Below are 56,880 nucleotides of genomic sequence, written 5' to 3' on the forward strand. Positions count from 1 at the left end.
CCAACCAAGAAGGCTACATCGACAAGGCACCCGGAGAGGGCGTGAAGATCGCGGGGTCGGCCAAGGTTGATGCCGGAGGAAAGCGGAAGCCATACTCAAAAGAGCAGTTGCAGGCCATCTTCGCCTCGCCGCTCTACAAGGGCCATCTATCGGAGACCACACGCCACAAGCCCGGTTCTCTATTAATACGGGACGGCAAATTCTGGGTGCCGGCGATTGCCGTCTACAGCGGGATGCGCATGGGTGAGATTGTTCAGCTCATGGTCACCGATATCAAGACGCAGGATGGCATCGTTTATTTTGACGTTTCGGAGGACGAGGGGGAGGACAAAACTCTCAAGACGAAATCCAGCGTGAGGAAGGTGCCCGTCCATAAAATCCTTCTCGACCTCGGCCTCCTTCACCACGCGAAAGGATCGGGGCGGATGTTTCCGGAAATCAAAAAAGGGAAGGATGGCTACTTCTCCCACAATCTCTCCAAATGGTGGGGACGTTACACACGACAGATCGGCGTCAGCACTAAAAACACGGCGTTTCACTCGCTTCGTCACAATTTCAAGGACGCGCTGCAGTCAGCCGAAGCACCCGAGTATGTTTCAAAAGCGCTGATGGGACACGCCGGCAACGACGTCCATGCAGGTTACGGGAGCGGGCCGTCTTTGTCTCTTTTGAAGAAGATTATCGACAAAGTCAGCTACAGTTTCGATCTGCCTCCCTCATGACGGCCTGACCGACTTTTATACCAGGCTCATAAATTGCCGTTGCGCCTGTTTTCTAGGTGTCCGATGCATTCCCATACAGTCATCAGGAGCCCGGAACATGGACGTGCACTCCTCCCCGCCGACACTACGGTCGACCGAAGCCGCTCGATATATTGGTGTCTCCCCCTCAACGTTGGCCAAATTGCGGATGCGTGGCGAGGGCCCGGCGTACTCGAAAGCGGGTAAGCGCCTGGTCGTTTATAGATCCACCGACATCGACGATTGGCTACTGAAGAGCCGGCGCATCTCCACCACCTAGACGTAGCCGCGTCGTTTCGTCGACGAACGAGCATGGAAGTCGTTCGATTTTCTTGACGAGCGCGACAGGCATGCATGCTGGGCAAAGCCGCTAAATGGTGCGGTTTGGGCCGAAAAAACCAACCTGGATGTCACGGTCATGAGTAAAAAGAAAATGTCGTGTCGCGCAGCCAAGAAAATCGGGAAAAACACTAAGCCCGGGGTAATAATTGACTGCGAAACTCTTTCGAGGATGCAGCTGCGACAACGCTACAATCACGAAGCCAACACACATCGAAACATGCTCTTCCGGCAAAAGACCCATGGCGCCGTGATCCATCCTGATTTTCGCGAGTTTGCCAGTTTCCTTCGCCATGTCGGGCCGATCCCAGCGCTCGGTGCAACATTAGATCGGACCGACAATGCAGACCCAGAATACGCCCCCGGAAAGGTGCGATGGGCAGACAAACGTACGCAGAACAACAACAAGTCGGACACTCTGATTTTCCACTACTCACGGACCGGCGACACCTACACGACCTCCCGTCTCGCTAAATTACGAGGCGTTGCACCAACCACGATCCGAAAGCGCAAGGAACGCGGCTGGTCCGACGATGAGATCATCGAAGGCAAGCGTGCCGCCCCGCGACCTCAGCACCCAGGCGGCCCCCCTCAATTCCAGCAGCCACTCCAGCCTGAGGCCAGGCGCCCTCCCCAGAGCGGCCCTTCACGCTGGGCTCGGGACATCATGTTTCAGCGAATGGCCGAGAGATATAAGGCTATGCGGGAAGACGGTGAACCCGAGGAAGTGATGGCTCTATACGAATTTCTGGTCGAGGAATTCCCGGTGTTCGCTTCGACTGTTACTCGGGAGCAATATGAGCGTCATTTCGCCAGGCAGTGGCCGCTACACCGTCCTCACGTGATTTTCGATAGACTGCCCATTGTACAGCAAGAACTGATCAAAAAGATCGATCCTGAATACGTGGCGGCAGTGAGAGCCAAGGAAGGCTTACAGCGTGCGGCGAAGGAAAACCTTTAGCCTTAGGTTGGTAAACGCCAAACAGGACCGGAAATGGCCTGTGAAATTAATTACACTCGCTCCTATCCGCTTGACCATGTTTCTTCCATTGGTAGTTTCGATCCAACTAGTTCGGGGTTGGCTGCGGCTTCCTTGATTGGCATCGTCAATGAAGTGGCAGAATGGAACTAGCAATGACTGGTGGAAGCTGGGTCAAATGAACAGCGAAAAGGAATACCGCCCCGACATGCGCGACCTGCTCGCTGCAGTCGGAGAAGTGCTGTTGAAGTGGGGCTATCTTGAGCGCGACATGGAGGAGTGGCTCACTTGCGTCCGGGCCTCCTCCGAACTCACCGAGCGCACGCCAATCATCAGGTTGTGGCGAGATACAGTTGGGCGATCAGCGTCCGACCGAACAGGCACCCGGGCCACACTGTTGGCCGACGTTGAAGGGGTAGCGTCGGTTCGTAACCAACTTGCGCACGGGCTGTGGTCTGCCTCAACTAACCCCTGGGGCGGCAAGGAGGCTGAGGTCGTATGCCGAGCGCGGGATGGCACATACCGCAGCATCACCTTCTCCGAACTTCTGGAAACGGAACGCCGCCTTCACTCCTTGAGAGAACGTGTGCGGATGCTGGATTTCCAATGCTGAGCCAGTTGCAAAGAATGGGTTGGGCTGCATTGTCCGCCATAATCCCGCACGGGCTGACTGAGCAGTAAACACACGACAAGGTTGCGTTTGTAAGTAGCTTGAAGCCCTCAGCGACAATTTCTGGGACACGACCAGCGATGCCCAACCAGGGGGTTAGGAAATCCAGTTCGGAGCGAATAGCTCGCGATAATCAGGTACTTGCCGTGTGGGGATGTCGAGCTAAGGAAAATCACGGAATAGGTGGAAAGAATGCGTGGTCCCGAGAGAAACCCCTTTCACTCACATGCTTGTCGTCGAACCTTTCGACGGAGACAGATTTTTGTCCCTTCACTATTCCGCCGGATGGACGCCCCAACCGAAGCCGCTCCCGATAGCTTCCTTCCAATTGTCGGTGATCCTGATGGGGAAAGCGGCAAGCACCTTCGGTTCTACGTCCCAGGCATCATGCTCAAAAAACGCGCCGATCAGCGCGTCGCAATGATAGCAGCCGTTGCTCAGATAGCTATGGCCCATTGTTCGACTGAAGCGGTCCTTGATCGCCCCCACCGGTTCGTCGCGCGGGAGGTTCGCGAGGACCGTTGAGAGCATGTCGTCACAGAGATTGGCTACCGTAAGCTGACGTGTATGAGGACCAACCGCGACATCAATAAATGTGACTATTCTCGTGCTCGCACCGCATTTCCAACACCACATGGTGCCGGATTGTATGGTGACCGTCGCCGTCGTTTCCGCCGAAATCCCATACCGGAAGCGTCCCGCAAAAACCGCGTCCAAGAACGATGCCATGGGTAGGACCTGCGCCCATCGTGATAGATTATCGAACTCACGCGAGGTCATTCTACCGTCGGAAGGAATACGAACGTCGAACCCCGTCGACTTATCCCCGCCAACGCAAACCGCCGGCACATCGTGGCTAATCGGAAAGCCGGGTCGCCGGAATAACCAAAGGCAGCGGACGCCAGATTGACGATACCGCTCCTGCCGATACATCGTTTCCTGCGGTATTTGACCTGACCACTGGATTTCCATTGCGATCTTGTGTTTGCCCTTTTCCGCCAGGACATCTGCCACCCACGCCTCACCGGTCGGGGACGAACCTCGAACCTCAGTCGAGCAGCTCCAGCCTGCCCTGCGCGCCGCCTCGACCGCGAGCTGCTTGAGGAGCAGGTGATCTTCCGTCTCTGGCGCGGTCGTGCATGTCCCGCGTGATTTGTGAGCGAAGAAGTTCATCCCGAGGGCAGACGTCTTCATCACCCCCGGAGCGTCGCAACATGGCATGCGCAAATGGCGCAGCTTCTTGTTTTCCAGCCGTAAGGCTGCCCACTGTTGAGTGGTCAAGTCGAAGGACTGGATGTCACGACCATCGGGCCCGATACTGCGCAGTGGCATCGCTATAGATCTCCATCCCGCTGCTGGGACCCCAGCCAGTTTGCGTCAACGTGATGCTTAATGACACCGCTGGGCCGGGATCAAGAGCTTTTTGCAACGTACTTTCGAGACATGCCCGCTCAGATTTCAGATGGCGAGCGCCTTTCCGAGTGCCCGCCAATCCGCATCAATTGCGATTAGCCTTTCGGTGTTCGTCGCACCGGGTATCCGGTTGTTGATGCCCAACTGCCCTGGATGGGCAAGAGCAAACAGCAACAAATTGCCGTGCCGAACTGGCTTACGAGCGTCGAGGTGGGACCGCCAGTCCGCAGCAAGGCCGAGCCATCCCATCGCCCCCACGAACGCTGGTTTTCCCAAACAAGCGATTACCTTCAGCTTCGGCATCTTCGAGACCACGAACTCGAATACAGGCTTCGATGCTGCTACGCCTTTCGCAATGTCTCCGCCATCCTTCAGGAAGAAACAAGCGTTGCCGTAAAGGACCCCGCATCCCTGGGAACCTTCTCCCTTCAAATCAACCCTGCGACCAATCTTCGTAAGCGAGCGGGATAGGTTGAAGTTGGTTTTGAACCCGATATCGTAAGGACCCTCACCATCGTTATGATGCCACGCGGCTATGGCTCCATGGCTAGCCACAGCTGCTCGGACCTTCGCCAAAGGGGCGAAATCTTGCGCCAGCAGTAGCAAATCGCCGTCCCAATCTCCGCACAATGTCTCAGTCGCGAAAAGGTAGCGACCCAGAATTCCCAGGGCGGATGGATTTGAGAAGCCCGGCGGCGGCTCCAATTCACGTATCGTCTTCGGAATTACTCGCCGGTTAGCCATATCTATTTCCTTCGAGGTGTATGCGGCACAATTGTACGAGGGATATTCCAGTAAAAAAAGAAAAAGTTCACGCAAAAAACTTGAAATAGTACAACAATATCAATACGTTAATAGCGGGACCCATGTTTTGCGGCCCTCCCTAACCCAAGGAGGAAACCAATGAACGGTCCCGAAACCCTCGCCATCCTGCGACACAAACTGATGCAGCAACTGCTTCACCATGAGCCACCTGTCCCCGATCCCCTCGACATTTCGTCCTGGTTGGCCATGGCCCTGCTTCAGAAGGCGATCCGGCGGGGGCAAGGGCAATTCGCATTGCAGGCCGCCGCCACGCTGCTTCGGCAGTCGCACGAGGGGTTCTGGCGGCGTTGCGGCGTCATTGCATTCGAAGATGTCGGTGTGGCCGATCTCGACACCGTGGGCCTAGTAATCGCATCCCTCGCCGGGAAGGCATTCCGGTCACGTATTGGCGGCGAGTGGAGGGTTGCCAGTTTCATTGTCGAGCGACTGGTGAACGCACCGAAATGTCGCGCCGCAGATGATCTCCTCATGGTCGCGGAGCGGCATCCCCGATATGAGCATTGCAGGTTAGGCCTCACCTTCAGCACGATCCCCGAACTAATGCGGATCGCGAACAGCAATGGCCCACTGCCGAAGCGAGCCCTGGCGCTTTGGTACGCTGTGGGGACAGACCGCTATCCTTCCCCGCATCTGCGGACAAGAAAGGGTGATCCACAGACGGTCTTCGATGTGATGTGCGAAGCGGGCCATCCCCACACGCTGGTGGAAACTGCGCGGGAAGGCTTTCGTCGGACCAGCCAGGTCCTATGCCCGCTTGTCGTCTTGCTTGCGTCGTTGAAACCGGGCGAACCTACGTCGGTCGAGGATGATGGCTTCCCGCTGGAAACGATGTGCGGCCCGGTACCGAGTTGGGCGTTGGACCGGTATTCGAGGGAAGGACGACATGCGCTGCAAAGATTGCTTAGGCGGGATTGCCTGACAGCTCGCTGGGTCCGTCAGCGCATCCCGTCGTCGCAGCAGGTTAGCTTCCTTGGCGACATCTTGTTTGCAGTCGAAGGCGAGCGTTTACGGAACCACTATCGGTGGCCCGTGGCAGACGAACTGAGACGATCCTGGGAAATCGAGTGTCAGGGACCGTTCTGCCCAGACGCGACCGAAATCATCTCACTGGTTCGCGGCGACATCCCGCTCCTGAACGAGGAGCGCCAACATGTCTAACAACCATCTAACACGTGATAATCCCCCATTATCACGACCCACAATGAGGCTAGCGGGGAGCATGTTGGAGCAATCTAGCACCCTTGCGAGCGGCGCCACGTCGCCGTGTGAAATTAACTTCACAAGGGAGTTGCCCGACGACGTCGCCGGTTATGTGGAAAGGAGCCTGTCGGAAAATACCCGCAGGGCATATGCTACCGATCTCGCTCACTTCCAGGCTTGGGGCGGCAGCATTCCGGCGACCGATGCGACCATTGCCAGCTATCTCGCGGAGCACGCCGAAAGGCTAAGCGTAGCAACACTTGTTCGTCGGCTAGCAACCATTTCAAAGGCGCACACCGCGAAGGGTCTGATCAGTCCGACTGCATCCGAACTGGTCCGCGCCACAATACGCGGCATCCGGCGCACCCTCGGCACGGCTCGCCGGGAAGCCAAACCGATCCTGCGGGAAGACCTGTTTCAGATATTGGAGCGCATAGGCGACCCGAAGGACATCCGCGACAAGGCCCTATTGCTGCTCGGCTTCGCTGGCGCTTTCCGCCGCTCCGAACTTGTCGGCCTTGATGTTGCCGACATTGAACATGTGAGGCAGGGGATTGTCGTCACGCTTCGTAGGTCGAAGACCGACCAAGCCGGCGAGGGACGAAAGATCGGGGTTCCCTTCGGACGCTCGCGCTGGTGCCCGGTCAAACATCTGGCCGCCTGGTTGGACCATGCGAAGATCAAGACGGGACCGATATTCCGGGGCATCAATCGGCATGGTCATGTTTCATCGCACCGCCTGTCTGGGGAGGCGGTCTGCATCATCACAAAGCGGCTTGCCGAAGCCGCAGGGTTTGACCCGGCAGGCTACAGCGGACATTCTTTGCGCGCGGGTCTCGCGACCAGTGCGGCAATGGCGGGTGCATCGTCGCTGAAAATACGTGCGCAGACAGGTCACGCTTCCGACGCCATGCTCGCACGTTACATTCGCGACGGAGACATCTTCACCGACAACGCGGCGGCAGCAGTGTTGTGAAAAACATCCACACAGTGATGTTTCACTTGAAGAAATCTGCTAGTGAACCGCCCGTGTCGGTGGGCTAGCGGTCGGCCACCCGTTTTTTATCGTCGCCTCGGTGACTATCCAACTTTGATTAGCGGGGACGTTGGTTCAACTCCAACCCGGCACGCCACTAGGAGGTGTATCTATTTCAGAACTCGGCATTGATCGGTCTCCCGCTTACAAGCGTCTTCGAAAGCGGTTGGGGTTTGCCAACTTCAATCTTAACTCAACCATAGTTGGTCTGGAAGCAGTCAAAACTGGCGTCGCAAAGCGGCCGCCTGATCTTGCAATAAGTTGGGACCCGTCCAACCCCGCGGCAGCTGCCGCGCAAGCCCGCGAATTCGTCACAAGCGAACTGCTTGTATTCGCAGTCGATGCGGTCGACCGATATTTGAAGGATGTCGCTGATTATCCGAGCCTCTTAGAGGATCAAGAACTGCGCAGGTGCTTACGCCGTGAGCCGGTCCCAACTGAACCATTCCCTCCGGCATTGCAACTCGCGGGGATAGAGAAACTGTTGAGGTCGCTCGAGGCGAGCAGGAAGCAGCCCTCTGAATTCTTAAATGCCGTAAAAGTCTTTGGTGAGGAGTACCTCCAGAAAAAGAGACCAAGCGGCGTTCGTGCTCGCATCCTAGCTCTCGCGACCACGCATCCGACGCTGTCGCCTCACTATCTTGCATGCCTCATGCTCCTTGTGTCATGGCGAAATCGTCACGTGCACGGCGCTAAAGACACCATCTCCGAGCGCAATCGGACCGCTCTCGTCGATGCAAAAGGTGAGATATATGAAGCTCATTCCCATTGTGACGTGACGGAAATGCTGAGGCATTATGATACCGATAGCGGTCCAAGCCTCAAGGATATCTCTACGCTAGTCTCGGTAACGCATCGTTCAATTGCAGCACTTGACTGCGAAATCATACGAGCGGCCTGCATTGAGCAGTATGCTGAAGAGACACTGGCTGGTGCGTTTGAGTTAGACCGCAACCAAGAAAAGTTAAAAGAGTATTGGGGTAAGAGCCCCGCTTTCCGGGCACGCAAGATCGAAGCGCTACTTGTACCGGCTGGCTTCGAACGAGTGACGCCCCTACCGAAAGCGTCTATTAGGAAGCTACAGCTTGAGTTTGTCTCCGGACTTGCCGCCCTACCCCGAGATGAATTTGCACAACGGCTGGCTCTAAGCGTAGCACGCTAAAAGTCAGAATAGGCCAAGCGATCTCCTTCCGCGCCGCCTTTGCTGCCGCCTTGTCGGTTTGTTTCGGAGATTATCTTGAACGTTTTTGTCCTAAAGGTAGGGGCGGAGGACTGTCCGGCAGAGATCGGTCGACCTTCGAAAGCCGACGACTGGACTTTCGGCTCCTTTGTTGCTCCAACCCCTCGAACAGTGCGGGGGGCGGCTAACGAGGCGCACAACTTTTCGGTGGGCGATTTCGTCTACATTTGGGTTCATGAGACCCGTGGTGGCGCGGGCATCACCGCGACTGGGAACGTCTCCCAAATGGCCGGAAGTGCAACTGCGTTGGAGCTACGGTTCGAGCAACTAACGTTGGAGAAGCCGCCGCTGGGTTGGGTGAAGTTGGAAAAATACCTGGATGACGGATCCGCGCTCAAGTCGCTTTTCGAATACACGCATACACAGTCGCTGTGGCTTGACGAGGATCAGGCGGCACGGTTTTCGGCTGCGCTACAAAAGGCTCGTTCGGATTTCGACCAAGCCCGAACTGACGCCGCTTTGCGCTATGGCTTGGTGCGTACAGCAACAACGGCGGAGGAGGCCGCCCTTAACGATTACGATCAAGAAATAGAGATCGAGATTGCCCGACAATACCAACTGGTTGAGCGTCGACAGGGACAGCCGAAATTCCGAAGACAGTTAATGCAGATCTACGCGGGAAAATGCTGCATTACTGGCACGAAGGTCGCGCCGATTTTGGAAGCTGCTCACATCGTTCCGTTCTCCGAAGGCAGGTCATTTCGGGATAGCCCCTCAAACGGGCTGCTTCTGCGAGCGGACATCCATACGTTGTTCGATCTTTACATGTTGAGTATCGATCCCGCGACGAACACTGTTGTGCTCTCAGAGCAGCTTCAGGAAACACCCTATGCAAAACTGGCTGGTCGAAAGGTTGCTGTCCCTGCCGCAGCGCCGGAGTTTCTCGCATATCACTTCAGTCGCCTAAGGTCGCGACCTCGACTGGGATAATTCATCATGATCGTGGGCCAACCCGTCATTTGCGCGTCATTGCAGAATTAGACAAATCTTCGCATTCCTGTGACATTGGTCGGGGGATGGTCTCGACCATGGAGGGGGCATGGTATCGCCGAACTTCGGTTTTCTCAGCGTTCATGATGTACGGCTGGTCGCGTTAGGCGGATTTGCGGAACGTTATTTCCGTGACGACCCCTCGACCGCAATTGTGAAACTGCGCCAGTTCGCCGAATTGATGGCTAAGCTGATCGCCGCTCACCATGCCGCCTATCGCGACGAGCGCGAGACGTTCGAGGAGACGCTCCGTCGGCTCTCGTACGAGCGGATTATCCCGAAGGAAATCGCGGACCTCTTCCACGCCTTGCGCAAGGCAGGCAACACAGCCGTGCATGAGGCAGAGGGTAACCACGCCAATGCACTGACCTCGCTAAAGTTTGCGCGTTCCGTAGGTCTCTGGTTCCACCGAACTTACGGCAAGCGGCCCACGTTCAATCCCGGCCCCTTCGTGCCTCCGCCGGAGCCAGTTGACGCCACCGCGCCGCTACGGGAAGAGATCGAGGCACTGCGCAGCAAGGTCGCCGAGAGCGAGAACGCCATTGCTGCTGCGCGTCGTGAGGCGGCAGAACAGATACATGTCCGTGAGACGCTTGAAGAGCGGCTCAGGCGCGAGGCCGAGGAACGGGCGACATGGGAGCAACTTGCGCAGGAGAGCGAGGTCGAGAAATACGCGCTTACCGCCAAGCTCGCTAGCCTTGCACCGGCGGTTGCCGCCCCTTCCAACTACGGGTTCAGCGAAGCCGCTACTCCGTGGCAGACATTCGACCAGGAAACCGATGCCGAGAGGGCAGCGCTTGCGGCCAAGCTGGCGGCCCTGCAGGCAGAGGCCGAAGCCGCACCGCGAGCGGACGTTCAGAAGCTCGTTGAACGCGGCGAGGAAGCTGCGACCAGGCTTGACCTCGATGAGGCCGAAACCCGCGCACTGATCGACCGGCAGCTTCGGGATCGCGGCTGGGAGACCGACACAAAGGCGTTGCGCCATAGTGCAGGTGCCCGACCGGCCAAGGGTCGCAATATGGCGATTGCAGAATGGCCAACCGCCAGCGGTCCAGCCGACTATGCGCTCTTCGTCGGCACCATGCTTGTGGGCGTTGTGGAGGCCAAGCGGCGGCGCAAGAATGTCTCGGCGGCCATCGATCAGGCGGAACGCTATTCGCCGGGGATCACGCCCTCGTCGGACTTTGTGACGGCCGGCGGTCCGTGGGGCGACCATCGGGTGCCCTTCGTCTTCGCTGCCAACGGGCGGTCCTATCTCAAGCAGATCGAAACCGAGAGCGGCATTTGGTTCCGCGACACACGCCGCAGCGCCAATCATCGCCGCGCATTAGTGGATTGGCCGACGCCGGAAGGATTGGCTGGCCAGCTTGAACTCGATCAGGACGCAGCCACCGCTGCGCTGAACGCCCAGCCGTTCGAGTTCGGCTTCCCGCTTCGCCCCTATCAGGAAGGAGCCATCCGGGCAGTTGAAACCGCGCTCTCAGCCCAGCAGCGGTCGATGCTGGTGGCGATGGCGACCGGCACCGGCAAGACAAAGCTTGCCATTGCGCTGCTCTTCCGGCTCCTGTCCGCCAAGCGGTTTCGGCGCATCTGCTTCGTCGTGGATCGCAGCGCCCTCGGTATCCAGACCGAGGGCGAATTCTGGACGACCAAGGTCGTGTCGGGCAAAACCTTTGCCGAAATTTTCGGGCTGAAGGGGCTTGAGGATATCACTCCCGAATTGGAAACCAAGGTTCACATTGTCACCATCCAAGGACTGGTCAGGCGGGTGCTTTTCGCCGCCGACGCGTCCGAGGCCCCGCCCGTCGATCAATATGACCTGATGGTCATCGACGAATGCCACCGTGGCTATCTGCTCGACCGGGAGATGTCCGATGCCGAACTTAGCTTTCGAGGTCAGGACGACTACATATCCAAATACCGGCGTGTGCTGGAATATTTCGACGCCGTGAAGATCGGGCTGACGGCCACGCCCGCGCTACACACGACCGACATTTTCGGCGAGCCAATCTTCCGGTACTCCTACCGTGAGGCCGTCATCGATGGATTTCTGAGCGACCATGAACCGCCGATCCGTATCGAGACCGCGCTGGCGCGGGCAGGGATCAAGTTCGAGAAGGATGAGCAGCTTGACCTTCTAAACACCCAGACCGGCGAAATCGACCTAGCCCACGCCCCTGACGAAATCCGCTTCGAAGTCGACCAGTTCAACAAGCAGGTGATCACGCCGGAATTCAACCGAGTGGTGGCCGAGGAACTGGCGAAACAAATCGACCCGGGGCTGCCCGGCAAGACGCTGATCTTTGCCGCCACCGATGCACACGCCGACATAGTGGTGAGCACGATCAAGAAGGCTTTCTCGGATGCCTATGGCGGGATTGACGATGCGGCGGTGAAGAAGATCACCGGGAGCGTCGACAAGGTGCAGAACCTCATCCGCTCGTTTCGTAACGACGGCTATCCCCAGATCGCGGTGACGGTTGATCTGCTCACAACCGGCATCGACGTACCGAAGATCACCAACCTGGTCTTCCTCCGACGGGTCAACAGCCGCATCCTCTACGAGCAGATGATCGGGCGGGCGACACGCCAATGCCCGGAGATCGGCAAGGAGGTGTTCCGCATCTTCGATGCCGTGGACCTCTATCCGCACCTCCAGAGCCTGACCGACATGAAGCCGGTGGTAGTCAATCCGTCGATCAGCTTCGAGCAGCTTGTCCGCGAACTGATCGAGGCCACGGACGATCAGCACCGCGACACGATCCGCGAACAGCTTGCCGTCAAGCTGCGACGCCGTCTGAAGAAGCTGCCAGACGAGGCCCGCCAGCGGTTTGAGGCGGTCGCGGGCGAAACGCCGGACGCGATGCTGCAGCGTCTTCTGGCCGGAGATGCCGTGGCGCTCGCGGCCTGGCTGAAGCAACGTTCTGCCATCGGTCCGATCCTCGACTGGCAGCCTGATGGGGAGAACCCTCGCTTTGTGCCGATTTCGCACCACTCCGATGAAGTCGTTGCAGTGACGCGGGGCTATGGCGAGGCAGAGAAACCCGAAGACTTCCTCGACGGCTTCTCTGCGTTCGTGCGCGACAACATCAACGTCATCGCCGCTTTGAAGCTGGTCGTGACGCGTCCTCACGATCTCACCCGTGCCGATCTGAAGGAGCTTCGCCTTGCGCTCGACCGCAAGGGCTATTCGGAGGCTAATTTGCGCCGTGCTTGGGCAGATGCCAAGAACGAGGAGATCGCAGCCTCCATCATCGGCTTCGTCCGTCAGGCCGCGCTGGGACACCCTCTCATCCCGTATCAGGATCGGGTAACCGCTGCGATGCGAAAGATCATGCGTTCGCGCTCTTGGACAGAGCCACAGCGCAAATGGTTGGAGCGCATAGGGCGTCAAATGGTGCTAGGAACTGTTCTCGACCGCACGACATTCGATGATCAGCCGTTTGCCGGGCTCGGAGGCTACGCTCGGGTTAACAAGGTCCTCGAGGGTCAGTTGGATGCGGTTGTCGGAGAGTTGCAGGAAAGCGTATGGGAGAGCGTAGCGTAATGAATGGACCACGGTCACGTGACATCGTCCAGAAGCTGTGGAATGTAAGCAAGAGCCTTCAAGGCGGCGGCGTGACGTACTTCGAGTATGTGACGGAACTGACATACCTGCTGTTTCTAAAAATGCTGGAGGAAGTCTCCCGAAATGGAAGGCGTCTCGAAGAGAGCGTGCCAACCGATTGCCGCTGGAACTCACTTAAGAGCCGTGTCGGGGACGACCGGCTGACGCACTATCGCTCGGTCTTGCTCAAGCTCGGCACCAGCACTGAGGTAAAAAGTCCATTGGTGAAGCAGGTCTTCGTTGACGCCAAGACATCCATCACGAAGCCGGCCGCACTGACGAGTTTAATCACCGCCATAGACAATGTGGACTGGTATACGGCAGGAGAAGATGGCCTCGGCGACCTATATGAAGGATTGCTGGAGAAGACCACGTCCGAGAGGAAGAGCAAAGCGGGACAATACTTCACACCCCGCGCCTTGATTGACTGCCTGGTGCGATTGATGAAACCGAAGCCGGGTGAAATCATCCAAGACCCAGCAGCTGGGACTGGGGGCTTTCTCATTTCAGCGCATCGGCGTGTCCTCGATCTCACCGATGACCTCACCACTCTCGACGCTGACAGAGCGTTTTTTCAACGCAACACTGCACTTCAAGGCTGCGAACTCATAACGGGCACCCAGCGGCTCTGTACCATGAATATGTTGTTGCATGGGATCGACACTCCCATAAGGCTGGCAGACACCCTCTCGTCTGAAGGGGAAGGGCTAGACCCAGCCGATCTCGTGCTCACCAATCCTCCCTTCAACAAGTTTCCTGAGGCCGTCTTTCGGAGCGACTTCTCGATCACCGCAGACCAGAGGAAGGGTCCACTGCCGTTCATCGAACATGTGGTGCGCACCCTGAAGCCCGGTGGCCGCGCCGCTGTGGTCGTACCCGACAACGTCCTGTTTGAGGACAATACGGGCCGTCGTCTGCGCACATGGCTGATGGACTTGTGCGATCTGCACACCATCCTCCGCCTGCCGACAGGCATCTTCTATGCGCAAGGCGTCAAGACCAACGTGCTGTTCCTCCATCGCGGCAAGACCGACAAGGCCAACACCAGCGCCGTGTGGGTCTACGACATGCGGGCGAACATGCCCGCCTTCGGCAAGACCCGCCCACTCACAGTGGCCGACTTCGCCGACTTCGAAACCGCCTACGGCACAGATCCAAACGATGGAAGCGAGCGGCAGGAGCAGGGCGAGGACGGACGCTGGCGTTGCTTCAGCCGTCAGGCCATAGCTGATCGTAACGACAATCTCGACATCGCATGGCTGCGCGACACCGAGGCTGAGGCCGAGGAGGCATTGACTGAGCCTGAAGACATTGCTGCCGCCATTATCGGCCACCTCAAGGCTGCACTAGAGGAGATCGAGGCGCTATCGGAGGAACTGGAGCCGGATAGCGTCGATGTGGATGCTGCCATCGCAGAGGCGGCGGAATGAGCGAAGTGCCCGAAGGATGGAGTACCGCACGACTGACTGACCTCGGTGCGCCGGGCGAGCAGACGGTGCTCACGGGGCCATTCGGTGCGAACCTTGGAAAAGAGGACTTTGTAGCGTCGGGAGTACCAATCTTCACCATAGGATGTCTCGGCACCCATGGCATAGCGAGGGCCAAGCTGCTTTACGTCTCACCGGCGAAAGCTGCGGAACTTGTGACGTACCGTCTTCATGCGGGAGACTTCCTCTTTTCGAGGATGGCGTCGGTCGGGCGGGTTGGCTTTGTTCCCGCCGACCTCGACGGTGCATTGTTCAATTATCATCTGATGCGGGTGCGACTGGACGAAGATACGATCCTCCCTCGGTTCTTCTTCTACTTCGTCCGAGGGGCGGAGCCGGTGACGACCTATCTGGCTGACGTTAGCCGGGGGGCGACAAGAGACGGCATCAACACAAAGCTGCTGCTCGACATGCCGATCTGGCTTCCTCCGCTTCCCGAACAACGGCGGATCGTGGCGAAGATCGACAGCCTCACCGGCAAATCAAGGCGCGCCCGCGATCAACTCGACCACATTCCCCGCCTCGTCAAGAAGTACAAACAGGCCGTACTGGCGGCGGCGTTCCGGGGAGGCTTGACGCGGGAGTGGCGGGAGCAGCACAGTGAACAGTTTCCATGGCGGAACGTCGTTCTAAAGGATATATCGGACATTCAGTCGGGAGTTGCTTTAGGCAAGAAGCGACCGGCGGGCGTTCGTCTGATCAGACGACCGTATCTTCGTGTCGCCAACGTGCAGCGAGGCTGGCTCAGCCTCCAGGAAATCAAAGAAATCGAAGTGTCCGAGCCGGAGGCTGATCGACTGTATCTCCAGCCGGGCGACATTTTGATGAACGAGGGCGGTGACAGAGATAAGCTGGGGCGAGGCTGGGTTTGGGAGGGCCAAATTGCCAACTGCATCCACCAAAATCATGTGTTCAGAGTTCGGCTATTTGACCCGGAGTTTCCGTCCAAGCTGATTTCCTTTTTCGCCAACGAGTTTGGTCAGACGCATTTCTTTGATGAAGGTACGCAGACGACCAACTTGGCCTCGATAAGCAAGACGAGGCTATCGTCGTTGCCGCTTCGACTACCCCCTACCAATGAGGCGGTCGAAATGTTGCGCCGCATCGAAACTGCGTTCAGCTGGATCGACCGCCTCGCATCCGAGGCGACCAGCGCTCGCCGGCTGATCGACCGTCTCGATCAGGCCGTGCTCGCCAAGGCCTTCCGGGGCGAGCTCGTGCCGCAAGACCCCAGCGACGAGCCGGCCAATGTGCTTTTGGAGCGGATCAGGGCAGAGCGCGGCGCGGCGTCAAAACGCGCGCGGAAAGCCCGATGAGGATCGCACGAAAAGTGTCGCCGCCTTTCAAGGGCGGCGAAGAGGATGAATTTTATGCCTCGGTGGCTGCGGCGACGCCTGTAAGTCTTCTTATGACCAAGGCCGCTGACCTCATGACATGCGAGGCGACCGATGATGCGACCGAGGTTGGGGAGCGATCTGACCTGTCAGACTTCGACCACATTCCGGTCAAATCAGAAGGCCAGATCATAGGCGTTTTTGACAGAGCTACACCGGGCAAAACTGGTTCCATCGATAAGAACTTTCGTCCACTCAGCGCGCGGTATCTCATTGGGGACCGGGCCTCTGTATTCAGTTTCATCGAACGCGCTGACAGTGAGCGATGCTGCATCGTCATCGGCGAAAAGGGCGTTGTTGGCATGGTTACGGTGTCCGATCTCCAGAAGCTTCCGGTCCAGGTTGCCTTGTTTGGACTGACGGCGCAGTTTGAGAGCTTGGTCACGGAACATTTGCGACGGGCCTTGGACGATATTCAGGAAAAGTACGCAAGCGTCCTGGGGCTCCTGGCGCCAAATGAGGTTAAAAAAGTTCGCGGATTTCAGCGCCATAACGAAGCCAGGAACCTTTCTATAGATTGGATTAGCCCGCTGAGCCTAGGGCAAAAGCTAAAGGCTCTGCGGGCAGTGAGGCCCCAGACTATGAATTGGACGGAAGCCGAACAGGTGCGTGATCTGCGTGATAGCATCGCGCACGGTAAAGAGTTCGCGCGAACGTACGATCTCATTAAAAACCTGGTCAGCTCGAAGCGGGCTATGGTCTCTCTCATTTCCCGACTTAAAAGGACCTTGCGCTAATGTTGTGGGACGCTCGTAGGTGAATAGGATTTACCTCCCGAGCCAAGGCGATGAAGACTGGCGACGATTGCTGGCCGATCCCATCAAGCACTGGCGTGAGGGCTACTCTGCCATGTGCCTCGCTAAATGCTGGGAGAAGGCAGGCGGGCTTCCGTCCGAAATCGCTAGGCTACTGACGTTAATAGGTCCATTGCCAGAACTTCTGGTCGCGCTCCCCGAACATAAGGTTCCACTGCCCGGTTCACAGCGGGGCGACAGCCAAAATGATCTTTTCGCTTTGATCAGAGCCGGAGATCACACGGTTGCCGTCACCATAGAGGGGAAGGTTGATGAACCATTCGATCAGCCACTCGGGAGGTGGTTGGCGAATGCTTCTGATGGGAAGCGGAAGCGGCTCGCTTTCATCTGCGAATTACTGGGCCTGACACAGCCTCTGTCCGATAACATTCGCTATCAGCTACTTCACCGCACGGCCTCCGCGGTCATCGAGGCGCGGCGCTTCAAGACTGACGCAGCTGCAATGATCGTCCATTCCTTCTCGCCGACGCGAAGATGGTTCGAAGACTATTCGGCCTTCGTCGCGTTGTTCGGCGCGACTGCGGAGCCTGACCAGCTTGTGTGCGTTCACCCCCAAGGCACTCCACGGCTGTATATGGGCTGGGCGTCAGGCGAGATCCCCCATCAATCTCAAAACGGTCCTTTACACCCCTTCTAGCCCCGCCAGCGCCATCCACCCGACATCGCTCCCCATTACACCTTGCGATGGGAATGCCGCCGTAGGCCGGTGACGCTTTGGAGCTGCATAGCCGCTCTGTCGTCCGAAAAAATGCCAGAATTTCTGACGAAAATCGTGTCGACATCTACAAATATCGCAGCGGATGGGGATCCACTAAACATTTAGGTGTTTCTTGAAGCGCCTCGGCAGGGTATCGCAAATCATGTCGTACTCAGTATGATGGAGTGACTTGAATATTTTCAGAAACAAAAGAATAATTATCTTACTTATTGCTGACATCACCCGGCCAATTTGCTCAAGCAAATTGCTCGCATCAGTGGGTTCGAAACGAGGAAACACTCCGACAACTGTGGTCAGTGCCATATGTGCTGAACCAGAAGTATGGACATGGCTACAAAGGGATTTGTAGTCAGATTTTAACGCTTGATAGGCACTGAAGGCCTCTGCGTCCTTTTTTATGAAGACTGTTCCTTTGACCAGTTCAATCAGTTCGTAAACAGAGGTGAGTGCCAGTACATTTTGATCTTGTGAAATTCCTATGCACCTTACGAAATTTTCTAGACCGCTCCTCAGCGTCAGGTAACCCGGTTTATACATACCCTGAGCTGCAAGAAGGAACGATTGCAGAATGTCCGAGATCGTCTCTTTCAAATAGAGGGAGAAGGCCTGCGTTTTCTTCGCGTCCTTCCAAGGCGGGAATTTTATGACGGCCCGATCTAAAATCAGGGCAGGGTATATTTTTTTGAAGCTTTTTCTCAGCAGTGCGCTCAGGGCGGGGTTTTTTGAAACTCCCTTAAGTTGGTAGGCATCGAGAAACTCCTGGAGCTCGCCAAACGACTTGTCAAAAGACATTTCACTTCGCCTGGCTTAACAGCTGTATGACCTCATTCCAGCTCAACTTATCCGACTTACGAGACTGGAATATTGCTTGGGCTCCAGGGTCGTCAGACGTAATGCGGGCCAGCGCGTTGACAAGCTTGTCCAGCCGGTCATCGTTAAGCTTCACTGTTTCGCATACGATCAGACCGATCAACTCGTAGCGGGATCGCTTTTCCCATCTGGGAACGGGCAAACTCAAAGCCTGGGACGAAAACTCAGACAGGTCCTCATTCGTTGGAAAATATCGCTCGTCTGAAAATATTATAGGCAAGACGCCGACGAGATACCTGATATTTGGATTTTTTGATGCATGTTTGCTGAAATTTCGCTCGGTATCGCTTACTACCTCGACAGCCTCGGCCAAGGTCCGAAAGTCAAGATTGCTGTGGCTTTCGAGCAGCCATGACAGCTCTTCCAAGAAGCGCTTGACTGCCCGGGCGTCCCGAACCTTCTCTGGTCGAGCGGCTTGTCGCTTCACTTTGCGCTCAACCATCCGAAGTGATCTCCAAAAATTCACGGGCGATGCCTGCAAGATTGGTTTTCAGCCTGGTATCGTCCAGATCCAGGATTAGCTTTTGGCTACCCTGTTTCGCCGCCAACTGGGTTCTTTTCGGGAGCGAGTTCTTGAAGCGCTTACCCTTCCAGACCTCGTTCTTGTCCAGAAACTCAATTGCCTCGCGATACACGACAGTGTTCGTTTCAACAATCGTGAGCACCACGCCGAGGCATTCGATTGGATGCCCGTAATTCTTTGAACAGCGCTCCACTACTCCCCGCAGTAGGTCGATGCCGGTACGAGAAAGGGGCTCTGGTTTCACCGGGACCAAATATCCGCTTGATGCCAATAACGCTGCCATCATCCAATGAGATGGCGTCGGGGGTGTGTCAATGATCACGTAATCGTATTCTTCTTCAGCCTTGATCGCTTCTAGGTAGCGTCTAAGTCGCTGTTCACGACCTTGGCCTGCACCCATCTCTAGACGATAGAGTTCAAGATCGCCCGGGATCAAATCGAAGCCGTCTTTGATGGACCATGGCGCGATATCAGAAAGCTCAATCTTAGCCTCGTGCCCCCCGGCGATCACGGCGGAGACGGGCGCTGGGGTGTCATCAAAAATGTCGACAATCGTGTGCCCGCCCTGTTTCCTTCTCTTTACGTATTCTTCGCCAGAAAGAAGGCATTGGGTCGCGTTGAATTGAGGGTCAAGATCAACCAGTAGGACTTGGCAGTCCTCTCTTCGGACCAAGGCATCTGCGAGGTTGGTCGCGAGCGTGGTTTTTGCAACTCCACCCTTCATATTCACTATGCTGATTGTAGGCATGTTCGTCCCCCCGACGCGGGACCATGAACAATCCATCTACGGTTGTCGAGGAGAAATGGGAGTACTTTGTTGTTCAAAGTAGGAATTTTACAAAGCGTAATCTCAGGACAGCAATCGATTTGGGTTGGATCCCTCGGATTGGCAGCACTGTTGCAAGCACCCGAGTGTAATTAATTACGCTGGGTCCGGTCGCCCCAGAAGGCATTCGACAGCGCCTACAGAATTTCGGGCCAGTGATTATTTGGAACTGAGGCAAAGCCGCTCCGCCCAAAAAATTAGGGAAATATCGATGGGACGCCAGCGCGGCTCGTGCATTTTGGAAATCGGCTTGGCGCTGCCTTCGTCGCATTCGATCCCACGCCAAAGGCCGGCAAAGGCACGCCACTCGCCGATCTTGATCAGCATCCAATCCATCAGCCCACCTTGACCAAGGCCGCCCAGGGCGAAATCACCTAGCGTGCACGCGATTTTTTGGGCATTGGCCCTATTGGGCGGACGACATACCGGCGCGCCGAGGTTTCTAGTGGCTCCGGCCGACTGGGAAAATTGGAGGCGACCAGGTGCTACCATACCCGCGCCTTTCTCCAAGCCGAGCAGCAAACTGCTATGCGTCCCTCAGCTCTTGCTTCTTAGCGCGGCCTCGATGACACCGCTCACCCATTGAAGGTCGTTTTCAGGCAGAGAAGCTAAGCGCGTTGTTAGCTCCAACAGGAGACCGCGTCGTAACGCCCCGGCCGGGATCTCCGGGCTGAACAACTCGGCAGCATCTACGTCAAGAGCGGCAGCAATCTTCTCGATCATGGGGAAGCGTGCCCCGGTCGCACCGATCTCGATTTTCGAGACCGTATCGATGCTGATGCCCGCGCGCTCGGCAAGTTGCTCTTGGGTGTAGCCGGCGCGCTTGCGGTGCGTAATCACCAGTCGCCCGAACCGCTTACGCAGGTCTTCCATTCGCCTCTCCACACCATGAGGTGTAGAGGCAGGTCAGCGCCGGCTTTAGGGATCAAAAATCAAAGTTTTTCGAAAACTGCAATCCATTTGCAGAAAAATGCAAGTCAGCTACAATTTTCTTGCGTTTCGGTAATTCACCATCTGAGATCGGGGTCGCGCTTCATATGTCGCGATGGGGGATACTGATATGGGAGCTTCGAAGCATAGATCATGGTCAGGCGACCGAGTTCGACGGAATGCTCTCTTGGTGGGACTGATAGCTGCCGTTGGACCGCTGTCTTTCCTCGCGACAGACTTCGCTATTAAGCGGTGGCGTGATGCCCCGGTGCCGAAAGCCGATACATCCGAGCCAGCTACGACCACCAGAGTGGGGAGCGAGCCAGAAGGTACTGGAGGCGCGAAACGCTCGTCCAGTGATGTTGAGAGGGTGGACGCGAAAAAACCCGTCTCAACCGATCCTGCTGGCACAAATTGGCAATATGCGAAATGGGGAATGTCTCCGGAGCAGTTGCGTCAGGCCTCTAACGGAGTTGCGTCGGAAACCAAGGACCAAGGGTTCGACACTAGTAAGTACAAGGTTTTGCTTTCAGCTCCGTATCGAAGCGGTTCGCTTGAGTTCACGGCTTTTTTATGTTTGATCACCGAAACCAGCTCCAAGGTATCGAACTTGAATTACAAGATCCCGCAAAATGCTCGGGTTTAGTTTTAGCCCTATCGAGCACCTACGGGCCTCCCAAAGAGGCAGACAAATCAGACGTCACTAGGACTATGAAGTGGTGGGATGAGGTTCGGGGAAATGTGGTATTATTTTTCCAGATAACGGGTTCCCCCTGCCGAGTTGAATATTGGCCTTTCAGTAAGCCGGGCGCTCCAGGAGGGTTGTAGAACGGCTTTCGCGGCGGGAACTATCGCAAGTTGGCGCCCCATCGATGGGACGCACTCGCCCAGGAAGAGGTATGGGCATCTACCTTGCGAAGATCAGTCCGGAATGTTGGGCTGGGCCTTTGGGCGGGTTACTAACTATTCCTTCCCTGACCGCAGGATCACCTGCCTTTCCGAAATAAAGGGGCATATAGCGCCTTGAGCCGCATCTTCTTCTAATCCCTCCGAGAAAGCGAAATGCGGCTGTATGGCCGCCAAGACAACCACAAAGGTCCTTGGCTGAATTTCGGGCTCATTTCGAAACTGGTGGAGGGCAAAGCCGCTCTATCGGCCGAAAATTGGTGGAAATTTGGAAGGCGATTAAATTGTAAGTGGCACACATTCCACTGGCACTGGTACAGACTTCTGGTACATTTTCGTGAGGTACTAGGTCTGCGAGCTGGCCTAAGTCTCTGAAAGCGTTAACGAGAGGATTTCCGGGTTCTTCTCCCTCCCTCTCCGCCATTTCAGTCTCATTAGCGCTGATGCCGGACACGTTGACGATCCTGGTGAGGACATCGGCGAGATAGCTGAGCGGCTCGACGCCGTTGAGCTTGCGGGTTTCGATCAGCGAGGCGATGACTGCCCAGTGCTCGGCGCCACCGCCGGAGCAATTGTCCCGCCACCCGGCGCCCGAGATTTCGTTGGACAGACCAATGGTTACAGAGGCAGTGTAACCGCATGATCCGAGTGCGGGGGCGCATCAAAGTGCAGGTTCGGTCGTTAGCGTCGCATTTCGTGCCAGTGCTTTGTGCGCTTTTGCTTGTCTTGCTGTCATCGGCGATCGCACCAGCGCAGCAAGCCGATGTGGTGCTGGCGGTTGGCACAATCACCACCGACAACTATCCCGGTCAGGAGTCTGCTGGTGATGGTCTGGGCGAGGTTATCTTGCACAACGCCGTGACCATGCTGGGCGACGGCGGGGAGTTTGCATGGTGCGCAGGAAAGGTCGTCGAATGGCGGCGGATCGACGAGGTGGACAACGAACAGAAGTTTCAGCAGACGGAATATGCTGACCCGGCCACGGCGATGAAGAAGCTGGGCACCGAGGCACCAGACTTTCTGATTGGTGGCAGCATCACATTCGGCGCCGGGAAAGCCGACTGGACCATAGAGATAAGAACCAACCCCGGCGGCGAGCTTGTTGACAGCTTCACCGGCTTTGCAGATGACGATGCGGTCCTGGACGAGGCTGCCCGGATTACCGAACATGTGCTGGACAGGCTTTGCCCCGGCCCGTGGACGGTCACCGGCGGCGGCGCTCGGATCAAGGTGAGCGGAACCGTGGTGAAGTTGGACGAGGCGTTCAAGGTAGCCGGCAAGTTCCCCGGTGGCACTGCGAATTTCGTGTACTCGCCAACGTCGCGCTCCGGCGGGACAGTGGATTATGTGCTTGCTGGGGGCGGTTTTTCAGGCGCCGGCAGCGGCACCTATACGATCGGTCCGTCGGGCGACGGCTCTACCATGACGATCAAGCAAACCACGACGGGCTGCATCGACGGCATACCGGGTTCGTGCAAGACCAACAGCGAGGTGCTGACCCTAACCCCGGTTTCGCGCTGACAGTCCGCTGAGCACCCGATGGACGACTGTTCGGGTCTTAGCAACCTCGTCGGCCGTCAGCATGCGGTTCAGCGGCGCCCTTCTCCGCGGCACTGACTCACCGCCGCCTGCGGCCGTCGAATTGCAGTTGGTGCAGATGCGGCAGTCACTCTCGGCCTATCAGGCAGAACAAGTGGCTTTGAAGCCGACATTACCCGATGCAGCTTGCCTGAAAAGCTTAGCAGGGAACTCGTTCGCCCATACTTCAAACAACGCCACATCGCCGCTGCCACAAGCGCGCCAGGACCATCGCCTTGAGCGCATCCGGGTCGTCGGGAAGCTGGTCCGCCGTCATCGCCATGACCAGATCAGACCATGTTCGCCACCGCCCGGCGACAGTGGAATCCAGGCGGATTCACTTGGTCGGTGATGCAGCCCAAACCGTTAAAGAACCGCAATGAAACGGCGACAGCCGGAAACCCGCTGTAATTTCAGCGAGTTCCGGCCGACTTTCAGGCGTCATTTTTGGAGGGCTATGGAGTAAACGTAGTTCTCTGTTTCATCGTTCTCGGCCCGCCATCCCGTCGATTTCTACGGTATATGCGAGATAGCTACTCACCGCCGATAGCCGAACGAGCTTCTGCGCGGCTTGACTTGAGCGAACACGACTCGCCTCCGACCATTCTTAATTGCCGAACTTAATGCCGAATAGGGCAAGGTCGCGATCTAAGGAGCAACCATCATGAGCATAGCGAGCGACGCCCGTTTCTGGGACCGGAGTTCACGAAAGTACGCTATGGGTGCGATTGCGGACCAGGCCGGATATGAGCGCACGCTGGACCGGACCCGCACCCTGTTGGAACCAGGCGACAGGGTGTTGGAACTGGGTTGCGGAACAGGAACAACGGCGCTCCGGCTGGCGGGCGATGTTCAGAACTATCTTGCGACGGATATTTCCGCTGGAATGATCGCGATTGCCAATGAGAAACACGCCGTTGGCCCTATCCCGGCTCTTGTCTTCCGCACCGCGACCGTAGAAGCGCTCACGCCTGACGCGGCGCAGTTTAACGCGGTTCTGGGATTCAACTATCTCCATCTGGTCCGCGACCTGCCTGGCACCCTGCGCCGCATCCACGCCTTACTTGCTGCGGAGGGCCTGTTCATCTCCAAGACACCCTGCGTCGGGGATATGAACCCACTCATCCGGTTTGCCTTGTTGCCCGCGATGCGCGCGATCGGCAAAGCCCCCTATGCCGGCGTCTTTCGGGCGGCAGACCTGAGCCAGCATATCTATGCCGCGGGCTTCGATGTTCTTGCCACTGAAAGCCACGCAACGAAGGGCAACGACAACCGTCCTTACATCGTGGCTCGCAAGAGGACGTGAACGGCCGAGGCTGCCATGTATCAGCTAGGGCTGCTGTATTGCTGCGAGCTTCCAGTCGCCACCGTTCTGGCGCGTGAAGGTCCACAGTTCGGTTGTTTCCGTCGGCCGATCGGCTTCGCCCGCGACGATCTTGCCGCTGGCGCGATCGCGCATCACGTCGTGAGACTCGTAGCGCAAGGCAGCCGTCGCGTAGTCGCGATCGTCTTCCCGCCAGCTCTCCGCAATATCGGCCTCCAACAGGCTGACGTTCGAGACCTCGTTCCTGACGCCGTTTTTGGCATTGTCGGCAAGCTCCTCGGACAAGTATGACACCATCTCGGGGGTCGCCAGCCGGCGCAAGCCAGCATGATCTTCGCGCCCGAACACTTCCTGAACCTCCGTCAGCCGCTGCTGGAATATGTCGAGGTCGGCCTGCGTCATTGTAATTTCATCGGACGCTGGAGCTGTCCGGCCAAATCCAGACCCGATGCCTGGAATGGGCAAAGACGAGACGTTGTCCGCCTCGGGCTGGGCTGCGGCGTTTCGCCCAAAGTTCCCCATGCTCCGCGGAACGCCGGCCATGGCGGGCGCCTGGTTGCGTGCCGATTGCGACCGGAAAAAGCGGATGGCCAACATGATCGCGCCGCCGATCAGCAGCCCTTGAAGAAGCAGGCCCAATATGCCGGCCAAGCCGCCGAACCCTTGGCCCAAAAGAAGTCCGATCAGACCGCCGAGCAACAGGCCGCGCATCATCGAACCGCCGAGGCCGTTGAAGAACCCTGGCCTTTGGGATGCCGGCGTCTGGCGGGCCGCATTGTTCGTTACGGTGTTGGGCGTCATCGAGCGCTCGACCGGCGCGGCCGGCTGTGGCGCCGTCCTGGTCGGCGGGACCGACTGGAAAGTGCGCGTGCCGCGGCTGCCAAAGCTGCCGCCACGGCGCGCCTCAGCGTGATCGGCCGCGACCATCGAAAATGCCAGGAACAGTCCTGCAAACAAAACTGCAAACCGGCTCGAACGCGAAATCATCATAGCAAATCCCTAGGCGACATTCTTTCCGATCATATGGGGTGCGCCGATCGAAATATCAGTGGCCCGCAGCTTCCGTATTCGGCCATTGACGAGAATTCCAGGGCCGCCTCAAATCCAGACGAAGCAGTTGGTCCAGACAAAGCAGCTGACCGTGATCCTTCTGCCACCTTGTGCGTTGTCGCCTTGGGGCACGCCGAGGGAGACGAACGGTGTTTGCAGGTTTCAGCGCCACCAGCTTGCAACTGGACGACACGACCGTTTTCGCAAGGATCGGCGGGACCGGTCCGCCGCTGCTGCTTCTTCATGGTTTTCCCGAAACGCATCTGATGTGGCGGGATATCGCCGTGGCCTTGGCGTCCCGCTTTACGGTGGTCGCCGCCGATCTTCGAGGCTATGGGCAAAGCGGCTGCCCGGTCTCCTCTGCCGATCACAGCCCATACGCCAAACGCGCCATGGCCGGCGACATGGTTCAAGTCATGAAGCAACTGGGGTTTGAGCAGTTCATGGTTGCCGGACATGATCGTGGCGGGCGGGTCGCCTATCGCCTGGCGCTCGACCACCCCGATGAAATCTCCAAAGTCGCCGTCCTCGACGTCATCCCAACCGCCGCCGCGTGGGATAGGGCGGACGCCAGACTGGCTCTCGGCTTCTGGCCCTGGAGCCTTCTCGCGCAACCGGCGCCGCTGCCGGAGCGACTGATAGGCGCAGCGCCCGACGCGATAGTCGACAATGCGATTGTGCAGTGGGGATCGCCGGCAGAAGTGTTCTCTGCGGAGGTCAGGGACGCCTATGTCGATGCGCTTCGCGATCCCGTTCATGTTCATGCGATATGCGAAGAGTATCGGGCCGCTGCCACGGTCGATCGTGAACATGACGCGCTGGACCAGGCAAACGGTCGTCGCATTGAGTGTCCGCTGCTGGCACTATGGAGCAGCGAAGGCGGCCTCGAGACCTGGTATGCCGCGGAAGGCGGACCGCTGGCTATTTGGAGGAAATGGGCCGACAGAGTTGAAGGAAGACCCGTTCCAGGCGGGCACTTCTTTCCAAAAGAGCACCCTCACCAGACCGCAGCGGCTCTCTCGAAATTCTTCGACGATAATAGGGGGTAAATAGGGGGAATGACGCCCAGGGCAGAGTATTGTAGAGCTTCACATGCTTCAATTATGCAGTACCTCGGGAACGCTTGGGATCGAGGATCTCTCTGGTATTCGCCCGTCAGGCGTCAAATCTGCTTGATAAAAAATGAAAGCCATTTCTACAGCCACGCCTTTGATATGCAGCCTCGTCCTTGTCGGAGGTTGCGCATCACCCTTCCACGCGTCCTTTGATGCCGCGAAATACGACAAGATGAGCTGTGTCGAACTCAACGTGGCCATGGGCGAAGTCGCCAAGGAGATGTCGGCGACAGCGATCACTCGGGGCAAAGTCGCGAAAACCAAAATTCCGGACTGGCTTTGGGGAGCCCGGCGTGTCGCCTCTACCGTCGCTGCCCGCCAGAGCGCGAGAATCGAACACTTGCGGCAGCAGGAGGCTGCGATCGCAGCGGTGAGACGACAAAAGTGCTGATTGCGGTGCCGGCGTGAGAGCCTGCAGCCGAAGGCCGAAAATGATCGATTTCGCAGGACGTGGCATTGGAGCCGAGGCTCGACGGCTCCGTGAATTCGATCATCCTCACCGTCACGGCTTCAATCTCGGCGACACGGCCAAACCGAGGAAAACGAGAACGGCCTGGTTGAGGCGCAGGATGTCCGCGTCGTCTAATCGCCCGATATTTGCGCCGATCTTGGACTTCGGGACCGTGGTGATCTTGTCCACCATCAGTCGGCAGACGGCGAGCAGCCCGTTGCGCTCGTTCGGTTCGATGGCCAGACGGAACAATGGCGCGTCCGTCTCGTCGATCGTGCAGCCGCAGATGGTGATCGAATCCGTCGCATCGAAACTGTCATCCTGGATGATGACGACAGGACGCGGTTTGCCGGCGTAGTCCTTGCCGCCGGCGACCGTCCAGATATCGCCACGCTTCATTCATCACCCCAATCCGATATCGCGTCGATGAACGCCTGATCCTCGCGTGCATGGGCGCTTGCCGCGACCGCTAGTGACTGGCGATGCGCTTCCGAACGGAAGCCCGGCGCACGCACGTCCGGCACCCAGATCTGTATCGGGCGCAGACCTTGCCGGCGCAGACGTTCACGATGTTCCCGCACCTTCATGCCCGAGGACTTAGGCTTCGATGCCGAGGCCATGACGATTCTCCCTGCTAGTGGTTACATGTAACCTATTGCAGAGGGCGAGCTTTGACCAGTCCTCATCGGAAAGCCCGCACCGGGCTACGACAACGGCTGTGACTTGCTGCTATTGCGTGCCTTGTTATTGGCTTCAGCCGTTCGATGAAGCTTCCCTTGCGGATATGCCGTTCGCGGATCGCCTGCAGCCGGCGGGCGAAGTCGCCAATCGTCCCCCGCTCCTCGCCAATCGCCTTGAGGTCGAGCAGAAGACCGGCGGCCGTATCATAGCCGGAAGCGTTGCGGCGCTCGATTTCGGTCTCCACCTCGCGCCACACGGTTTCGCCGCGCCGCATGATCGCATCGAGCCGGTCGCGGCGAGCGCGTAGCTCTTCCGCCTCCCGCCGTTTCCTTTCAGCCTCCCGCCGCTCGCTTTGCTCGCGCTCGCGAGCCTCGCGGATCGCATCGGCACGGGCGCGCAATTCGCCGACCGAGCGCGGAGCGACGGCGGGTCGAGCCGCCGAGGCTTGCAACGCCTGGCGATCCCGAACGAGCGCCCTAAGCTCACTCGCCACATGCGGATCGCCCTCGGCCAGTCGAGCAAGCAGCGTCGTTTTTTCATGATCAGGCAAATCGGCAACGGAACGACGGATGACATCCGATGACAATGGGTCCCCCGCCGTCGTGCCGGCGGGACGTTCGGCCGCCGCCTCGACGAGATCGGCATCGAGACGGAAGAACCGCGCGAATGCGTCGAGCGCGCCAGTCATCGGGCCGATCCCCGGCAACGGCTCCGCCTCGTCCGGCTCGATAGAACCGGCCTCGACCGCCATCAGCCACAGCAGATAGAAAAGCCTCAGGTCGCCGCCAAGCACGTCGGCGCGCAGCGGCGCCAGTGCTGCCAGACGGTCCGATCCGTCGTCCCAATAGTCCTCGGGCTCCAGTTCCTCGCACAGGATGTCGACGATCAGATTTTCACCCGATGTCGTGACATCGACGCAATCGACCGCGTGGAGAAATCCGTCGAGACGCCGCCGATCGACCAGCCGCTTCGGCAGACGGATCATCAGGCGGTGCGTGCCCCAATTGGCCAGATAGAGATGGAGATCGAACCAGCGCCCATCCACTCGACCGGGTCGCCTTTGAAGTCGCCCCAGTCGTAGGAATTCGTGAAGCTCGTGGCGGTGATCCGCGCTCGTGTCGACAAACCGCGCAAGGCCTGGCGATCCGCTTCGCTGAGCGGACGGTCGACCGCCTGAAACTCGTAGTATTGATATTCGCTCATGTTCGCTCGTTTCTGTAATGGCCGACGCCGACACCACCAGCAGGCCGGCGGACGTCACGGATGAACGTCTCGCAGGCCGCGACGATTGCTTGTTTTTCCCGCTCGTCGGCCACGGCCAGCCTTCCGGCACGCGCCGCGATGACCCATTGTTTCCTCTTGGTCACCGGCCTTGATCCACCCTTGCGTTGCTGATTTATCTCATATGCGGATAGCGATATTCTGCCGATTCACGGGAGAGCAGCAAGCATGAAACCGGACCAGCGGGCAAGAAAATGGATCGCCAAGAAGGCCAAGCTGGGCGTGCGCAGTTATCCCGTCGGCACCATCGCCTTCTATGGCCCCGATAACCTCCGCGCCACGAAGGTGGCGGTGGGTATCGTCCCCGCCCCTCAATCCGAGGCGACGATCCTGCGTCGCTGGTTTGTCGAAACCGGCGACGTGCGGAGGAGCGATACGATCTTCGCCGAGATCGCCGCGTTGTTGCGCGGGCATGGGGTGCACTCCGTGGCGATGGTGGACGGAATTCTCGGCTGTCCGCACGAGGAGGGAATCGACTATCCGGAAGGCGGCACTTGCCCGAACTGCCCGTACTGGGCAGGGCGAGATCGTTGGACAGGCGAGCTCGGTAAGAACTGATGCCCGACAGGTGGATTAGTGGGCTATAGCGCAGATGAAGGACACTTCATCCCGCACGGTCCATCGTCAGTGTAATGGATAACCTCAGACCGACACCCCGGATTGGTGCGCAGCGATTGCGCCGAGGAAGATCTCGCCGAATTCCCTGAGCTTGGCGGCACCGACGCCGTTGACCGCGGCAAAGGCGTCGAGGTCGCGCGGGCAGCGTTCGGCCATATCGATCAATGTACGATCGGAGAAAATCACGAAGGCCGGCACCTGGCGCTCCCGGGCGAGTCGCAGTCGTACCGACTTGAGCGTGGCCAAAAGCGCGGCATCCAGGTCTTGCGTGCCCGCGGCAACGTCCGGGGTGGGACGTGTCTTGCCACGCGATGCGTGCCGCGGCGCCTCTACGCGATACCGGAACGGGACCTCGCCGCGGGCCAGCTCACGGCCCTTTTCGGCGATGGCGAGGCCGCCATGGTCGCCTGAGTCCAATGTCAGAAACCCTCCCGCGACGAGCTGGCGGACCAGGGACAGCCAGACATTCTTCTTGTGCGCCACACCGGTCCCGAAGCTGGCAAGCCTGTGGTGGTTCCTGGCCAGGACCTTCTCGGTTTCATGGCCGAGCAGAACATCGACGATTTGGGCAGCACCGAAGCGCTCGCCGGTTTGTGCGATGGCAGCGAAGACGATCCGTGCCTCCGCCTCGCCATCCGCATGCGGCGTCTGGTCAAGGCAGTTGTCGCAATTGCCGCAAGGCATTGCTGATTCGCCGAAGTAGCCAAGCAGGATCTGGCGACGGCACTGGGCCGTTTCGCAATAGCCGATCAGCGTATCGAGCCGGCCATGCGCGCGCCGTTTATGCTCCGCCGGCGCGTCCTCGTCGTCGATGAAAAGCCGCCGCATGCGGATATCGCCGAGACCGAAGAGCATATGTGCCTCGGCAGCCCGCCCGTCGCGGCCCGCGCGGCCGATTTCCTGATAATAGGCTTCGAGGCTGCCCGGCAGGTCGGTGTGGAAGACATAGGCGACGTCAGGCTTGTCGATCCCCATGCCGAAGGCAATCGTCGCCACCATCACGACGCCGGACAAGGTCATGAATGCGTTTTGATTCGCTTCACGCGCGTCCTTGCTCATGCCGGCATGATAGGCCAGGGCGCGCACGCCGTTCTTCTCGAGGAACGCCGCCATCTCTTCCGTCTTCTTGCGCGACAGGCAATAGACGATCCCGCTGCGGCCGGCGTGACGCTGCACGAAGCCCAGCAATTGGCGCTTGCTGTCCTGCTTGGCCTCGATGCCAAGCTTGATGTTCGGCCGGTCGAAACCCAGCACCAGGGTTTCGACGCGCCCGGCGAACAGCTGCGCGGCGATGTCGGTGCGCGTCGCCTCGTCCGCTGTCGCCGTCAGCGCGATGATCGGCACATCAGGGAAAATGTCGCGGAGCCGCGACAACTCTTCATATTCGCGCCGGAACGCCGGGCCCCATTGGGAGATGCAATGCGCCTCGTCGACAGCGATCAGCCGGATATCGAGCCTGGCCAGCGCCTCGAGCATCCGCGCGGTCATGAGCCGCTCCGGCGCAAGATAGAGCAGGCGCGTCTGGCCTGCCGCAACGCGGCGCCATGCGGCGACATTGGCATCGCGGTCGAGCGAGGAATTGATCGTATCGGCGGCCACGCCGGCAAGACGCAATGCGGCGACCTGGTCCTGCATCAGCGCCACCAGCGGCGAAACGACAATGGTGAGCCCGCCCAAGACCAGCGCCGGGACCTGATAGCAGAGCGATTTGCCAGCGCCGGTCGGCATGATAGCCAGCACATGACGCCCGGCCAGCAGCGCCTCCGTCACAGCGTCCTGGCCGGGACGAAAATCGTCGAAGCCGAACACGTCCTTCAGGACGCGGCGCTTGGGATCCTCCGCCGGGACGCTTGCCGCCGCTACCTGCATCAGGGAATTACTATGTTCGGCGCCGCCCAAAAAGAGAGCGGGCTCAGGGACTGCGACGACATCTCCCTGTCGAATCGCCAGCTGACGGCCTTGACCTCGGATTCGAATATTCGATCACCCCTCAAATCCCGTCTCCGTCGGCGCCGTCTGAAAGAATATCTCCCTCATTGGCGGATATGGGATCGTGATTCCAGCCTCTATTCGCTTTGGCTGTGAATAACGTGTCGGCCTGGGCGCCGGTTAATCCTATCTTCACCATAATTCGGCAGGTTCAGGTTCTGCGGTGATGTTTTGAGTACCGCGGCGCACAAGCGCCCAGGCAACCCGCCCGCGTCTCTCCGGAGGCGCGGGCTTTTCGTTTGCGGGATGTGCTGGAAGGAGGCGGCGAAAACAGGCGATCCTGCTCTTCGGGCCGGACACACGCCGCAATGACCTGCGTTCGCTCGCCCTCAGTCGATAAAATCGGCGCGGTGCGGTGTAAAACTGTCGACGAGGCGGCCGGCCTCGAGCGCCTTGACGCCGTGGATCAGGTTGGAAGGGACAATGAAGCTGCTTCCCGTTTCCAGGATTTCGGTCCTGCCGTCGATGGTAACCTCGAAGCGTCCTTCGGCGATGTAGCTCGCCTGGACATGCGGGTGCGAATGCAGCGCACCGACACCGCCCTTGTCGAAACCGAACTCGACCATCATCAATTCGCCCGTGTACAGGAGCACACGCCTGCGATTGCCATCCGGGGTCGGCGTCCATGCGCCCTCGCCGGCGTGCGAAAAGATCTTCGTTCCAGTCATCGCCAAATCCTCATCATGGCCTCATCGCGCCAGCCAGCCGCCATCCACAGGCACCACCGCGCCGTGCATGTAGTTTGACGCCGGCGCCAGCAGGAAGACGGCCGCGTCGCCGATGTCTTCCGGCCCGCCCCAACGCCCGGCCGGAATGCGCGCCAGAATGGCGGCGCTGCGGTCTGGATCGGCACGCAGCGCCTCGGTGTTGTTGGTTTCGATATAGCCGGGCGCAATACCATTGACGTTGATGCCTTTCGACGCCCATTCGCAGGCGAGCAACCGGGTGATGCCGAGCACGCCGTGTTTCGAGGCGGTGTAGGAGGCGACGCGGATGCCGCCCTGGAAGCTCAGCACCGAGGCGATGTTGACGATCTTGCCGCGCCGTCCGGGATCGGCAAGCACGCGCCGGGCAAAGCACTGGCTGAGAAAAAAGACCGTCTTCAGATTGACGTCTATGACATCGTCCCAATCGGCTTCCGCCAGATCGACGGCGTCGGCGCGCCGGATGATGCCGGCATTGTTGACCAGACCGTCGAGCGGTCCGGTTTCGTCCCAGATGCGATCGAGTATCGCCTGGGCAGCGGCATGGTCGGCAAGATCACAACGCACCGCCTCGAAGCGTCCGCCCGCCGTCGCGACCTTTTCCGCCGTCTCGTCCATCGCCGAACGGCCGACGCCGACCACAGCACCGCCGGCGCGCGCGATCGACAGGGCGATGCCTTGGCCGATGCCGGTGTTGGCGCCGGTGACGAGGACGCGTTTGCCGGCCAGGCTGAAAGCAGAGAGGTCGCTCACCGCAGCTCTTCCATCGCTACCGGATCGACATCGGTGTAGTCGACATTGTCGCCGGCCATCGCCCAGATGAAGGCATAGTTGGACGTGCCGGCGCCCGAATGGATCGACCATCCCGGCGACAGCACCGCTTCTTCATTGCGCATGACGAGGTGGCGAGTCTCGTCCGGTTCGCCCATGAAATGGAACACGCGCGCCGCCTCCGGCAGGTCGAAGTAAAGGTAAGCCTCCATGCGCCGGTCATGCACATGGCACGGCATGGTGTTCCAGACCGAGCCTGACGCAAGCTGGGTCATGCCGACGACGAGCTGACAGGTTTTCACGCCTCCGGCATGGACGAACTGAAAGATCGAGCGCTCGTTGCAGGTCGCCTGGCTGCCGAGGTCGAGCCGGTTGGCATCGCCGATGCGGATCAGCTGGCTGGGATGGCTCTGATGCGCCGGTGCGCTGAGCAGATAGAACTTGGCCGGCTCGGCTGGATCGACTGAGGCGAACGACACCTCATTGGTGCCCATGCCGAGATACAGCATGTCGCGCGGCTGCAGCTCGTAGGACTGGCCGCCGGCTTTCACGATGCCGGCGCCACCGATATTGACGGCGATCATTTCGCGGCGATCGAGAAAGTTCTTTGTCCCGGTCGGCTTGATCGCCTCCAGTGGCAGCGGCGTGCCCGCGGGCATGGCGCCGCCGACGATCATGCGGTCGTAATGGGTATAGGTCAGGCCGATGCGGCCGAGCTGGAACAGGCCTTCGATCAGGAAATTGTGACGGAGCTCGTCCGTCCCCATCGCCGCGGCGGTAACAGGGTCGATGGCGAAGCGCGAGGTGAAGTCCGTGTGGTTTTCAGTGTGATTCATTGCTGTCCCATTGGGCTGCCTCATTGATCATTCGGTGCCGCGGCCTTGACCGAATCGGCATAAAAAATCTGACGTGCATGCAGGCGCTCGCGATAGCGCTGCTGGCTGGCGGTGAGATGGGCGCGCATGGCTTCGCGCGCGGCCTCGGCATCGCCTGTCATAATGGCGTTCAGGATCACCAGATGCTCGCCTTGCAGCCCACGCTGGTAGACGTCGGATTGGGCGAGCTCGGTGGACCACGGCGATGTCACGTCGCAAGGAATGGCGCGCCGGCCAAGCACGTCGAGCATCTCGACATAGAACGGATTGTTGGTGGCGCTGGCGATCGCGCGGTGGAAGGCAAGGTCGGCCGGACCTGTCGGCTCGCTGTTCAACAGCAGCCGCTCGAACTCGAAAAACGCTTCCTGGATCGCTGCTTCCTGCGCGGCGTTGCGACGGATAGCGGCCAGCCCGGCGGATTCGATCTCGATCGCCAGGCGCACCTCGAGCACGTTGAGCGCGATCGAATCCTTGCTGCCCATGTCCGCGGCCAGCGTGCCGAACATCGTCGAGATATGCTCGGTGACGAAGACCCCGGCGCCCTGGCGCGGTTCGACCAGACCGTCGGCGGCAAGCTTGGCCAGCGCTTCGCGGATGACGGTGCGGCTGACCCCGAAGGTTTCGGTCAGCTGACCCTCGGTCGGCAGCTTTTGACCCGGCTGGATCCCGCCAGCCTGCAACTGCTTGCGGATCGCCGCGACCACGGTCTCCGACAGCTTGGGCTTGCGTTCGACCTTGAGGCTGGTCGCCATATCCGATGCCATTGCCAACCCCTATTTGAAGACACTCGGCAACCATAGCGAGATGGCCGGAATGTAGGTGACGAGCCCCAGCACCACGAGGCCTGCCCCATAGAATGGCCAGATCGAGCGCATCGCTTCCCAGACGGATATCTTGCCCACTGCGCACGCCACGAACTGCACTGCGCCCACTGGCGGCGTGTTTAGCCCGATGCCGAAGTTGAGGATCATGATGACGCCGAAATGCACCGGATCGACGCCGTAGGCCTGCGCCACGGGCAGGAAGATCGGCGTGCAGATGATGATCGTCGGCCCCATGTCCATGAACGTGCCAAGGAACAGCATCAAGATGTTGAGCAGGAGAAGCACGACCAGCGGATCTTCCGAGATCGCGTTCATGGAGGCTATGAGCGCTGCCGGCACTTTCAGGAAGGCCATCAACCACGAGAACGCCGCCGCCATGCCGATGATGAGCAGCACCATGGCCGTGGTGCGCACGGCACCATGGGTGGCATGAACGAAACCTTCCCAAGTCATCTGCCGGTAAACCAGGACAGTAACGAGCAACGCATAGATGACGGCGATGCAGGAACTCTCGGTGGCCGTGAAAACGCCCGATCGCACGCCGCCGAAGATAATCGCGATCAGCAGCAGGCCGGGCACCGCGACAGCGAAGAGATGCGCGACTGCGGCGAAGCCCGGAAACGGCTCGGTCGGATAGACGCGGGAGCGCGCCACGAAATAGGCGGTGATCATCAGTGCCAAGGCCAATAGCAGGCCCGGGATGATGCCGGCCGTGAACAGGTCGGCGATGGAGATCTTTCCGCCTGCCGAGATCGAGTAGATGATCATATTGTGCGACGGCGGCAAGAGCAACGCGATCAGCGCCGCCATCGAGGTGACGTTGACGGCGTAATCCGCTCCATATCCACGCGCCTTCATCTGCGGGATCATCAAGCCGCCGACCGCCGCTGCCTCCGCCACCGCGGAGCCTGAAATGCCGCCGAACAGCGTAGCGGTCGCGATGTTGACCTGCCCGAGGCCGCCACGCATGTGGCCGACGAGAGAGCCGGCGAAGGCAACAATCTTGCTGGCGATGCCGCCGCGCACCATCAAGTCGCCGGCGTAGATGAAAAACGGAACGGCCAGCAGCGAAAAGACGCTCATGCCGGAATTCAGGCGCTGGAACACGATGAGCGGCGGCAGGCCCATGTAGAGGACGGTGGCAAAGCTTGCGACGCCGAGGCAGAAGGCGATCGGCGTGCCGATAAGCATCAGAACGGTGAAGACGCCGAAGAGTATCCAGAGTTCCATGGCGTCAGACCTTCACGTTCGCTGTGTCGAGTTCGGCTGCGACTTCGGCCGGCGGCAGTTCATCGAGCGCATCGTCGATCGGCGCACCGGAAAGGCGAAGCACGATGCGCTCCAGCGTGAAGAGCACGATGAGCGCGCCTCCCGCGACAAGTGGGACGTAGTCCCAGCCCCCCGATATGCCTAGCGACGGCAAGGTGGCGCCCCAGGTCAATGCGACCAGCTGGCTGCCATACCAGATCATGCCGATGCCGAAGGCGAGCGCGACGAGGTCCGAGATCATCCTCAGCCAACGCTTGCCGCCTTTCGGCAGAACGTAGAGCAGGACGTCGAAGCCGAGGTGATAGTTCTCGCGCACCCCGACGGCGGCGCCGAGGAAAATGAACCAGCTCATCAGCATCACCGAACCCTGCTCGGTCCAGCTCGGCGAGCGGTTCAGAACATAACGGCCGAACACCTGCCAGGCGACGAAGGCGGTCATCAGCACCAGCCCGATGCCGGCGATCCACAGCGCCGCCGTGCTGATGCGCGACATCACCCGCGCGATGCCGGACAGGGGCGGTCTCTGTTCTGAGCTGGAGGTCACCGGTTCTCTCCGCAAGAGGATGGCGGCGCGGAATGCCCGCGCCGCCGCTTGATCACTGCACGGCCTTGATGGCCTCGACCATCGCCTTCAGCTTGTCGTCCTTGACGTGCTTTTCGTAGACCGGGCCCATCGCGTCGATGAAGGGCTGCTTGTCCGGCGTCGTGATCTGCGAACCGGCCGCTTCGACCTTGGCACGCGATTCCTTGACCTTGGCGGCCCACAGCTCACGTTGCTTGGCGACGCTTTCCTTGGCGGCCGCCTTGAAGATCGCCTGGTCTTCCGGCGTCAGCTTGTCCCAGCTCGACTTCGCCATGACGAAGGCTTCCGGCACCATCGTGTGCTCGTCGAGCGAATAGAACTTGGCGACTTCCGCATGCTTGGCGGTGTCGTAGCTCGGAAAATTGTTCTCCGCACCGTCGATGACCCCGGTCTCGATCGCCGAATACACCTCGCCATACGGCATCGGCGTCGCGTTGGCGCCGAGTGCCGCCACCATGTCGACGAAGATGTCGGACTGGATGACGCGGAATTTCATGCCGGCCATGTCGGCTACAGAGTTGATCGGCTTCTTCGAATTGTAGAAGGAGCGCGCGCCGCCGTCATAAAAGGCGAGCAGCACCAGCCCGACCTGTTCGAACGCCGCCGCGATCTGATCGCCGACCGCTCCGTCCATGACCTCGTGCATATGGTCTTCCGAGCGGAAGATGTAGGGCAGCGAGGGCACGGTGGTTTCGGGGATGAGCCCGTTGAACGGCGCCATCGAGACGCGGTTGAGGTCGATCACGCCGGAGCGCACCTGCTCGATCGTGTCCTTTTCCTCGCCGAGCTGCGCGGAATGATAGACATCGACCGAATAGCGGCCGGCCGTGCGCTCCTTCACAAGCTCGCCAAAATATTTGACCGCCTCGACCGTCGGATAGCCGTCCGGGTGCGTGTCGGACGAGCGCAGAACCGTCTGGGCGCTTGCCGCTCCGGCCATCAGTGCGGCGGCAAGTAGCGTAGCTCCCGCCAGTCTAGAAAAATGCAGCATTGGTTTCCTCCCGTTGAACGATGGCGGCAAGCGCCGTTAGATCCGGTACGCCTTTTTTGCGAGCGTATAGGCAAGTTCCTGCGCCAGTTCGTGCGCCTCGTCCTCGCGGAGCCGGTGCTCGGCGACGAGACGCGCAAGAAAGGCGCAATCGACCCGACGCGCCACATCGTGGCGAGCCGGGATGGATGGAAAGGCGCGGGTGTCGTCATTGAAGCCGACGGTGTTGTAGAAGCCTGCTGTTTCGGTGGTCATCTCGCGGAACCGGCGCATGCCCTCCGGGCTGTCGTGGAACCACCAGGCCGGCCCGATCTTCAGTGCCGGGTAGACGCCGGCGAGCGGCGCCAGTTCGCGCGCATAGCTGGTCTCGTCGAGCGTGAAGAGGATGATGGTAAGGTCGCGCTCCAGACCGACGCAATCGAGCAGCGGCTTCAGCGCCGTCACATAGTCGGTTCTGGTCGGGATATCGAAACCCTTGTCTCTGCCGAATTTCTGGAAGACGGAAGGCGAATGATTGCGCCAGGAGCCGGGATGTATCTGCAGGACCAGCCCGTCGTCGCGGCTCATCTTAGCCATTTCGGTCAGCATCTGGGCGCGAAACAGTTTTCGCTCACGCTCGTCGTCCGAGCCTCGGCGGATGCGGTTGAACAGTTCCTGCGCGGCGGCATCCGACAGATTGGCGGTCTCAGCTGTCGGATGGCCGTGATCCGACGCGGTCGCGCCGAAACTTTTGAAGAAGGCCCTTCTCTGGCGATGCGCATCGAGATAGCCGGCCCAGGTGCCGGTGTCGCAGCCGGTGATGTCGCCGAGCCGATCGAGATTGGCCGAAAAGCCTTCGAAATCGGGATCGACGATGGCGTCCGGCCGATAGGCGGTGACGACGCGGCCCTCCCAGCCGCTGTCGCGGATCATCTGGTGCCATCTGAGATCGTCGAGCGCGCCTTCGGTCGTCGCAATGACCTCAATGTTGAAGCGCTCGAACAGCGCTCGCGGGCGAAAATTCTCCCACTGCAGCAAGGTCGAGATCGTGTCGTAATGGCGGTCGGCGGTTGCGGTCGTCAGCGGCTCTTCGATGCCGAACAGATGGGCAAGCACATGATCGAACCACAGCCGCGTCGGTGTGCCGCGGAACAGATAATAGTGCTCGGCGAAGCGCCGCCAGATCGTCCTGCCGTCGGTCTCCACCGGTGAGTCGTCGAGCGTTGGCACACCAAGGTCCTCGAGCCGGACGCCCTGGCTGAACAGCATACGGAAGATGTAATGGTCCGGCACAACAAGCAATTGCGCCGGATCGGGAAATGCCTCGTTGAGCGCATACCAGCGCGGATCGGTGTGACCGTGCGGGCTGACGATCGGCAGATCCTTGACAGCTGCGTAGAGATCACGGGCAAGCGAACGCGGATGCGCCTCCGAGGGAAACAGCAAATCCGGATCGGTCAATGCGGCCACGTCGTTCCTCCCAACCTGGCCATCGGTAGGATCGGAAGGAAATAATGTCAACATACAAAAAATAGATTGTTGTATGATGACTTTAACGCAACGTCAGCCCATTGTGCGGGAACGAAACGGATGTTACGCCGCATGCCGGCCACGCCCGGCACGAGCTCGATCAGACCCATCGCACGATGACAGACAGACGCCTTTCCAACAGCACGCGGCAGGCATTGCCGGCCTCGGTCGCAGTCCCCGGATACGACCGCAACCGCGTCGTACCCGGCATCGTCCATCTCGGCGTCGGCGCATTCCACCGCGCCCATCAGGCAGCCTATGTCGACGACTGCCTGGCGGCGGGAGAGACGGATTGGGGCATTGTCGGCGTCTCGCTGCGCAGCGCCGACACACGCGACGCGCTGGCTCCGCAGGACGGGCTCTACACGCTGGCGGTCAGGAGCAGCGACAGCGAAAGCCTGCGCGTCGTCGGCTCGATCCTGTCGATGCTGGTGGCCCCGGAAGATCCGGGCGCGGTGCTGGCCGCGCTGTCTGACCCGCGCACCTCCATCGTCACGCTGACGATCACCGAAAAAGCCTATCTCAGGGTGGCGGGTGGCGGACTGGACACAGCCCATCCCGACATCGTCCACGATTTGGCCAACCCGCAAATGCCGCGAACGGCGCATGGTTTTCTGGCCGAATCGCTTGCGCGCCGCCGTGCCGCCGGTATCCAGCCATTCACCCTGCTGTGCTGCGACAATCTCCCCGCCAACGGCGCCACGCTGCACCGGCTGTTGGTCGAATTCGCCGCTTTGCGCGGCACCGATCTCGCCCGCCATATCGCCGACGAGGTGGCGTTTCCGTCGAGCATGGTGGATCGCATCGTGCCGGCGACCACCGATGCCGACCGGGCACGGATATCAGGCCAGCTCGGCGTCGAGGACGCCTGGCCTGTCATGACCGAACCGTTCTGCCAATGGGTGGTCGAAGACGATTTCCCGGCGGGCAGGCCGGCCTGGGAAAGGTTCGGCGTCACCATGGTCGGTGATGTCGGGCCGTTCGAGGACATGAAGCTGCGCCTGCTCAACGGCTCGCATTCGGCGATCGCCTATCTTGGCCTGCTCAGTGGCCATGAGACGGTCGACCGCGCCTTCGCCGATCCGGCGATCCGGCAATTCGTCGACGGATTGTGGGCCGAGGCGATCACGACGCTGCCGAAGGACGCCGGGCTCGACACGGCCGACTACACGGCCCAACTCGCCAAGCGCTATTCGAACACCGCGCTCGCCCATCGGACGGCGCAGATCGCCAATGATGGCAGCCAGAAACTGCCCCAGCGCATCGTTGCCTCGGCCATGGAGCGGATGAGTGCCGGTGCCCCGCCCGCCTATCTGATGCTGGTGGTAGCCGCCTGGATCGCCGCTTGCGAGACGCGCGGCAAATCCTTGCCGGAAAGCCACTTCACCGACCCGCTCGACTTGGCCCTGGCCGCACTCGACACTCGGCATCTGTCGGCTGACGAAGCGGTGGCGGCGGTGTTCGACCTGGCCGGCTTCGCCAAGGGCGGTGCTGAGCGCCTGACGCTGATCGACCTCGCGGCCGCGCATCTCGAACGCCTGCGGCAGGGAGGTGTGGCTGCTGCTTTCACAGCGCTGGGCATTGCGAGCGAATGACTGTTGGGCGGACCTGACACTAATCCGGATCAGGGCTAAGGCGATGCAGAAACTTTGACGTTGGCGGGGCGCGCCCTCTGTCCTGCCGGACATCTCCCCCACAGGTGGGGAGATTAGCCGTCACTACGGCTTTCGCCAATCGCCAACGTCGCTGAGCGAGCGCCAGCGGCGAAGCTGCCAATCTCCCCCCAAGTGGGGGAGATGTCCGGCAGGACAGAGGGGGCGCGAAGGATCGCTGCAGAACACTCATTCTGCGCGACCAATGGCATGTATCCCAAGAGCTGCTCTCCGCCTGGAATGGGTAGGGATACCCTGCCCTCTAGGCCGGCAGGACCGCGCCTTCGAGTGTGGTGAGTTGGCTAAGGAACTGCTCGGCCTTGCTGCGCGTCTGGTCGTCCTTGGCGTCGGCGACGTCTTCCCTGGCTTCCTGGATACGGCGGGCCAGGTCGGCGCGGTCGATGTCGCCGACGGCTACCGCCGATTCTGCCAGCAGCGTGCAGCCCGCCGGAACAATGTCGGCAAAGCCGCCGAACACCACGTAGCGCTCTGCCTTGCCTTCCGCGGTCTTCACCGTGACGACGCCGGGCTTGATCGTGGTCATGACCGGCGCGTGATGGGCCATGACGGTCATTTCGCCTTCGGCGCCCGGAATGACGACGGCTTCTACCTGCTCGGAAACCAGCAGGCGCTCCGGCGAGACCAGTTCGAATTTGAAAGATTCAGGCATGATCTATTTAGTGAGTGGTCAATAGTGAATAGTAAGTAGTGAAGGGCAAAACGCCCAAACCCGTACTTACTATTCTCTACTCACTACTCCCTACTCCCTATTCGCTTGATTATGCCGCTTCGGCCGCCAGGCGCTGAGCCTTCTCGACCGCTTCTTCGATGCCGCCGACCATGTAGAAGGCGGCTTCCGGCAGGTGGTCATAGTCGCCGTTGCAGAGGCCCTTGAAGCCCTTGATGGTGTCGGCGAGATCGACCAGCTTGCCCGGCGCGCCGGTGAACACTTCGGCGACGAAGAAGGGCTGCGACAGGAAGCGCTCGATCTTGCGGGCGCGGGCCACCGTCTGCTTGTCCTCTTCCGACAGCTCGTCCATGCCCAGAATGGCGATGATGTCCTGCAGCGACTTGTAGCGCTGAAGGATCGACTGTACCTGGCGCGCCACCTGGTAGTGCTCTTCGCCGACGACCATCGGGTCGAGCATGCGCGAGGTCGAGTCGAGCGGATCGACGGCCGGATAGATGCCCTTTTCCGAGATCGCGCGGTTGAGCACGGTCGTCGCATCGAGGTGGGCGAACGAGGTCGCCGGCGCCGGGTCGGTCAGATCGTCGGCCGGCACGTAGATCGCCTGCACCGAGGTGATCGAGCCCTTGGTCGTCGTCGTGATGCGCTCCTGCAGCGCGCCCATGTCGGTGGCCAGCGTCGGCTGGTAGCCCACCGCCGAAGGAATACGGCCTAGCAGCGCCGACACTTCGGAACCCGCCTGCGTGAAGCGGAAGATGTTGTCGACGAAGAACAGCACGTCCTGGCCCTGGTCGCGGAAATATTCGGCGACCGTCAGCCCGGTCAGGCCGACGCGGGCGCGCGCACCCGGCGGCTCGTTCATCTGGCCATAGACGAGCGCTGCCTTGGATCCTTCGCCGCCGCCCTTCTTGTTAACGCCGGACTCGATGAACTCATGATAGAGGTCGTTGCCTTCGCGGGTGCGCTCGCCGACGCCGGCGAACACAGAGAAGCCGCCATGCGCCTTGGCGACGTTGTTGATCAGTTCCTGGATCAGCACGGTCTTGCCGACGCCGGCGCCGCCGAACAGGCCGATCTTGCCGCCGCGGGCATAAGGTGCCAGCAGGTCGAGAACCTTGATGCCGGTGACCAGGATCTGCGCTTCCGTCGCCTGCTCGACATAGGTCGGAGCCGGCTGGTGGATAGAGCGCATCTCGATGCCGTCGACCGGGCCTGCCTCGTCGACCGGCTCGCCGATGACGTTGATGATACGGCCGAGCATGCCCGGGCCGACCGGGACGGTGATCGGTGCGCCGGTGTCATAGACGTCCTGGCCGCGAACCAGACCTTCGGTCGAGTCCATGGCGATGCAGCGCACGGTGTTCTCGCCAAGGTGCTGAGCCACCTCGAGCACGAGGCGATTGCCGACATTGGACGTTTCCAGTGCGTTCAGGATCGCCGGCAGATGTTCGCCGAACTGCACGTCGACAACGGCGCCGATGACCTGGCGGACCTTGCCGGCCAAGCCAGTCTTCTTGATGGCAACGGTCGGCGCCTTCGCCGCGGCTGCCTTGGCGGGCGCGGCCGCCTTCTTGGCCGGAGCGGCTTTCGCTGCCGCTGCCGGAGCCTTTGCTGGTGCTGCCGCCTTCGCGGCGGTCTTCGGGGCCGCCTTCTGGGGGGTCGCTGCTTTCGCCATCGTCTTTACCCTTTTCGTCTCTTGTTTCTCACGCGATCCGCTCGAAGGTCGGAGACCTTCGTGGGAGCGCGCCTAGAGCGCCTCGGCGCCCGAAATGATTTCGATCAATTCCTTGGTGATCTGCGCCTGCCGCTGGCGGTTGTAGGTGATCGACAATTTGTTGATCATGTCGCCGGCGTTGCGCGTCGCATTGTCCATGGCGCTCATCTTGGCGCCCATCTCGCCGGCCGCGTTTTCGAGCAGCGCACGAAAGATTTGCACGGAGATGTTGCGCGGGATGAGGTCGGAGAGGATTTCGCCCGGCTCCGGCTCGTATTCATAGACGGCATTGCCGCCGTCCGTCGCCTCGGCGGCAGCGGAAGTCACGCCTGCCGGGATGATCTGCTGGGTCGTCGGGACCTGGCTGATCACCGACTTGAACTGCGAATAGAACAGCGTGCAGATGTCGAAGCCACCCTCGTTGAAAAGTTGGATAACTTTCTTGGCAATGGCATCGGCATTGACGAAGCCGAGCGTCTTCACTTCACGCAAATCGACACGCTCGAGGATCAGCGCCGCGTAGTCGCGACGCAGGATGTCGAATCCCTTCTTGCCGACGCAGATGATCTTGACCTGCTTGCCGCCGGCCAGAAGCTTGCGGATGTGGTCGCGGGCAAGGCGCGCGATCTGCGAATTGAAGCCGCCGCACAGACCACGCTCGGCGGTGCAGACGACGAGCAGATGCACGTCGTCCTTGCCGGTGCCGGTCATCAGCGCCGGGGCCTCGCCGCCGCCGCCGATCGCCTGGGTGATGTTGGCCAGCACCGCGCCCATGCGCTCCGAATAGGGGCGCGCGGCTTCCGCCGCCTCCTGCGCGCGGCGCAGCTTCGCCGCGGCGACCATCTGCATCGCCTTGGTGATCTTCTGCGTCGCCTTGACCGAGGCGATACGGTTACGAAGGTCTTTTAGTGAAGGCATGCTTCAAACCTGATCCCGTCCGTCCGGCCTCGTTCAAGCAAAGGTCTTGGCGAAGGTGTCGATCTCCGCCTTCAGCTTGGCGCGCAGATCGTCCGACAGCGCCTTCTCCTTGCGGATGCCGTCGAGCACCTCCTTGCCGGCCGAGCGCATGTGGCTGAGCAAGCCATGCTCGAATTTACTGACCTGGTCGATTGCCAGCTTGTCGAGATAGCCGTTGACGCCGGCGAAGATCACCGCGACCTGTTCTTCGACCCTGAGCGGCGAAAATTGCGGCTGCTTCAGGAGTTCGGTCAGGCGCGCACCGCGGTTGAGCAGGCGCTGCGTGGCGGCGTCGAGGTCAGAGCCGAACTGGGCGAAGGCCGCCATTTCGCGATACTGCGCGAGCTCGCCCTTGATCGAGCCGGCGACCTGTTTCATCGCCTTGATCTGCGCCGAGGAGCCGACGCGCGACACCGACAGGCCGACGTTGACCGCCGGGCGGACGCCCTGGAAGAACAGATTGGTTTCCAGGAAGATCTGGCCGTCGGTGATCGAGATGACGTTGGTCGGGATGTAGGCCGACACGTCGTTGGCCTGGGTCTCGATGATCGGCAGCGCCGTCAGCGAACCGCCGCCATTGTCGTCATTGAGCTTGGCGGCACGCTCCAGAAGGCGCGAATGCAGGTAGAAGACGTCGCCCGGATAGGCTTCGCGGCCGGGCGGGCGGCGCAGCAGCAGCGACATCTGGCGATAGGCGACCGCCTGCTTCGACAGATCGTCGTAGCTGATCAGCGCATGCATGCCGTTGTCGCGGAAATATTCGCCCATGGTGCAGGCGGTGAACGGCGCCAGGAACTGCATCGGCGCCGGATCGGAAGCGGTGGCGGCGATGATGATCGAATAGTCGAGCGCGCCACGCTCTTCGAGAACTTTCGCGAACTGCGCGACGGTCGAGCGCTTCTGGCCGACGGCGACGTAGACGCAGTAGAGCTTTTCCTTCTCCGGCCCGTGCTCGTGCACCGATTTCTGGTTGAGCATCGTGTCGAGGATGATCGCGGTCTTGCCGGTCTGGCGGTCACCGATGACCAGCTCGCGCTGTCCGCGGCCGACCGGGATCAGCGCGTCGATGGCCTTGAGGCCGGTCGACATCGGCTCGTTCACCGATTTGCGCGGAATGATGCCGGGCGCCTTGACGTCGACGCGCTTGCGCTCGGTCGCCTGGATCGGGCCCTTGCCGTCGATCGGGTTGCCGAGCGCGTCGACGACGCGGCCGAGCAGGCCCATGCCGACAGGCGTGTCGACGATGGCGCCGGTGCGCTTGACGATGTCGCCTTCCTTGATGTCGCGGTCGGCGCCGAAGATGACGACGCCGACATTGTCGGCTTCGAGGTTGAGCGCCATGCCGCGGATGCCGCCGGGGAACTCAACCATCTCGCCGGCCTGGACGTTGTCGAGGCCATAGACGCGGGCGATGCCGTCACCGACGGACAGAACCTGGCCGACTTCGGAGACCTCGGCCTCCTTGCCGAAATTCTTGATCTGGTCTTTCAGAATTGCGGAAATTTCCGCGGCGCGGATGTCCATCAGCCGACCTCTTTCAGTGCAAGCTTGAGCGAATTGAGTTTGGTTTTGAGCGACGTATCGATCTGGCGCGAGCCTATCTTGACCACCAGCCCGCCGAGCAGCGACGGATCGACGGTCACGGTGATCGCGACATCCTTGCCGGCAACGCTTTTCAGCGCCGCCTTCAGCTCGGTTTGCTGGGCGTCGGTCAGCGCATGCGCCGAGGTAACTTCAGCGCCGGTCTCGCCACGATGCTCGGCGGCGATCTGGCGGAATGCCTTGATCATGCCAGGAATGGCGAACAGCCGGCGGTTCTGGGCGACGACGCGCAGGAAATTGCCGGTGAGGCCGGCGATCCCTGCCTTGTCGGCGATCGCCGCAATGGCCTTGGCCTGGTCCTCGCTGGAGAAGACCGGGCTATTGATCAGACGGGTAAGATCCGCGCTGCCTTCGAGCATCGCCGCGAAACTGTTGAGGTCGGCCTCGACCTTTGCGACCGAATTCGCCTGGAGCGCGAGCTCGAACAGCGAACCCGCATAGCGCTCTGCGACACCTGAGATTGGTGATGACGATTGGGCCACGGACCGTCTTTTCTCTTGTCTGACAGGCCGCAGATTATTGGCTCGAGCGAAAACTCTGGCTAAATCTTTGACCTTACTGCATTTTTCCAAGCACGGAGACGCGGCTTCCGCTATCCCCGGCCGAAAGTCGATTGCCGTCTAGCACAGGCATTTTAAGACCGCAATGCGTCGTCCCGCATGGTTTTCAGGCACTATTGTCGCATCCGGCGGTGCGGTTCGACCGCCGGTTCCGAATTCGCCTTTGATTCAAGGCACAAAGCCGAAGGCGAAGGCAAGCGGCAGCGCCGCCAGCACCAGTTCCACCACGATGGACGCCCAGTTGAAAGGTGTGTTGGCGCCGTCCGACATCATCGACAGCAGGCGGCCGAAGGCGGTGAGCAGCCAGGAAAAGCCAAGCGCCATGTAGAGCAGCGGTTGCGCAAGCAGAATGCAGCACAGGCTGACGCCGAGATAGAAGCCCGACATCCTGCCGCGCCCTTCGGCGATCGCCGCCGCCTTCTCAGGCTTGACCTGCAGCCGCAGAATCCGGAAGCCCAGCCCCGGCGCCAGGAACAGCAGCAGCCCGAACAGCAAGGTCACGACGGCGCTCGACCATGCGAGCCACTCGCCCTGGCTCATAGGCCATGGAAACGCAAATTCCATACTGTCCCCTCGTAAATGGCTGTTCGAAATTTCGGGCATTCTAGCGAAGGAAGAGACATGCGCCAGATGGCGCCGGCACTTTAGGAAAGCGCATCAGCCCAGCACGAATTCGACCGCCGCCTCGGCATGGATGCGCGTCGTGTCGAACACAGGAATGTCGAAATCCTGCTGGCCGATCAGCATGGTGATCTCGGTGCACCCCATGATGACGCTGTCGATGTTTTCGTCGCGCCGCATACGGGCGATTTCATCAATGTAGGCCGCCTTCGATTCCGCGGTGACAATACCCTGACAGAGTTCGTCGTAGATCACGCGATGAACCATGTCCCGCCCGGCTTCATCTGGCACCACGGGATGAAGGCCGTACCTGTCGGCGAGCCGGCCCTTGTAGAAATCCCGGTCCATGGTGAACCGCGTTGCCAAGAGAGCCGGACGGCTGACGCCGGCCTGGGCAACCGCGGTAGCCGTGGCATCGGCAATGTGGATGAGCGGTATCGACACCGCTACCTCCACCTGATCGGCTAGCTTGTGCATGGTGTTGGTGCAGATCAGCAGCCCCTCCGCACCGGCTGCTTCGAGCTTACGCACCGCCTCGACCAGCAGAACGCCCGCCCCCTGCCAGTCGCCGACGTGCTGCCGTTCGGCGATATCGGCGAAGTCGAACGACCACAGCAGCAGTTTCGCCGAATGCAGCCCACCCAGCCGCTCGCGCACGATCTCATTCAGCAGCCGATAGTAGATCGCCGTTGATTCCCAGCTCATGCCGCCGATCAGGCCAAGGGTTTTCATCTCTTCACAGCTCCGGTCCAAATTGCATGGTCGGCCTCACAAAAAGCTCTGCGGGTCGATGTCGACCTGCACACGCACCGAGCCCCGTATCTTCGGTCCCTCGGCCAGCATGGCGCGAATGAACCCTTGCATGTCGGCGCGCCGCTCGCCCTGGATCAGCAGGCGAAAGCGATGGCGGCCGCCGATCAGCGACAGCGGCGCCTCGGCCGGACCGAGCACGAACAGGTCGCTGGCCTGAGGTGCGGCGCGCCGCAAACCCCGCGCATGTCCCTCCGCTTCCGCTCGTGTCGCAGCACTGACGATGACGCCCGCAAGCCGGCCGAAAGGCGGCAGGGCCGCCCGTTCGCGTTCGGCGATCTCGCGCTCATAGAAAGCCTCGGCGTCGCCGGAGACGATCGCCCGCATTACCGGGTGGTCGGGCTGGAAGGTCTGCAGCAGGCCAAGGCTCTTCTTGCCGGTGCGGCCGGCGCGGCCGGTCACCTGGCTGAGCAGTTGGAAAGTGCGCTCGGCGGCGCGCGGATCGCCATTAGCCAGGCCGAGATCGGCATCGACCACGCCGACCAGCGTCATGTTTGGGAAATTGTGGCCCTTGGCGACGAGCTGAGTGCCGATGACGATGTCGGCCTCGCCATTGGCGATGGCTTCAAGCTCTAACCTCAGCCGCCGCACGCCGCCCATCAGGTCGGACGACAGGACGATGGTTCGGGCGTCTGGGAAATGCGCGACGACCTCTTCAGCGATGCGCTCGACGCCCGGCCCGCAGGCGACCAGATGATCGAGCGTGCCGCATTCCGGGCAGGCCTCGGGCCGCCGCTCATTGTGTCCGCAATGGTGGCAGATCAACTGGCCACGAAAGCGGTGCTCGACCAGCCAGGCCGAGCAGACCGGGCAGCCAAAGCGATGGCCGCAGACCCGGCACAGTGTCAGCGGCGCATAGCCGCGCCGGTTGAGGAACAGCAGCGATTGTTCCTCCTTCTCCAGCGTCTGCCGCATATGGGCAAGCAGCACCGGCGACAGGAAGCCGCCGCGTGCCGGCGGGGCGCGGCGCATGTCGATCGTCTTCAGGTCGGGAAGCGCCGCCTCGGCAAAGCGCGCCGAAAGCACCGCCCTGTTGTAGCGGCCTTGGCTCGCGTTGACCCGGCTTTCGACCGACGGCGTCGCCGAGGCGAGCACCACCGGAAAGCCGCCGATATGGCCACGCACCACCGCCATATCGCGGGCATTGTAGAAGACGCGGTCTTCCTGCTTGTAGGCGGGGTCATGCTCCTCGTCGATGACGATCAGCCCGAGCTCCCTGAACGGCAGGAACAGCGCCGAACGCGCGCCGGCAACCACGCGCACGCCACCTTCCGCCACCTGCCGCCAGACACGCTCGCGCATCCTTGGCGGCAGGTCCGAGTGCCATTCCGCCGGCTTGGCGCCGAACCGTTCCTGGAAGCGCTCGAGGAAGGCGTGGGTCAGCGCAATCTCCGGCAGCAGGATCAGCACCTGTTTGCAACGGTCGAGCGCCGCCGCCACCGCCTCGAAATAGACCTCCGTCTTGCCCGATCCGGTCACCCCGTCGAGCAGCGTGACGCCGAATGCGCCGGCCGCGACATTGGTGCACAGCATCCCGGCCGCATCGCTCTGGTCCGGCATCAGCGAAGGCTGGGCGTAATTCGGATCGGGTGCTGCGACCACCGGTCGCGGCGGGATCATGACCGTCTCGAACACGCCTTGCGCTTTCAACCCGTCGATGACCGTCGACGACACGCCGGCCGCATGCGCCAACCCGGACCGCGTCCAGGCGAGCCCGCCTTCGGCTGTTTCCAGCACGCGCATCCTCGCACCCGTCATCCGGTCGGGTTTGGCGAAGGTGCGTTGCAGCCCTTCGATCCAGGGTTCCGGGTCGAAGGCCTCCGGCGCCCGCAGCAGCATGCGCGCCACCATGCCAGGCGGCGACAGCGTGTATTGCGCGATCCAGTCGACGAAGCGGCGCATAGCGCGGTCAATCGGCGGGCAGTCGAAGACCTGCTCGATCGGGCGCAGTTTTTTTGCGTCGACCTTTTCGACAACGCCGTCCCAGACGATGCCGGCAACCTGGCGCGGACCGAGCGGAACGCGCACGATCGAGCCCGGCACCACGCGCATGCCGGCGGGCACGGCATAGGTGTAGGGCCGATCGGCGGGCATCGGCACCAGCACTGGCGCGGCTGCGACAAAGGGCGAATCTTCGATCATGAGGCGTGACCTTGCCCCGACTTTCGTCTAGAGCAAAGTCCAACGCCGAATGTGCCTTGCCGGCCTAGAGCGACGTGCGTCCATCCGGACGCACAAAGTACGCTTTAGAACTTTAACCCACGCATCGTGCTTCCCGAAAATCGGTTACGATTTTCGGGCCGATGCGAAATCTTCAGGAGACCCCGCCATGAAATTTTTTGTCGACACCGCCGATGTCAATGAAATCCGTGACCTGAACGATCTGGGGCTGCTCGACGGCGTTACCACCAATCCTTCGCTGATCCTCAAATCCGGCGGCAAGATCGCCGACGTCACCAGAGAGATCTGCGAGATCGTCAAGGGCCCGGTCTCGGCCGAAGTCGTCGCCACCGAATACAAGGACATGATGGCGGAGGCCAAGATCCTGGCCAGGATCGCCGACAATGTCTGCATCAAGGTGCCGCTGACGCTCGACGGCCTGAAGGCCTGCAAGGACATCCGGTCGGACGGCCGCATGGTCAATGTCACGCTCTGCTTCTCGGCCACCCAGGCGCTGCTCGCCGCCAAGGCCGGCGCCTCCTTCATCTCGCCCTTCGTCGGCCGCATCGACGACAGCGGCTGGGACGGCATGGAACTGATCTCGGACATCCGCACCATCTACGACAACTATGATTTCCAGACCGAGATCCTGACCGCCTCGGTGCGCACGGTGAACCACGTCAAGCAGGCCGCACTGATCGGCGCCGACGTCATCACCGCGCCGCCGGCGACGCTGAAGGCGCTGGTCAAGCATCCGCTGACCGACAAGGGCCTGGAGCAGTTCCTCACCGACTGGGCCAAGACCGGCCAGAAGATCGGCTGAAATCCAGAAGGTCGGCTGAAATTAAGACGCCGCGTTCCCGTAAAAAGGCCGAGCAATCGGCCTTTTTTGTGCGCGAGCAACTGGACCTCGACGGTAGCCGGAACGTATCGATCCCGGCCGAAAAGTTTTAACCCGCCACCGTCCTGCCGTGCTTGACCAGATTCTGGGCGATCGACAGGCGCAGCAGGTCCGCCAGTTCGCGCGCCGCGCGGTTCTCGGCGTCGATTTGCGCCCGGTAGGAGGCAAATTCCTGACGGGGCCTGTCGAAGGACGACGCTATCGAGCGCCTGCCGGTCGCGATCGTCGCGCCGGTCTTGGCGTCGGTCAGCACATAGTTCGCGGTCAGTGTCACCGTGCCCGCGGTTGGCTCGTCGTCATCGGTCGAGACCTGCACGGTTGCAGCGGATTCAACAAGTTCGGTAACGCCGAGATCGAGCGAATAGGCGGGCGAAGCCGGCTCGCCCGCACCCTGGCCGAGCGCGAAGATCAGATTGTTGCGGACCTGCTGGGCGTAGCGGGTGTTGACCGGCTTGACCGCGATGGACCCGAGTTCGGCGGCAGCCCCGACTTGCGAGCCGGCCGACAGCGGCGCGCTCGAATAGAGCGGGCGCACCGTGCAGGCCGAAACCAGCGCAACCGAAGCGACCAGGCCATACAGCGCGATACGGCGCAGCAAATGCGTCACTTCTGTCTTCCTCGGATCAGGCAACGACATTGACGATCCTCTGCGGGACGATGATCACCTTGCGCGGTGCCTTACCTTCGAGCGCTTTCTGCACGAAGTCGAGAGCCAGAACCGCTTTTTCGACGGCACCTTGGTCCGCGTCGCGGGCAATTGTCAAATCACCGCGCTTCTTGCCGTTGACCTGAACCGGCAGCAGGATCTCGTTGTCGACGACAAGCGACGGCTCATAGACAGGCCAGGGCCGTTCGGCGACAAGATCGGTGCCGCCGAGCGTCTGCCAGCACTCTTCGGCCAGATGCGGCATGACCGGCGCAATCAGATGCACGAGGATGTCGACGGCTTGCCGACAGGCAGCCTTGAGCGCCGGGGCGGCCTTGCCTTCAGCCGCCTCGTTGAGCGGCGTGGTGAGCGCATTGGCGAGTTCGTAGATGCGGGCGATAGCGCGGTTGAAGGCGAGCTTTTCGATATCCTCGCCGACTGATTTCAGGATCTTGTGCGCGGCCTTGGACACAGTCCCTGCCTCGCCCTCCTTCGCCGCTGCCGGTTGGCTGCCGGCGAGCGATTCGGCAGCCGTCGACACCAGCCGCCAGATGCGCTGAATGAAGCGATGCGCGCCGGCAGCACCCTCGTCGGTCCATTCGACATCACGCTCGGGTGGTGAGTCCGACAGCATGAACCAGCGCGCGGTGTCGGCGCCGTAGCCGTCGGTGATCTCTTCCGGGCTCACCGTGTTCTTCTTCGACTTCGACATTTTTTCGAGCGGGCCGATTACCGCCTCTTCGCCGGTCGCGATTTCGACGGCGCGGCGCTTGCCGTCGACGTCCTCCAGCCGCACCTCGCTGGGTGCAAGCCAGCGGCTGTTCGAGCCACCGCCGACCCGATAGGTCTCGTGCACCACCATGCCTTGCGTGAACAGGCCCCTGAACGGCTCGGCGAGATCGACATGGCCGGTCTCGCGCATGGCGCGGGTGAAGAAGCGCGAATAGAGCAGGTGCAAAATGGCGTGCTCGATGCCGCCTATATACTGGTCGACCGGCAGCCATTCGGTAGCTGCCTTGGGATCGGTCGGGTCGTTCGCCCAGGGCGCGGTAAAGCGCGCGAAATACCAGGACGAATCGACGAACGTGTCCATCGTGTCGGTTTCGCGGCGTGCATCCTTGCCGCATTGCGGACATTTGACATGCCGCCATGTCGGATGGCGATCGAGCGGATTGCCCGGCCGGTCGAACTCGATGTCGTCCGGCAGCTTGACCGGCAGATCCGCTTTCGGCACCGGCATCACGCCGCAATCCTCGCAGTGGATCATCGGGATCGGACAGCCCCAGTAGCGCTGGCGCGAAATGCCCCAGTCGCGCAGGCGGAAGTTGACCTTGCGCTCAGCCACCGGCCGATTGCCGATAGTCTTTTGTTCCAGCAGCTTCGCCACCTCGTCGAACGCCTGATCAGGCTTCATGCCGTCGAGGAAGCGCGAATTGATCATCACGCCGTCGCCGACATAGGCCTCGTCGATGATCTGGAAGTTTCCCTGATTCTCGCCTTCCGGCATCACCACCGGAATGACCGGCAGGCCGTATCTGTTAGCGAAATCGAGGTCGCGCTGGTCACCGGACGGGCAGCCGAAGATGGCGCCGGTGCCGTACTCCATCAGCACGAAATTGGCGACATAGACAGGCAGCGTCCAGTTCGCGTCGAACGGATGGACGACGCGGATGCCGGTATCGAAACCCCTCTTCTCGGCTGTCTCCAGTGCCGCCACTGAAGTGCCCATATGGCGAACCTCGTCGATGAACTTGGCCAGCGCCGGATTGCTTTCGGCCGCCTTCTTCGCCAGCGGATGATCAGCTGCGACCGCCATGAAGGAGGCGCCGAAGATGGTGTCGGGCCGCGTCGTGTAGACCTCCAGCTCATCTTCGCCATCGACTGGAGTGGCCAGCGGCCAGCGGATCAGCAGGCCTTCCGAACGGCCGATCCAGTTCGCCTGCATCAGCTTCACTTTTTCCGGCCATTCGTCGAGGCCTTCCAGCGAGTCCAGCAGATCCTGCGCATAGTCGGTGATCTTGAAGAACCACTGCGTCAGCTCGCGCTGTTCGACCAGCGCGCCCGAGCGCCAGCCGCGTCCGTCGATGACCTGCTCGTTGGCAAGCACCGTCATGTCCTCCGGATCCCAGTTGACCTTGGAGGATTTGCGCGTCACCAGCCCCTTCTCGACGAAATCGAGGAACAACATCTGCTGGCGGTGGTAGTAGTCGACATCGCAGGTGGCGAATTCGCGTGCCCAGTCGAGCGACAGGCCCATGACCTTGAGCTGTTCGCGCATGGCGGCGATGTTCTGATAGGTCCAGTCCTTGGGATGGACCTTGTTCTGCATCGCCGCGTTCTCGGCCGGCATGCCGAAGGCGTCCCAGCCCATCGGGTGCAGCACGTTGAAACCCTTGGCACGCTTGTAGCGCGCAACCACGTCGCCCATCGTGTAGTTGCGGGTATGGCCGATATGGATGCGCCCCGACGGATAGGGGAACATTTCGAGTACGTAGTATTTCGGACGCGGGTCGTCGTTGTCAGCTTCGAACAGCTTCTTGGCGTCCCAGGCCTTCTGCCATTTGGGCTCTGATGCGCGCGGATTGTATCGTTCGGTTGCCATCGGGTGTTTTTCACTTAAAAAGCATGCGCGAACAGCCGGACATGCCCGGCGGCTCAGGAAATGTCGTCGCGGTGTTCACCATGGATTGCCGGACCCGTCAACTGCGACGCTCCGGCCAGGACAAAAACCAGAGTCAGGATATAGGCATGGCGAGCGCCGTCGAACAGTTTTTCACGGTCAAGGCGAGGATCGCCGCCGCCGAGCGCGAGGCAGGACGGCAAGCCGGCGCGGTGAGGCTGGTCGCGGTCTCGAAGACCTTCAGCGCCAACGATATCCGCCCGGTCATCGACGCCGGCCAGCGCGTCTTCGGCGAGAACCGCGTCCAGGAAGCACAAGCCAAATGGCCGGCGCTGAAGGAGGACTTCCCCGACATCGAGCTGCATCTGATCGGTCCGCTGCAATCGAACAAGGCGAAGGAAGCGGTCGCGCTGTTCGACGTCATCGAGTCGGTCGATCGGGAGAAGATCGCGGCCGAACTCGCCAAGGAAATCGCCAGACAAGGCCGGTCACCAAAATTCTACGTTCAGGTCAACACCGGCTCGGAACCACAAAAGGCAGGGATCGAGCCGCGCGAGGCTGTCGCCTTCGTCACCCGCTGCCGCGACGTCCATGGCCTCGCCATCGAAGGCCTGATGTGCATCCCGCCGGCCGACGAGAATCCCGGTCCGCATTTCGCGCTGCTGGAAAAGCTCAGCACGGGGGCACGTGTGGAGGAGCTTTCGATGGGTATGTCCGGCGACTACGAAACCGCGATCGCCTTCGGCGCGACAAGTGTCAGGATCGGCTCGGCGATCTTCGGCAGCCGTTAGCGGACATTTCGTTTAGCGGCAGTTTAGCGATCAACCTTGATAGTCGGGCGCGTCAGGCATATATCTAGCCAAGCTAGCTAGGAGAGCGACCCATGAACTGGCATCTTCAGGATGCGAAAAACAACTTTTCCAAAGTGGTTCAGCGCGCGCGCAGCGAGGGACCGCAGACGGTGACCCTGCGTGGCGAGCGCGCGGCGGTGGTGCTTTCTGCCGAAGACTATGACCGCTTGTCGGGAAAAAAGAAGTCACTGGCAGAATATCTTCTGACCGGTCCCGTCTGGGATGATGATTTCGCCGAAGAGGTCAACCGTCGCTCGGATACGATGATCCGCGACATCGACCTCTGATGTACCTGCTCGACACGAACATCGTTTCGGATGTGGAACGACGCTTGCCCAAGACTACCGCGTGGCTAGCTTCAGTGGATCCGGATTCGGTCAATCTCAGTGTCATCACGCTCGGGGAGATCGAACGCGGGATCGTCAAGCTGCGCAAGGTCGATCCCGAACGGGCAACGCGCCTCGATCTGTGGCTGCGAGAGCTTCGGCGGGACAATGCCGACCGCATCCTTGCGGTTACTGAAGATGTCGCGTTGTCGTGGGGTCGCATCTCGGCTGGCCGCACGCGAGGCAGCGCCGACACGCTCATCGCCGCGACCGCGCTCGTCCACGACCTCATTCTGGTTACGCGAAACGTCGCCTATTTCGACGATACCGGGGTGACGGTCCTCAATCCTTGGACAATCTGACCTGTTTCCCCCACCCCGCCGGATCGTCGGTCGCGGAGCTTGGTCCAGAACCACTAGGCCGTTATGCCAACGAATGGAAACGGAACGTATCGTTCCTATATTGGCCGGGTTCGTCTCCGAACTTTGCCTGGGCACCATGACCTTCGGCGCCGCCGGCGAAAACGACCAATGGGGCCTGATCGCCAGCCTCGACCAGGACGGCGTCGACAGGATCGTCCAGAGCTCGCTCGCCGCCGGCGTCAATTTCTCCGACACCGCTGACGTCTATTCCTTCGGCGCATCGGAACGGCTTCTCGGCCAGTCGCTGCGGAATCTCGGCATCAACCGGCAGGATGTGATCATCGCCACCAGGTCCATGGCGCCATGGGCGACGGCCCCAACCAGCGCGGTTCCTCGCGCGGCCACATCATGGGTTCGGTCGAGGGCAGTCTCGAGCGGCTGCAGCTCGACCATATCGGTCTCTATCAGCTTCACGGCACCGACACGGTGACGCCGATCGATGAGACGCTGCGGGCGCTCGACGATCTGGTTGCCAGCGGCAAGGTCCGCTATGTCGGCGTTTCGAACTGGGCGGCCTGGCGCATCGCCAAGGCATTGGGCATCGCCGAACGCAAGGGCTTCGCCCGTTTTGAGACCGTCCAGTCCTACTATTCGATCGCCGGCCGCGACCTGGAGCGCGAGATCGTTCCGCTGCTCAACGAGGAGAAGCTTGGACTGATGGTCTGGTCGCCGATGGCGGGCGGGCTGCTTTCCGGCAAATACGGACCCGGCGCGCCCGGCAATGGCGAAGGCCGCCGCGCCAGCTTCAATTTCCCGCCTGTAAATGAGGACCGCGCCTGGGCGGCGGTCGCCGTCATGCGCGAGATCGCCGGCAAGCATGGCGTCAGCGTCGCCACGGTCGCGCTGAGCTATGTGCTCGCCAAACCCTTCGTGATGAGCGTGATCATCGGCGCCAGCCGCATGGAGCAGCTCGAACGGAACCTCGCCGCCACCGAGTTGAAGCTCGACACCGACGATCTTGCTCGTCTCGACGAGGTCAGCGCGCTGCCGGCCGAATATCCGGGCTGGATGCTCGAGCGTCAGGCGGCCGGCGCCCTTTGCGCCGAAAAGGTAGTTCAATCTCACCTCGATTGATGTTTCGGGAGCCGACCGGTTCCCGATCTTCTTTGGCTCCGATCTTCTTTAGCTCAGGTCAGGCGGACCGTCTCGACCAGAAAGTCGAGAAAGGCCCGCACCCGCGCCGGCAAATGCTTGCCCTGTCCGACATAGACGGCGTGGGTACGCTCCTCGTC

General features: G+C 60.6%; 55 protein-coding genes and 4 pseudogenes (2 of these 59 only partly in view). 26 read left to right on the top strand and 33 right to left on the bottom strand.

Going from position 1 to position 56,880, the window contains the following annotated elements; translation table 11 throughout:
• The 4 genes from AC0L3I_RS01465 to AC0L3I_RS01480 form a co-directional block, all read left to right on the top strand.
• Positions 1-722: the 3' portion of a site-specific integrase gene (locus AC0L3I_RS01465; protein ID WP_473525985.1), read on the top strand. It extends 763 nt beyond the left edge of the window; only the last 722 of its 1,485 coding nucleotides appear in the window; the start codon falls outside the window, past its left edge; the stop codon is at positions 720-722.
• A gap of 97 nt (positions 723-819) precedes the next feature.
• Positions 820-1,020: a helix-turn-helix transcriptional regulator gene (locus AC0L3I_RS01470; RefSeq protein ID WP_473525725.1), complete on the top strand. Its 201-nt coding sequence runs from the start codon at positions 820-822 to the stop codon at positions 1,018-1,020.
• Between the two features lie 138 nt (positions 1,021-1,158).
• Positions 1,159-2,040 (top strand): hypothetical protein, encoded by an 882-nt coding sequence (locus AC0L3I_RS01475; RefSeq protein WP_473525726.1) that lies wholly within the window; start codon positions 1,159-1,161, stop codon positions 2,038-2,040.
• Positions 2,041-2,236: 196 nt separating this feature from the next.
• Positions 2,237-2,671 (top strand): hypothetical protein, encoded by a 435-nt coding sequence (locus tag AC0L3I_RS01480; RefSeq protein ID WP_473525727.1) that lies wholly within the window; start codon positions 2,237-2,239, stop codon positions 2,669-2,671.
• A 330-nt stretch (positions 2,672-3,001) separates the two neighbouring features.
• Here the strand turns inward: AC0L3I_RS01480 and AC0L3I_RS01485 are convergent, their stop codons facing one another.
• The gene (locus tag AC0L3I_RS01485) at positions 3,002-4,060 is read right to left on the bottom strand and encodes a competence protein CoiA (RefSeq protein WP_473525728.1); all 1,059 of its coding nucleotides are present in this window, start codon (positions 4,058-4,060) and stop codon (positions 3,002-3,004) included.
• A gap of 126 nt (positions 4,061-4,186) precedes the next feature.
• Positions 4,187-4,885 carry a hypothetical protein gene (locus AC0L3I_RS01490; protein ID WP_473525729.1) on the bottom strand — a complete coding sequence of 233 codons (699 nt, stop codon included), beginning with the start codon at positions 4,883-4,885 and terminating at the stop codon, positions 4,187-4,189.
• A 315-nt stretch (positions 4,886-5,200) separates the two neighbouring features.
• On the opposite strand from AC0L3I_RS01490, the gene AC0L3I_RS01495 reads away from it, so the two are divergent.
• From AC0L3I_RS01495 to AC0L3I_RS01540, 10 genes and pseudogenes are all read left to right on the top strand, one after another.
• Positions 5,201-6,124 (top strand): hypothetical protein, encoded by a 924-nt coding sequence (locus AC0L3I_RS01495; protein WP_473525730.1) that lies wholly within the window; start codon positions 5,201-5,203, stop codon positions 6,122-6,124.
• A 61-nt stretch (positions 6,125-6,185) separates the two neighbouring features.
• Positions 6,186-7,142, top strand: a complete 957-nt coding sequence (locus AC0L3I_RS01500) for a site-specific integrase (RefSeq protein ID WP_473525731.1) — start codon at positions 6,186-6,188, stop codon at positions 7,140-7,142.
• Positions 7,143-7,195: 53 nt separating this feature from the next.
• Positions 7,196-7,299 (top strand): annotated as a pseudogene (locus AC0L3I_RS01505).
• Between the two features lie 69 nt (positions 7,300-7,368).
• Positions 7,369-8,364, top strand: coding sequence for a hypothetical protein (locus AC0L3I_RS01510; protein ID WP_473525732.1), 996 nt, complete (start codon positions 7,369-7,371; stop codon positions 8,362-8,364).
• Positions 8,365-8,439: 75 nt separating this feature from the next.
• Positions 8,440-9,372, top strand: a complete 933-nt coding sequence (locus AC0L3I_RS01515) for an HNH endonuclease (protein ID WP_473525733.1) — start codon at positions 8,440-8,442, stop codon at positions 9,370-9,372.
• A 109-nt stretch (positions 9,373-9,481) separates the two neighbouring features.
• Positions 9,482-12,979, top strand: a complete 3,498-nt coding sequence (hsdR, locus tag AC0L3I_RS01520; protein WP_473525734.1) for a type I restriction-modification system endonuclease — start codon at positions 9,482-9,484, stop codon at positions 12,977-12,979.
• A complete protein-coding gene (locus AC0L3I_RS01525; RefSeq protein ID WP_473525735.1) occupies positions 12,979-14,469 on the top strand; it encodes a class I SAM-dependent DNA methyltransferase in 1,491 nt (496 codons plus the stop codon). Before hsdR ends, AC0L3I_RS01525 begins: the two co-directional genes overlap by 1 nt.
• Complete coding sequence (locus AC0L3I_RS01530) at positions 14,466-15,842, top strand: restriction endonuclease subunit S (protein WP_473525736.1); 1,377 nt, start codon at positions 14,466-14,468, stop codon at positions 15,840-15,842. The genes AC0L3I_RS01525 and AC0L3I_RS01530 overlap by 4 nt, the downstream gene beginning before the upstream one ends.
• Complete coding sequence (locus AC0L3I_RS01535; RefSeq protein WP_473525737.1) at positions 15,839-16,657, top strand: DUF294 nucleotidyltransferase-like/CBS domain-containing protein; 819 nt, start codon at positions 15,839-15,841, stop codon at positions 16,655-16,657. The genes AC0L3I_RS01530 and AC0L3I_RS01535 overlap by 4 nt, the downstream gene beginning before the upstream one ends.
• Before the next feature lie 19 nt (positions 16,658-16,676).
• On the top strand, positions 16,677-17,372 hold the full coding sequence (locus AC0L3I_RS01540) for a DUF6946 family protein (RefSeq protein ID WP_473525738.1): 696 nt from the start codon (positions 16,677-16,679) through the stop codon (positions 17,370-17,372).
• A gap of 174 nt (positions 17,373-17,546) precedes the next feature.
• Here the strand turns inward: AC0L3I_RS01540 and AC0L3I_RS01545 are convergent, their stop codons facing one another.
• From AC0L3I_RS01545 to AC0L3I_RS01565, 5 genes are all read right to left on the bottom strand, one after another.
• Entirely contained in the window at positions 17,547-18,245 is a 699-nt protein-coding gene (locus AC0L3I_RS01545) for a hypothetical protein (protein ID WP_473525739.1), read from the bottom strand.
• Position 18,246: 1 nt separating this feature from the next.
• The gene (locus AC0L3I_RS01550) at positions 18,247-18,765 is read right to left on the bottom strand and encodes a hypothetical protein (protein WP_473525740.1); all 519 of its coding nucleotides are present in this window, start codon (positions 18,763-18,765) and stop codon (positions 18,247-18,249) included.
• Positions 18,758-19,594, bottom strand: a complete 837-nt coding sequence (locus AC0L3I_RS01555; RefSeq protein ID WP_473525741.1) for a ParA family protein — start codon at positions 19,592-19,594, stop codon at positions 18,758-18,760. The genes AC0L3I_RS01550 and AC0L3I_RS01555 overlap by 8 nt, the downstream gene beginning before the upstream one ends.
• Positions 19,595-19,831: 237 nt before the next feature.
• Positions 19,832-19,999, bottom strand: a complete 168-nt coding sequence (locus AC0L3I_RS01560; protein ID WP_473525742.1) for a hypothetical protein — start codon at positions 19,997-19,999, stop codon at positions 19,832-19,834.
• Positions 20,000-20,209: 210 nt separating this feature from the next.
• Positions 20,210-20,545, bottom strand: coding sequence for a helix-turn-helix domain-containing protein (locus AC0L3I_RS01565; protein WP_473525743.1), 336 nt, complete (start codon positions 20,543-20,545; stop codon positions 20,210-20,212).
• Positions 20,546-20,870: 325 nt separating this feature from the next.
• Between AC0L3I_RS01565 and AC0L3I_RS01570 the strand changes: the two genes are divergently transcribed.
• The gene (locus AC0L3I_RS01570) at positions 20,871-21,248 is read left to right on the top strand and encodes a hypothetical protein (protein WP_473525744.1); all 378 of its coding nucleotides are present in this window, start codon (positions 20,871-20,873) and stop codon (positions 21,246-21,248) included.
• 714 nt (positions 21,249-21,962) lie between these two features.
• Here AC0L3I_RS01570 and AC0L3I_RS01575 read toward each other — a convergent pair.
• Positions 21,963-22,076, bottom strand: a pseudogene (locus AC0L3I_RS01575) (transposase domain-containing protein); the annotation flags it as partial.
• A 71-nt stretch (positions 22,077-22,147) separates the two neighbouring features.
• Between AC0L3I_RS01575 and AC0L3I_RS01580 the strand changes: the two are divergent.
• Positions 22,148-23,029, top strand: coding sequence for a hypothetical protein (locus AC0L3I_RS01580; protein WP_473525745.1), 882 nt, complete (start codon positions 22,148-22,150; stop codon positions 23,027-23,029).
• 721 nt (positions 23,030-23,750) lie between these two features.
• Complete coding sequence (locus tag AC0L3I_RS01585; RefSeq protein ID WP_473525746.1) at positions 23,751-24,392, top strand: class I SAM-dependent methyltransferase; 642 nt, start codon at positions 23,751-23,753, stop codon at positions 24,390-24,392.
• A gap of 24 nt (positions 24,393-24,416) precedes the next feature.
• Here AC0L3I_RS01585 and AC0L3I_RS01590 read toward each other — a convergent pair whose 3' ends face one another.
• On the bottom strand, positions 24,417-25,397 hold the full coding sequence (locus AC0L3I_RS01590; RefSeq protein WP_473525747.1) for a TIM44-like domain-containing protein: 981 nt from the start codon (positions 25,395-25,397) through the stop codon (positions 24,417-24,419).
• Between the two features lie 212 nt (positions 25,398-25,609).
• Here AC0L3I_RS01590 and AC0L3I_RS01595 point away from each other — a divergent pair, with 212 nt between their 5' ends.
• Together AC0L3I_RS01595 and AC0L3I_RS01600 are read left to right on the top strand one after the other, a co-directional pair.
• Positions 25,610-26,509: an alpha/beta fold hydrolase gene (locus AC0L3I_RS01595; RefSeq protein ID WP_473525748.1), complete on the top strand. Its 900-nt coding sequence runs from the start codon at positions 25,610-25,612 to the stop codon at positions 26,507-26,509.
• A gap of 133 nt (positions 26,510-26,642) precedes the next feature.
• Complete coding sequence (locus AC0L3I_RS01600) at positions 26,643-26,966, top strand: hypothetical protein (protein WP_473525749.1); 324 nt, start codon at positions 26,643-26,645, stop codon at positions 26,964-26,966.
• A 111-nt stretch (positions 26,967-27,077) separates the two neighbouring features.
• Here the strand turns inward: AC0L3I_RS01600 and AC0L3I_RS01605 are convergent, their stop codons facing one another.
• The 4 genes and pseudogenes from AC0L3I_RS01605 to AC0L3I_RS01620 form a co-directional block, all read right to left on the bottom strand.
• Positions 27,078-27,425 carry a type II toxin-antitoxin system PemK/MazF family toxin gene (locus AC0L3I_RS01605; protein WP_473525750.1) on the bottom strand — a complete coding sequence of 116 codons (348 nt, stop codon included), beginning with the start codon at positions 27,423-27,425 and terminating at the stop codon, positions 27,078-27,080.
• Entirely contained in the window at positions 27,422-27,646 is a 225-nt protein-coding gene (locus AC0L3I_RS01610) for an antitoxin MazE family protein (protein ID WP_165848737.1), read from the bottom strand. Before AC0L3I_RS01610 ends, AC0L3I_RS01605 begins: the two co-directional genes overlap by 4 nt.
• A 62-nt stretch (positions 27,647-27,708) precedes the next feature.
• Positions 27,709-28,910: pseudogene (locus tag AC0L3I_RS01615) on the bottom strand (hypothetical protein).
• Complete coding sequence (locus AC0L3I_RS01620; RefSeq protein ID WP_473525751.1) at positions 28,907-29,074, bottom strand: hypothetical protein; 168 nt, start codon at positions 29,072-29,074, stop codon at positions 28,907-28,909. The pseudogene AC0L3I_RS01615 and the gene AC0L3I_RS01620 overlap by 4 nt, the downstream one beginning before the upstream one ends.
• An 82-nt stretch (positions 29,075-29,156) precedes the next feature.
• On the opposite strand from AC0L3I_RS01620, the gene AC0L3I_RS01625 reads away from it, so the two are divergent.
• The gene (locus AC0L3I_RS01625; protein WP_473486265.1) at positions 29,157-29,546 is read left to right on the top strand and encodes a hypothetical protein; all 390 of its coding nucleotides are present in this window, start codon (positions 29,157-29,159) and stop codon (positions 29,544-29,546) included.
• Positions 29,547-29,630: 84 nt separating this feature from the next.
• On the opposite strand, the gene recQ is transcribed toward AC0L3I_RS01625, so the two are convergent.
• The 9 genes from recQ to uxaC form a co-directional block, all read right to left on the bottom strand.
• Positions 29,631-31,475, bottom strand: a complete 1,845-nt coding sequence (gene recQ, locus AC0L3I_RS01630; protein WP_473525752.1) for a DNA helicase RecQ — start codon at positions 31,473-31,475, stop codon at positions 29,631-29,633.
• A 449-nt stretch (positions 31,476-31,924) separates the two neighbouring features.
• Entirely contained in the window at positions 31,925-32,263 is a 339-nt protein-coding gene (locus tag AC0L3I_RS01635) for a cupin domain-containing protein (protein ID WP_473525753.1), read from the bottom strand.
• A gap of 21 nt (positions 32,264-32,284) precedes the next feature.
• A complete protein-coding gene (gene kduD / locus AC0L3I_RS01640) occupies positions 32,285-33,052 on the bottom strand; it encodes a 2-dehydro-3-deoxy-D-gluconate 5-dehydrogenase KduD (RefSeq protein ID WP_473486262.1) in 768 nt (255 codons plus the stop codon).
• A complete protein-coding gene (gene kduI / locus AC0L3I_RS01645; RefSeq protein WP_473525754.1) occupies positions 33,049-33,906 on the bottom strand; it encodes a 5-dehydro-4-deoxy-D-glucuronate isomerase in 858 nt (285 codons plus the stop codon). Before kduI ends, kduD begins: the two co-directional genes overlap by 4 nt.
• Before the next feature lie 20 nt (positions 33,907-33,926).
• Positions 33,927-34,709, bottom strand: coding sequence for a FadR/GntR family transcriptional regulator (locus tag AC0L3I_RS01650; protein ID WP_473525755.1), 783 nt, complete (start codon positions 34,707-34,709; stop codon positions 33,927-33,929).
• 9 nt (positions 34,710-34,718) lie between these two features.
• On the bottom strand, positions 34,719-35,999 hold the full coding sequence (locus AC0L3I_RS01655; RefSeq protein ID WP_473525756.1) for a TRAP transporter large permease: 1,281 nt from the start codon (positions 35,997-35,999) through the stop codon (positions 34,719-34,721).
• 4 nt (positions 36,000-36,003) lie between these two features.
• A complete protein-coding gene (locus tag AC0L3I_RS01660; protein ID WP_473525986.1) occupies positions 36,004-36,531 on the bottom strand; it encodes a TRAP transporter small permease in 528 nt (175 codons plus the stop codon).
• 103 nt (positions 36,532-36,634) lie between these two features.
• A complete protein-coding gene (locus AC0L3I_RS01665) occupies positions 36,635-37,612 on the bottom strand; it encodes a TRAP transporter substrate-binding protein (protein ID WP_473525757.1) in 978 nt (325 codons plus the stop codon).
• A 36-nt stretch (positions 37,613-37,648) separates the two neighbouring features.
• A complete protein-coding gene (gene uxaC / locus AC0L3I_RS01670) occupies positions 37,649-39,058 on the bottom strand; it encodes a glucuronate isomerase (protein ID WP_473525758.1) in 1,410 nt (469 codons plus the stop codon).
• 176 nt (positions 39,059-39,234) lie between these two features.
• Between uxaC and AC0L3I_RS01675 the strand changes: the two genes are divergently transcribed.
• On the top strand, positions 39,235-40,713 hold the full coding sequence (locus tag AC0L3I_RS01675) for a mannitol dehydrogenase family protein (RefSeq protein WP_473525759.1): 1,479 nt from the start codon (positions 39,235-39,237) through the stop codon (positions 40,711-40,713).
• 319 nt (positions 40,714-41,032) lie between these two features.
• Here the strand turns inward: AC0L3I_RS01675 and AC0L3I_RS01680 are convergent, their stop codons facing one another.
• From AC0L3I_RS01680 to AC0L3I_RS01715, 8 genes are all read right to left on the bottom strand, one after another.
• Positions 41,033-41,440, bottom strand: a complete 408-nt coding sequence (locus AC0L3I_RS01680) for a F0F1 ATP synthase subunit epsilon (RefSeq protein WP_473525760.1) — start codon at positions 41,438-41,440, stop codon at positions 41,033-41,035.
• 109 nt (positions 41,441-41,549) lie between these two features.
• A complete protein-coding gene (gene atpD / locus AC0L3I_RS01685; protein ID WP_473525761.1) occupies positions 41,550-43,133 on the bottom strand; it encodes a F0F1 ATP synthase subunit beta in 1,584 nt (527 codons plus the stop codon).
• Between the two features lie 72 nt (positions 43,134-43,205).
• Positions 43,206-44,090, bottom strand: a complete 885-nt coding sequence (locus tag AC0L3I_RS01690; protein ID WP_473525762.1) for a F0F1 ATP synthase subunit gamma — start codon at positions 44,088-44,090, stop codon at positions 43,206-43,208.
• A 33-nt stretch (positions 44,091-44,123) separates the two neighbouring features.
• A complete protein-coding gene (gene atpA / locus AC0L3I_RS01695; RefSeq protein ID WP_292548611.1) occupies positions 44,124-45,653 on the bottom strand; it encodes a F0F1 ATP synthase subunit alpha in 1,530 nt (509 codons plus the stop codon).
• Positions 45,653-46,213 (bottom strand): F0F1 ATP synthase subunit delta, encoded by a 561-nt coding sequence (locus AC0L3I_RS01700; RefSeq protein WP_473486251.1) that lies wholly within the window; start codon positions 46,211-46,213, stop codon positions 45,653-45,655. Before AC0L3I_RS01700 ends, atpA begins: the two co-directional genes overlap by 1 nt.
• Before the next feature lie 246 nt (positions 46,214-46,459).
• Positions 46,460-46,855 (bottom strand): AGROH133_08824 family phage infection protein, encoded by a 396-nt coding sequence (locus AC0L3I_RS01705; RefSeq protein WP_473486250.1) that lies wholly within the window; start codon positions 46,853-46,855, stop codon positions 46,460-46,462.
• Between the two features lie 93 nt (positions 46,856-46,948).
• On the bottom strand, positions 46,949-47,644 hold the full coding sequence (locus AC0L3I_RS01710; protein WP_473486249.1) for an aspartate/glutamate racemase family protein: 696 nt from the start codon (positions 47,642-47,644) through the stop codon (positions 46,949-46,951).
• A gap of 36 nt (positions 47,645-47,680) precedes the next feature.
• Positions 47,681-49,864 carry a primosomal protein N' gene (locus AC0L3I_RS01715; protein ID WP_473525763.1) on the bottom strand — a complete coding sequence of 728 codons (2,184 nt, stop codon included), beginning with the start codon at positions 49,862-49,864 and terminating at the stop codon, positions 47,681-47,683.
• 187 nt (positions 49,865-50,051) lie between these two features.
• Here AC0L3I_RS01715 and fsa point away from each other — a divergent pair, with 187 nt between their 5' ends.
• The gene (fsa, locus tag AC0L3I_RS01720) at positions 50,052-50,705 is read left to right on the top strand and encodes a fructose-6-phosphate aldolase (RefSeq protein ID WP_473525764.1); all 654 of its coding nucleotides are present in this window, start codon (positions 50,052-50,054) and stop codon (positions 50,703-50,705) included.
• Between the two features lie 127 nt (positions 50,706-50,832).
• Here fsa and lptE read toward each other — a convergent pair whose 3' ends face one another.
• Both lptE and leuS read right to left on the bottom strand, forming a co-directional pair.
• Entirely contained in the window at positions 50,833-51,420 is a 588-nt protein-coding gene (gene lptE, locus AC0L3I_RS01725) for an LPS assembly lipoprotein LptE (RefSeq protein WP_473525765.1), read from the bottom strand.
• On the bottom strand, positions 51,407-54,031 hold the full coding sequence (gene leuS, locus AC0L3I_RS01730) for a leucine--tRNA ligase (protein WP_473525766.1): 2,625 nt from the start codon (positions 54,029-54,031) through the stop codon (positions 51,407-51,409). Before leuS ends, lptE begins: the two co-directional genes overlap by 14 nt.
• Positions 54,032-54,177: 146 nt before the next feature.
• Here leuS and AC0L3I_RS01735 point away from each other — a divergent pair, with 146 nt between their 5' ends.
• From AC0L3I_RS01735 to AC0L3I_RS01750, 4 genes and pseudogenes are all read left to right on the top strand, one after another.
• Complete coding sequence (locus tag AC0L3I_RS01735) at positions 54,178-54,840, top strand: YggS family pyridoxal phosphate-dependent enzyme (protein WP_473525767.1); 663 nt, start codon at positions 54,178-54,180, stop codon at positions 54,838-54,840.
• Between the two features lie 92 nt (positions 54,841-54,932).
• On the top strand, positions 54,933-55,187 hold the full coding sequence (locus AC0L3I_RS01740) for a type II toxin-antitoxin system Phd/YefM family antitoxin (RefSeq protein ID WP_123151235.1): 255 nt from the start codon (positions 54,933-54,935) through the stop codon (positions 55,185-55,187).
• Complete coding sequence (locus AC0L3I_RS01745; protein WP_473525768.1) at positions 55,187-55,588, top strand: PIN domain-containing protein; 402 nt, start codon at positions 55,187-55,189, stop codon at positions 55,586-55,588. The genes AC0L3I_RS01740 and AC0L3I_RS01745 overlap by 1 nt, the downstream gene beginning before the upstream one ends.
• Positions 55,589-55,661: 73 nt before the next feature.
• Positions 55,662-56,722 (top strand): annotated as a pseudogene (locus AC0L3I_RS01750) (aldo/keto reductase).
• Positions 56,723-56,775: 53 nt separating this feature from the next.
• On the opposite strand, the gene AC0L3I_RS01755 reads toward AC0L3I_RS01750, so the two are convergent.
• Positions 56,776-56,880, bottom strand: partial view of a LysR family transcriptional regulator gene (locus AC0L3I_RS01755; protein ID WP_473525769.1) — the end only. 804 nt of this gene lie beyond the right edge of the window; 105 of the gene's 909 nt are visible here — the last part of the coding sequence; its start codon lies off the right edge, out of view; the stop codon is at positions 56,776-56,778.

The organism is Mesorhizobium sp. WSM4840, assembly GCF_055811755.1.

Excerpts from the sequence above, each read along its gene's own strand:
- AC0L3I_RS01470 (WP_473525725.1), top strand. The coding sequence starts at position 820 with ATGGACGTGCACTCCTCCCCGCCGACACTACGGTCGACCGAAGCCGCT.
- AC0L3I_RS01475 (WP_473525726.1), top strand. The coding sequence starts at position 1,159 with ATGAGTAAAAAGAAAATGTCGTGTCGCGCAGCCAAGAAAATCGGGAAA.
- AC0L3I_RS01480 (WP_473525727.1), top strand. The coding sequence starts at position 2,237 with ATGAACAGCGAAAAGGAATACCGCCCCGACATGCGCGACCTGCTCGCT.
- AC0L3I_RS01485 (WP_473525728.1), bottom strand. The coding sequence starts at position 4,060 with ATGCCACTGCGCAGTATCGGGCCCGATGGTCGTGACATCCAGTCCTTC.
- AC0L3I_RS01490 (WP_473525729.1), bottom strand. The coding sequence starts at position 4,885 with ATGGCTAACCGGCGAGTAATTCCGAAGACGATACGTGAATTGGAGCCG.
- AC0L3I_RS01500 (WP_473525731.1), top strand. The coding sequence starts at position 6,186 with ATGTTGGAGCAATCTAGCACCCTTGCGAGCGGCGCCACGTCGCCGTGT.
- hsdR (WP_473525734.1), top strand. The coding sequence starts at position 9,482 with ATGGTATCGCCGAACTTCGGTTTTCTCAGCGTTCATGATGTACGGCTG.
- AC0L3I_RS01525 (WP_473525735.1), top strand. The coding sequence starts at position 12,979 with ATGAATGGACCACGGTCACGTGACATCGTCCAGAAGCTGTGGAATGTA.
- AC0L3I_RS01530 (WP_473525736.1), top strand. The coding sequence starts at position 14,466 with ATGAGCGAAGTGCCCGAAGGATGGAGTACCGCACGACTGACTGACCTC.
- AC0L3I_RS01535 (WP_473525737.1), top strand. The coding sequence starts at position 15,839 with ATGAGGATCGCACGAAAAGTGTCGCCGCCTTTCAAGGGCGGCGAAGAG.
- AC0L3I_RS01545 (WP_473525739.1), bottom strand. The coding sequence starts at position 18,245 with ATGTCTTTTGACAAGTCGTTTGGCGAGCTCCAGGAGTTTCTCGATGCC.
- AC0L3I_RS01550 (WP_473525740.1), bottom strand. The coding sequence starts at position 18,765 with ATGGTTGAGCGCAAAGTGAAGCGACAAGCCGCTCGACCAGAGAAGGTT.
- AC0L3I_RS01555 (WP_473525741.1), bottom strand. The coding sequence starts at position 19,594 with ATGCCTACAATCAGCATAGTGAATATGAAGGGTGGAGTTGCAAAAACC.
- AC0L3I_RS01560 (WP_473525742.1), bottom strand. The coding sequence starts at position 19,999 with ATGCTGATCAAGATCGGCGAGTGGCGTGCCTTTGCCGGCCTTTGGCGT.
- AC0L3I_RS01565 (WP_473525743.1), bottom strand. The coding sequence starts at position 20,545 with ATGGAAGACCTGCGTAAGCGGTTCGGGCGACTGGTGATTACGCACCGC.
- AC0L3I_RS01580 (WP_473525745.1), top strand. The coding sequence starts at position 22,148 with ATGATCCGAGTGCGGGGGCGCATCAAAGTGCAGGTTCGGTCGTTAGCG.
- AC0L3I_RS01585 (WP_473525746.1), top strand. The coding sequence starts at position 23,751 with ATGAGCATAGCGAGCGACGCCCGTTTCTGGGACCGGAGTTCACGAAAG.
- AC0L3I_RS01590 (WP_473525747.1), bottom strand. The coding sequence starts at position 25,397 with ATGATTTCGCGTTCGAGCCGGTTTGCAGTTTTGTTTGCAGGACTGTTC.
- AC0L3I_RS01600 (WP_473525749.1), top strand. The coding sequence starts at position 26,643 with ATGAAAGCCATTTCTACAGCCACGCCTTTGATATGCAGCCTCGTCCTT.
- AC0L3I_RS01605 (WP_473525750.1), bottom strand. The coding sequence starts at position 27,425 with ATGAAGCGTGGCGATATCTGGACGGTCGCCGGCGGCAAGGACTACGCC.
- AC0L3I_RS01610 (WP_165848737.1), bottom strand. The coding sequence starts at position 27,646 with ATGGCCTCGGCATCGAAGCCTAAGTCCTCGGGCATGAAGGTGCGGGAA.
- AC0L3I_RS01625 (WP_473486265.1), top strand. The coding sequence starts at position 29,157 with ATGAAACCGGACCAGCGGGCAAGAAAATGGATCGCCAAGAAGGCCAAG.
- recQ (WP_473525752.1), bottom strand. The coding sequence starts at position 31,475 with ATGCAGGTAGCGGCGGCAAGCGTCCCGGCGGAGGATCCCAAGCGCCGC.
- AC0L3I_RS01635 (WP_473525753.1), bottom strand. The coding sequence starts at position 32,263 with ATGACTGGAACGAAGATCTTTTCGCACGCCGGCGAGGGCGCATGGACG.
- kduI (WP_473525754.1), bottom strand. The coding sequence starts at position 33,906 with ATGAATCACACTGAAAACCACACGGACTTCACCTCGCGCTTCGCCATC.
- AC0L3I_RS01650 (WP_473525755.1), bottom strand. The coding sequence starts at position 34,709 with ATGGCATCGGATATGGCGACCAGCCTCAAGGTCGAACGCAAGCCCAAG.
- AC0L3I_RS01655 (WP_473525756.1), bottom strand. The coding sequence starts at position 35,999 with ATGGAACTCTGGATACTCTTCGGCGTCTTCACCGTTCTGATGCTTATC.
- AC0L3I_RS01660 (WP_473525986.1), bottom strand. The coding sequence starts at position 36,531 with ATGTCGCGCATCAGCACGGCGGCGCTGTGGATCGCCGGCATCGGGCTG.
- AC0L3I_RS01665 (WP_473525757.1), bottom strand. The coding sequence starts at position 37,612 with ATGCTGCATTTTTCTAGACTGGCGGGAGCTACGCTACTTGCCGCCGCA.
- AC0L3I_RS01675 (WP_473525759.1), top strand. The coding sequence starts at position 39,235 with ATGACAGACAGACGCCTTTCCAACAGCACGCGGCAGGCATTGCCGGCC.
- AC0L3I_RS01680 (WP_473525760.1), bottom strand. The coding sequence starts at position 41,440 with ATGCCTGAATCTTTCAAATTCGAACTGGTCTCGCCGGAGCGCCTGCTG.
- atpD (WP_473525761.1), bottom strand. The coding sequence starts at position 43,133 with ATGGCGAAAGCAGCGACCCCCCAGAAGGCGGCCCCGAAGACCGCCGCG.
- AC0L3I_RS01690 (WP_473525762.1), bottom strand. The coding sequence starts at position 44,090 with ATGCCTTCACTAAAAGACCTTCGTAACCGTATCGCCTCGGTCAAGGCG.
- atpA (WP_292548611.1), bottom strand. The coding sequence starts at position 45,653 with ATGGACATCCGCGCCGCGGAAATTTCCGCAATTCTGAAAGACCAGATC.
- AC0L3I_RS01705 (WP_473486250.1), bottom strand. The coding sequence starts at position 46,855 with ATGGAATTTGCGTTTCCATGGCCTATGAGCCAGGGCGAGTGGCTCGCA.
- AC0L3I_RS01710 (WP_473486249.1), bottom strand. The coding sequence starts at position 47,644 with ATGAAAACCCTTGGCCTGATCGGCGGCATGAGCTGGGAATCAACGGCG.
- AC0L3I_RS01715 (WP_473525763.1), bottom strand. The coding sequence starts at position 49,864 with ATGATCGAAGATTCGCCCTTTGTCGCAGCCGCGCCAGTGCTGGTGCCG.
- fsa (WP_473525764.1), top strand. The coding sequence starts at position 50,052 with ATGAAATTTTTTGTCGACACCGCCGATGTCAATGAAATCCGTGACCTG.
- lptE (WP_473525765.1), bottom strand. The coding sequence starts at position 51,420 with ATGTCGTTGCCTGATCCGAGGAAGACAGAAGTGACGCATTTGCTGCGC.
- leuS (WP_473525766.1), bottom strand. The coding sequence starts at position 54,031 with ATGGCAACCGAACGATACAATCCGCGCGCATCAGAGCCCAAATGGCAG.
- AC0L3I_RS01735 (WP_473525767.1), top strand. The coding sequence starts at position 54,178 with ATGGCGAGCGCCGTCGAACAGTTTTTCACGGTCAAGGCGAGGATCGCC.
- AC0L3I_RS01740 (WP_123151235.1), top strand. The coding sequence starts at position 54,933 with ATGAACTGGCATCTTCAGGATGCGAAAAACAACTTTTCCAAAGTGGTT.
- AC0L3I_RS01745 (WP_473525768.1), top strand. The coding sequence starts at position 55,187 with ATGTACCTGCTCGACACGAACATCGTTTCGGATGTGGAACGACGCTTG.